The sequence below is a fragment of the Achromobacter sp. CF-sbj1-Ac2-l genome (assembly GCF_052698165.1).
Genome location: NZ_CP199855.1, coordinates 2,936,347 through 2,990,650, shown reverse-complemented (window position 1 = coordinate 2,990,650; position 54,304 = coordinate 2,936,347). Strand labels below are relative to the sequence as shown.

56 protein-coding genes and 1 pseudogene (2 of these 57 running past the window's edge) are annotated in these 54,304 nt (G+C 69.0%); 33 read left to right on the top strand and 24 right to left on the bottom strand.

Going from position 1 to position 54,304, the window contains the following annotated elements:
• Together ACUDCK_RS13650 and ACUDCK_RS13645 are read right to left on the bottom strand one after the other, a co-directional pair.
• A protein-coding gene (locus ACUDCK_RS13650; protein WP_175167834.1) for a DNA-binding protein crosses the window boundary here: on the bottom strand, positions 1-359 show its 5' portion. Its footprint begins 697 nt before the window's first position; the window shows 359 of its 1,056 coding nt (coding positions 1-359); its start codon is at positions 357-359; its stop codon lies off the left edge, out of view.
• 171 nt (positions 360-530) lie between these two features.
• Positions 531-1,433, bottom strand: coding sequence for a LysR family transcriptional regulator (locus ACUDCK_RS13645; RefSeq protein WP_054502521.1), 903 nt, complete (start codon positions 1,431-1,433; stop codon positions 531-533).
• Between the two features lie 129 nt (positions 1,434-1,562).
• Between ACUDCK_RS13645 and ACUDCK_RS13640 the strand changes: the two genes are divergently transcribed.
• The 3 genes from ACUDCK_RS13640 to ACUDCK_RS13630 all read left to right on the top strand — a co-directional run bounded on the left by ACUDCK_RS13640 (position 1,563) and on the right by ACUDCK_RS13630 (position 4,751).
• A complete protein-coding gene (locus ACUDCK_RS13640; RefSeq protein ID WP_175167835.1) occupies positions 1,563-2,495 on the top strand; it encodes a 2-hydroxyacid dehydrogenase in 933 nt (310 codons plus the stop codon).
• 155 nt (positions 2,496-2,650) lie between these two features.
• Complete coding sequence (locus ACUDCK_RS13635) at positions 2,651-3,649, top strand: Bug family tripartite tricarboxylate transporter substrate binding protein (protein ID WP_175167836.1); 999 nt, start codon at positions 2,651-2,653, stop codon at positions 3,647-3,649.
• 1 nt (position 3,650) lies between these two features.
• Entirely contained in the window at positions 3,651-4,751 is a 1,101-nt protein-coding gene (locus ACUDCK_RS13630) for an NAD/NADP octopine/nopaline dehydrogenase family protein (protein WP_175167837.1), read from the top strand.
• Here ACUDCK_RS13630 and ACUDCK_RS13625 read toward each other — a convergent pair.
• Positions 4,667-5,668 carry a LysR family transcriptional regulator gene (locus ACUDCK_RS13625; protein ID WP_081273664.1) on the bottom strand — a complete coding sequence of 334 codons (1,002 nt, stop codon included), beginning with the start codon at positions 5,666-5,668 and terminating at the stop codon, positions 4,667-4,669. The two genes, ACUDCK_RS13630 and ACUDCK_RS13625, sit on opposite strands and share 85 nt — an antisense overlap.
• A 100-nt stretch (positions 5,669-5,768) precedes the next feature.
• Here ACUDCK_RS13625 and ACUDCK_RS13620 point away from each other — a divergent pair, with 100 nt between their 5' ends.
• Positions 5,769-6,851: a site-specific integrase gene (locus tag ACUDCK_RS13620; protein ID WP_054502526.1), complete on the top strand. Its 1,083-nt coding sequence runs from the start codon at positions 5,769-5,771 to the stop codon at positions 6,849-6,851.
• Positions 6,852-6,969: 118 nt separating this feature from the next.
• Complete coding sequence (locus tag ACUDCK_RS13615) at positions 6,970-8,523, top strand: sensor domain-containing diguanylate cyclase (protein WP_116793478.1); 1,554 nt, start codon at positions 6,970-6,972, stop codon at positions 8,521-8,523.
• Positions 8,524-8,547: 24 nt separating this feature from the next.
• On the opposite strand, the gene ACUDCK_RS13610 is transcribed toward ACUDCK_RS13615, so the two are convergent.
• Positions 8,548-8,967: a DoxX family protein gene (locus ACUDCK_RS13610; protein WP_175167838.1), complete on the bottom strand. Its 420-nt coding sequence runs from the start codon at positions 8,965-8,967 to the stop codon at positions 8,548-8,550.
• A 128-nt stretch (positions 8,968-9,095) separates the two neighbouring features.
• On the opposite strand from ACUDCK_RS13610, the gene soxR reads away from it, so the two are divergent.
• Complete coding sequence (gene soxR / locus ACUDCK_RS13605) at positions 9,096-9,560, top strand: redox-sensitive transcriptional activator SoxR (RefSeq protein ID WP_054502529.1); 465 nt, start codon at positions 9,096-9,098, stop codon at positions 9,558-9,560.
• A gap of 103 nt (positions 9,561-9,663) precedes the next feature.
• Positions 9,664-11,427: a GGDEF domain-containing protein gene (locus ACUDCK_RS13600; RefSeq protein WP_081273665.1), complete on the top strand. Its 1,764-nt coding sequence runs from the start codon at positions 9,664-9,666 to the stop codon at positions 11,425-11,427.
• Positions 11,428-11,497: 70 nt separating this feature from the next.
• On the opposite strand, the gene ACUDCK_RS13595 is transcribed toward ACUDCK_RS13600, so the two are convergent.
• Positions 11,498-11,647, bottom strand: a complete 150-nt coding sequence (locus ACUDCK_RS13595) for a hypothetical protein (RefSeq protein WP_155755625.1) — start codon at positions 11,645-11,647, stop codon at positions 11,498-11,500.
• Between the two features lie 483 nt (positions 11,648-12,130).
• Here ACUDCK_RS13595 and ACUDCK_RS13590 point away from each other — a divergent pair, with 483 nt between their 5' ends.
• The 4 genes from ACUDCK_RS13590 to ACUDCK_RS13575 all read left to right on the top strand — a co-directional run bounded on the left by ACUDCK_RS13590 (position 12,131) and on the right by ACUDCK_RS13575 (position 15,570).
• Entirely contained in the window at positions 12,131-12,709 is a 579-nt protein-coding gene (locus tag ACUDCK_RS13590) for a TetR/AcrR family transcriptional regulator (RefSeq protein ID WP_175167839.1), read from the top strand.
• 81 nt (positions 12,710-12,790) lie between these two features.
• Positions 12,791-13,270: a nuclear transport factor 2 family protein gene (locus ACUDCK_RS13585; RefSeq protein WP_054502532.1), complete on the top strand. Its 480-nt coding sequence runs from the start codon at positions 12,791-12,793 to the stop codon at positions 13,268-13,270.
• Positions 13,271-13,566: 296 nt separating this feature from the next.
• Positions 13,567-14,037 (top strand): tripartite tricarboxylate transporter TctB family protein, encoded by a 471-nt coding sequence (locus ACUDCK_RS13580; RefSeq protein ID WP_054502533.1) that lies wholly within the window; start codon positions 13,567-13,569, stop codon positions 14,035-14,037.
• A gap of 3 nt (positions 14,038-14,040) precedes the next feature.
• Positions 14,041-15,570 carry a tripartite tricarboxylate transporter permease gene (locus ACUDCK_RS13575; RefSeq protein WP_054502534.1) on the top strand — a complete coding sequence of 510 codons (1,530 nt, stop codon included), beginning with the start codon at positions 14,041-14,043 and terminating at the stop codon, positions 15,568-15,570.
• An 88-nt stretch (positions 15,571-15,658) separates the two neighbouring features.
• Here the strand turns inward: ACUDCK_RS13575 and ACUDCK_RS13570 are convergent, their stop codons facing one another.
• Complete coding sequence (locus ACUDCK_RS13570; protein ID WP_244976929.1) at positions 15,659-15,991, bottom strand: SelT/SelW/SelH family protein; 333 nt, start codon at positions 15,989-15,991, stop codon at positions 15,659-15,661.
• Positions 15,992-16,092: 101 nt separating this feature from the next.
• On the opposite strand from ACUDCK_RS13570, the gene ACUDCK_RS13565 reads away from it, so the two are divergent.
• Entirely contained in the window at positions 16,093-17,298 is a 1,206-nt protein-coding gene (locus ACUDCK_RS13565) for a multidrug effflux MFS transporter (RefSeq protein WP_175167841.1), read from the top strand.
• 28 nt (positions 17,299-17,326) lie between these two features.
• On the opposite strand, the gene ACUDCK_RS13560 is transcribed toward ACUDCK_RS13565, so the two are convergent.
• Entirely contained in the window at positions 17,327-17,800 is a 474-nt protein-coding gene (locus tag ACUDCK_RS13560; RefSeq protein WP_054502536.1) for a DMT family transporter, read from the bottom strand.
• 82 nt (positions 17,801-17,882) lie between these two features.
• On the opposite strand from ACUDCK_RS13560, the gene ACUDCK_RS13555 reads away from it, so the two are divergent.
• On the top strand, positions 17,883-18,779 hold the full coding sequence (locus ACUDCK_RS13555; RefSeq protein WP_244976930.1) for a LysR family transcriptional regulator: 897 nt from the start codon (positions 17,883-17,885) through the stop codon (positions 18,777-18,779).
• Positions 18,780-18,796: 17 nt separating this feature from the next.
• Here the strand turns inward: ACUDCK_RS13555 and ACUDCK_RS13550 are convergent, their stop codons facing one another.
• Positions 18,797-19,783 carry an aldo/keto reductase gene (locus tag ACUDCK_RS13550; RefSeq protein WP_064527638.1) on the bottom strand — a complete coding sequence of 329 codons (987 nt, stop codon included), beginning with the start codon at positions 19,781-19,783 and terminating at the stop codon, positions 18,797-18,799.
• An 88-nt stretch (positions 19,784-19,871) separates the two neighbouring features.
• Between ACUDCK_RS13550 and ACUDCK_RS13545 the strand changes: the two genes are divergently transcribed.
• Positions 19,872-20,795 (top strand): LysR family transcriptional regulator, encoded by a 924-nt coding sequence (locus ACUDCK_RS13545; protein WP_175167843.1) that lies wholly within the window; start codon positions 19,872-19,874, stop codon positions 20,793-20,795.
• Between the two features lie 89 nt (positions 20,796-20,884).
• Positions 20,885-21,679, top strand: coding sequence for an enoyl-CoA hydratase (locus ACUDCK_RS13540; RefSeq protein WP_175167844.1), 795 nt, complete (start codon positions 20,885-20,887; stop codon positions 21,677-21,679).
• 9 nt (positions 21,680-21,688) lie between these two features.
• Here ACUDCK_RS13540 and chrA read toward each other — a convergent pair whose 3' ends face one another.
• Entirely contained in the window at positions 21,689-22,948 is a 1,260-nt protein-coding gene (chrA, locus tag ACUDCK_RS13535; protein ID WP_175142343.1) for a chromate efflux transporter, read from the bottom strand.
• Positions 22,949-23,203: 255 nt separating this feature from the next.
• Here chrA and ACUDCK_RS13530 point away from each other — a divergent pair, with 255 nt between their 5' ends.
• Positions 23,204-24,532 carry an ATP-binding protein gene (locus ACUDCK_RS13530; protein WP_175167845.1) on the top strand — a complete coding sequence of 443 codons (1,329 nt, stop codon included), beginning with the start codon at positions 23,204-23,206 and terminating at the stop codon, positions 24,530-24,532.
• A 162-nt stretch (positions 24,533-24,694) separates the two neighbouring features.
• On the opposite strand, the pseudogene ACUDCK_RS13525 reads toward ACUDCK_RS13530, so the two are convergent.
• Positions 24,695-24,916 (bottom strand): annotated as a pseudogene (locus ACUDCK_RS13525) (SphA family protein); the annotation flags it as partial.
• A gap of 176 nt (positions 24,917-25,092) precedes the next feature.
• The gene (locus tag ACUDCK_RS13520; protein WP_054502543.1) at positions 25,093-26,658 is read right to left on the bottom strand and encodes a TerC family protein; all 1,566 of its coding nucleotides are present in this window, start codon (positions 26,656-26,658) and stop codon (positions 25,093-25,095) included.
• Positions 26,659-27,239: 581 nt separating this feature from the next.
• Between ACUDCK_RS13520 and ACUDCK_RS13515 the strand changes: the two genes are divergently transcribed.
• From ACUDCK_RS13515 to ACUDCK_RS13485, 7 genes are all read left to right on the top strand, one after another.
• Positions 27,240-27,977 carry a gluconate 2-dehydrogenase subunit 3 family protein gene (locus ACUDCK_RS13515; RefSeq protein WP_175167846.1) on the top strand — a complete coding sequence of 246 codons (738 nt, stop codon included), beginning with the start codon at positions 27,240-27,242 and terminating at the stop codon, positions 27,975-27,977.
• The gene (locus ACUDCK_RS13510; RefSeq protein ID WP_054502862.1) at positions 27,970-29,742 is read left to right on the top strand and encodes a GMC family oxidoreductase; all 1,773 of its coding nucleotides are present in this window, start codon (positions 27,970-27,972) and stop codon (positions 29,740-29,742) included. Before ACUDCK_RS13515 ends, ACUDCK_RS13510 begins: the two co-directional genes overlap by 8 nt.
• Entirely contained in the window at positions 29,739-30,638 is a 900-nt protein-coding gene (locus ACUDCK_RS13505; protein WP_064527647.1) for a c-type cytochrome, read from the top strand. The genes ACUDCK_RS13510 and ACUDCK_RS13505 overlap by 4 nt, the downstream gene beginning before the upstream one ends.
• 455 nt (positions 30,639-31,093) lie before the next feature.
• Positions 31,094-31,462, top strand: a complete 369-nt coding sequence (locus tag ACUDCK_RS13500; RefSeq protein WP_175167847.1) for a hypothetical protein — start codon at positions 31,094-31,096, stop codon at positions 31,460-31,462.
• Positions 31,463-31,673: 211 nt separating this feature from the next.
• Positions 31,674-32,387, top strand: a complete 714-nt coding sequence (locus ACUDCK_RS13495; RefSeq protein WP_054502547.1) for an MgtC/SapB family protein — start codon at positions 31,674-31,676, stop codon at positions 32,385-32,387.
• Positions 32,388-32,425: 38 nt separating this feature from the next.
• A complete protein-coding gene (locus ACUDCK_RS13490) occupies positions 32,426-32,830 on the top strand; it encodes a DUF2946 family protein (protein WP_175167848.1) in 405 nt (134 codons plus the stop codon).
• A gap of 48 nt (positions 32,831-32,878) precedes the next feature.
• Complete coding sequence (locus ACUDCK_RS13485; protein WP_175167849.1) at positions 32,879-35,044, top strand: TonB-dependent receptor; 2,166 nt, start codon at positions 32,879-32,881, stop codon at positions 35,042-35,044.
• Between the two features lies 1 nt (position 35,045).
• On the opposite strand, the gene ACUDCK_RS13480 is transcribed toward ACUDCK_RS13485, so the two are convergent.
• From ACUDCK_RS13480 to ACUDCK_RS13470, 3 genes are all read right to left on the bottom strand, one after another.
• Entirely contained in the window at positions 35,046-36,146 is a 1,101-nt protein-coding gene (locus ACUDCK_RS13480) for a DUF748 domain-containing protein (protein ID WP_175142350.1), read from the bottom strand.
• 257 nt (positions 36,147-36,403) lie between these two features.
• Entirely contained in the window at positions 36,404-36,601 is a 198-nt protein-coding gene (locus ACUDCK_RS13475; protein WP_054502550.1) for a hypothetical protein, read from the bottom strand.
• 140 nt (positions 36,602-36,741) lie between these two features.
• Positions 36,742-37,647, bottom strand: a complete 906-nt coding sequence (locus ACUDCK_RS13470) for an EAL domain-containing protein (protein WP_054502551.1) — start codon at positions 37,645-37,647, stop codon at positions 36,742-36,744.
• 402 nt (positions 37,648-38,049) lie between these two features.
• Here ACUDCK_RS13470 and ACUDCK_RS13465 point away from each other — a divergent pair, with 402 nt between their 5' ends.
• Positions 38,050-40,128 (top strand): FUSC family protein, encoded by a 2,079-nt coding sequence (locus tag ACUDCK_RS13465; RefSeq protein ID WP_244976931.1) that lies wholly within the window; start codon positions 38,050-38,052, stop codon positions 40,126-40,128.
• A 117-nt stretch (positions 40,129-40,245) separates the two neighbouring features.
• A complete protein-coding gene (locus ACUDCK_RS13460; protein WP_054502864.1) occupies positions 40,246-41,082 on the top strand; it encodes a universal stress protein in 837 nt (278 codons plus the stop codon).
• A gap of 24 nt (positions 41,083-41,106) precedes the next feature.
• Here ACUDCK_RS13460 and ACUDCK_RS13455 read toward each other — a convergent pair whose 3' ends face one another.
• On the bottom strand, positions 41,107-42,051 hold the full coding sequence (locus ACUDCK_RS13455; RefSeq protein WP_116793463.1) for a 2-hydroxyacid dehydrogenase: 945 nt from the start codon (positions 42,049-42,051) through the stop codon (positions 41,107-41,109).
• A 111-nt stretch (positions 42,052-42,162) separates the two neighbouring features.
• On the opposite strand from ACUDCK_RS13455, the gene ACUDCK_RS13450 reads away from it, so the two are divergent.
• A complete protein-coding gene (locus ACUDCK_RS13450) occupies positions 42,163-43,344 on the top strand; it encodes a PepSY-associated TM helix domain-containing protein (protein WP_175167851.1) in 1,182 nt (393 codons plus the stop codon).
• Between the two features lie 106 nt (positions 43,345-43,450).
• On the opposite strand, the gene ACUDCK_RS13445 is transcribed toward ACUDCK_RS13450, so the two are convergent.
• The 3 genes from ACUDCK_RS13445 to ACUDCK_RS13435 all read right to left on the bottom strand — a co-directional run bounded on the left by ACUDCK_RS13445 (position 43,451) and on the right by ACUDCK_RS13435 (position 44,437).
• Positions 43,451-43,603 (bottom strand): DUF3309 family protein, encoded by a 153-nt coding sequence (locus ACUDCK_RS13445; RefSeq protein WP_064527605.1) that lies wholly within the window; start codon positions 43,601-43,603, stop codon positions 43,451-43,453.
• Between the two features lie 44 nt (positions 43,604-43,647).
• A complete protein-coding gene (locus tag ACUDCK_RS13440; protein ID WP_162876752.1) occupies positions 43,648-43,812 on the bottom strand; it encodes a hypothetical protein in 165 nt (54 codons plus the stop codon).
• A 76-nt stretch (positions 43,813-43,888) separates the two neighbouring features.
• Positions 43,889-44,437 carry a type 1 glutamine amidotransferase domain-containing protein gene (locus ACUDCK_RS13435; protein ID WP_116793461.1) on the bottom strand — a complete coding sequence of 183 codons (549 nt, stop codon included), beginning with the start codon at positions 44,435-44,437 and terminating at the stop codon, positions 43,889-43,891.
• 141 nt (positions 44,438-44,578) lie between these two features.
• Here ACUDCK_RS13435 and ACUDCK_RS13430 point away from each other — a divergent pair, with 141 nt between their 5' ends.
• Positions 44,579-45,613 (top strand): DNA topoisomerase IB, encoded by a 1,035-nt coding sequence (locus ACUDCK_RS13430; RefSeq protein ID WP_175167852.1) that lies wholly within the window; start codon positions 44,579-44,581, stop codon positions 45,611-45,613.
• A gap of 16 nt (positions 45,614-45,629) precedes the next feature.
• On the opposite strand, the gene ACUDCK_RS13425 is transcribed toward ACUDCK_RS13430, so the two are convergent.
• Positions 45,630-45,875, bottom strand: coding sequence for a hypothetical protein (locus tag ACUDCK_RS13425; RefSeq protein ID WP_054502557.1), 246 nt, complete (start codon positions 45,873-45,875; stop codon positions 45,630-45,632).
• A 158-nt stretch (positions 45,876-46,033) separates the two neighbouring features.
• On the opposite strand from ACUDCK_RS13425, the gene ACUDCK_RS13420 reads away from it, so the two are divergent.
• Entirely contained in the window at positions 46,034-46,375 is a 342-nt protein-coding gene (locus tag ACUDCK_RS13420; protein ID WP_175167853.1) for a DUF883 family protein, read from the top strand.
• Between the two features lie 108 nt (positions 46,376-46,483).
• Positions 46,484-47,371 carry an SDR family oxidoreductase gene (locus ACUDCK_RS13415; protein WP_054502559.1) on the top strand — a complete coding sequence of 296 codons (888 nt, stop codon included), beginning with the start codon at positions 46,484-46,486 and terminating at the stop codon, positions 47,369-47,371.
• 21 nt (positions 47,372-47,392) lie between these two features.
• Here ACUDCK_RS13415 and ACUDCK_RS13410 read toward each other — a convergent pair whose 3' ends face one another.
• Complete coding sequence (locus ACUDCK_RS13410) at positions 47,393-48,013, bottom strand: DUF4142 domain-containing protein (RefSeq protein WP_175167854.1); 621 nt, start codon at positions 48,011-48,013, stop codon at positions 47,393-47,395.
• A gap of 40 nt (positions 48,014-48,053) precedes the next feature.
• Positions 48,054-48,638 carry a hypothetical protein gene (locus ACUDCK_RS13405; protein ID WP_054502561.1) on the bottom strand — a complete coding sequence of 195 codons (585 nt, stop codon included), beginning with the start codon at positions 48,636-48,638 and terminating at the stop codon, positions 48,054-48,056.
• Positions 48,639-48,827: 189 nt separating this feature from the next.
• On the opposite strand from ACUDCK_RS13405, the gene ACUDCK_RS13400 reads away from it, so the two are divergent.
• Positions 48,828-49,112 (top strand): DUF378 domain-containing protein, encoded by a 285-nt coding sequence (locus tag ACUDCK_RS13400; protein WP_054502562.1) that lies wholly within the window; start codon positions 48,828-48,830, stop codon positions 49,110-49,112.
• Between the two features lie 6 nt (positions 49,113-49,118).
• On the opposite strand, the gene ACUDCK_RS13395 is transcribed toward ACUDCK_RS13400, so the two are convergent.
• Positions 49,119-49,391, bottom strand: coding sequence for a hypothetical protein (locus ACUDCK_RS13395; protein WP_116793550.1), 273 nt, complete (start codon positions 49,389-49,391; stop codon positions 49,119-49,121).
• Positions 49,392-49,516: 125 nt separating this feature from the next.
• Here ACUDCK_RS13395 and ACUDCK_RS13390 point away from each other — a divergent pair, with 125 nt between their 5' ends.
• Complete coding sequence (locus ACUDCK_RS13390; protein ID WP_081273617.1) at positions 49,517-49,900, top strand: hypothetical protein; 384 nt, start codon at positions 49,517-49,519, stop codon at positions 49,898-49,900.
• A 16-nt stretch (positions 49,901-49,916) separates the two neighbouring features.
• Here the strand turns inward: ACUDCK_RS13390 and ACUDCK_RS13385 are convergent, their stop codons facing one another.
• A complete protein-coding gene (locus ACUDCK_RS13385; protein ID WP_054502565.1) occupies positions 49,917-51,284 on the bottom strand; it encodes a sigma-54-dependent transcriptional regulator in 1,368 nt (455 codons plus the stop codon).
• 175 nt (positions 51,285-51,459) lie between these two features.
• Here ACUDCK_RS13385 and ACUDCK_RS13380 point away from each other — a divergent pair, with 175 nt between their 5' ends.
• Both ACUDCK_RS13380 and ACUDCK_RS13375 read left to right on the top strand, forming a co-directional pair.
• Entirely contained in the window at positions 51,460-52,407 is a 948-nt protein-coding gene (locus ACUDCK_RS13380; RefSeq protein WP_244976932.1) for a sigma-54 interaction domain-containing protein, read from the top strand.
• A 225-nt stretch (positions 52,408-52,632) separates the two neighbouring features.
• The gene (locus ACUDCK_RS13375) at positions 52,633-54,069 is read left to right on the top strand and encodes an RNA polymerase factor sigma-54 (RefSeq protein ID WP_175167855.1); all 1,437 of its coding nucleotides are present in this window, start codon (positions 52,633-52,635) and stop codon (positions 54,067-54,069) included.
• A gap of 42 nt (positions 54,070-54,111) precedes the next feature.
• Here ACUDCK_RS13375 and ACUDCK_RS13370 read toward each other — a convergent pair whose 3' ends face one another.
• A protein-coding gene (locus ACUDCK_RS13370) for a hypothetical protein (RefSeq protein WP_054502568.1) crosses the window boundary here: on the bottom strand, positions 54,112-54,304 show its 3' portion. 161 nt of this gene lie beyond the right edge of the window; only the last 193 of its 354 coding nucleotides appear in the window; its start codon lies beyond the right edge, outside the window; the stop codon is at positions 54,112-54,114.

The window sequence follows — 54,304 nt, the reverse complement described above, 5'->3', positions numbered from 1 at the left end:
TCGCGCTGGCGCAACTGTTCGGTGAGCGCATCGAGCCGCTCGCCCTCTTCGTGCAGTTCGGCCCAGCGCTGGCGGTTGGCCTCGGCCTGTTCGGCGCGGGCGGCGGCCAGCGCCGATTCCCAGAAATGCGCGGCCGCCTGGGCCACTGGTTCGGGCACGGCGGCCGGCGCGGAGAAGGCGCCAGGATCCTGGATGCGGGCCCCCAGCGAACGGAACCAGGATTCCAGGTGCGGACTGACCGTATTGGGGGAGCCTCGCCCGATCTTCTGACGCACCCGTTCGATGGTCGGCCGCGCCCCTTCCAGCAGCAAGGCGTCGGAGGCACGCCAGACATCCCCTTCCGTAATTCCCGTGGCCATGGCTCGTTTTTCCCGGATCAAGGCGGTTTTTACTCACGATAATGGAATCTTATCGTGAGTAATTTCATATATGCGTTAGATATCATACAGCATATGTATGAAATTATATTTTCAGCGCCATGGGAGGCGTGCCCCCCGCGCGAGAGGTGAAATCCGGCCCCGGCGCGCGCCCTAACGGGCAACCACCCTGCCCGCGCTCTCCCGGACCAGGGCGGCCAGCCTGTCGGCGGCGGGCGCCAGCCTGCGCCCACGCAGGGTCAGGAGTCCCATCTGGCGCGTCAGGGGCGGCGACAGCCGGCAGATCCGCAGCCCCCTGGGCGGCCTGACGGGCAAGGCCAGGCGCGGAAGAATGGCCACGCCCAGCCCGGCCGCGGCCATCGCGATCAGGGTGTGGGCCTGTATGCACTCGTACTTCGGCGTCAGGCGGATGCGCGCCCGCGCCGCCGCCTGGTCCAGCAGGACGCGCAGCGACGTGGCGTTGCTGAGCAGCAGCAAGGGCAAGCGGGCGACGTCCTTCAGCGCCATGGGGTCCGCCGCATCCGGGTAGAGACGGGGCGCCATCAGCGCGCAGATCTCTTCGGTCACCAGCGGTTCGAAATCGCAGTCGGCGCCCATCGGACCGGGGACCACACCGAAATCCGCCTCGCCCTGCAGCACCTGGGCCTGCACGTCCCCCGACTGCCGCTCCCGCACCGACATCCGCACGCCGGGGTACAGGGTCTCGAACCGGGCCAGCACCGGCGGCAGCAGCGCGGCCGCGGCAATCGGCGTCGCCGCGACCGCCACGTGGCCGGCCTGCAAGGCCTGTGTCTCACGAACCTCCCGCACCCCCGCCTCGACCTCGCGCACGCCGCGCCGCGCGGCGTCGAGCAACTGCTTGCCGGCCGCCGTCAACTGGACACTGCGCGTGGTGCGATGGAACAGCTCGGCGCCGACCTGCGCCTCGAGCAATTTGATCTGCGCGCTGATCGCCGACTGCGAACGATGCACCTGCTCGGACGCGCCGCGAAAGCTCCGGGTCTCCGCGATCAGGAGAAAGGTGCGGAGCAAATTGAAATTGATATCGGAAGCCATTGATTAGTTTTTTTGAATAATCTCACCTGATTTTAGCGATTGTTCTTCATTGAGCGGCCCACTACATTCGCACCCCGACACGCACAGCAAGGAGCAAAGCGTGGCAGTTTCAGTGAGAGCAACACATCTATGAGCATTTCCGTTCTGGTGCTCTGCGAGCTGGGCCCCGCGCAAGAGGCGGCCCTGCGGCAGCGCTATCGACCCACGTTCGCGCTGACGCCCGAAGAGCGGGCCCGCATCGTGCAGACCCGCGGCGCCGAATTCGAGGCGGTGCTGACCATCGGCCTGCTGGGGCTGCGCGCCGATGAAATGGAAAGGCTGCCCCGCCTCAGGCTCGTCGCCAGCATGGGCGCCGGCTACGAGAACATCGACGTGACGGCGGCCAAGGCCCGCGGCATCTGGGTGACCAACGGGCGCGGCGCCAACGACGAATGCGTCGCCGACCATGCCATGGGCATGGTGATCGCGGCGATGCGCGACTTCCGTACCCTGGACCGGCTTTGCCGCGCGGGCGTCTGGCGCACCGCCATCGCCCTGCCCACCCACGTGTCCGGCAAGCGCCTCGGCATCCTGGGCCTGGGGGCGGTGGGCGAACGCATCGCCAGCCGCGCCCAGGCTTTCAGGATGCAGGTCGGCTACCACAACCGCCGCGCGCGGCGGGAATTCGACTATCAGTACTTCGACGACGCGCAGGCGCTGGCGCGCTGGTGCGACGTGCTGGTCTGCGCCATGCCCGGCGGCGCGGCGACCCGGCACATGGTGAATGCGGCCGTGCTGCGGGAACTCGGCCCGGGCGGCTACCTGGTCAATGTCGGCCGGGGCAGCATCGTCGATACGCAGGCCCTGGCCGCCGCGCTGGCCTGCGGCGGCATCGCCGGGGCGGCGCTGGATGTCTACGAAAGCGAACCCGCCCCGCCCCCGGCGCTGATCGCCCAGGACCGCCTGCTGCTGACTCCGCACGTGGGCGGCTGGTCGCCGGAGGCGATCGAAGCCCAGTTCGGGATCTTCATGCTTAACCTGGAGGGCGTGTTCTTCGGGCGGGGGCCTGTCACCCCGGTGTAGCGGCGCCGCGCTCCCCGGCGGGCAGTCTCGCCGCCGCCCGCTCGGGGCGCGTTCAGCCGCGCGCTCAACGTCCCGTTAAGGCGCGTTGAGCATTTGTCGATGGCCGCCCCCGCGCCGCCTTCCTACACTGTGGCCATCAATCCCTGGAGATGGCCATGATCCCCCCGCGCAGCATCCGTCTGGCAACCATTCTGCTTCCGCTCTGCCTGTTGTGGGGCGGCGGCGCCAGCGCCCAGTCCGCCACCGCCCCGGCCGCCTACCCGCAGCGGCCCGTCAACCTGATCGTGGCGTGGCCGCCCGGGGGCGCGGTGGATCTGCTGGCGCGACAGTTAGGCACCGTCCTGGCCAAGGACCTGGGCCAGCCCATCGTGATCGAGAACAAATCGGGCGCCAATGGCTCGATCGGGCATGCCCAGGCGGTGCGCGCCGCGCCCGATGGCTACACCGCCCTGCTGGCCACCAACAGCACCTTCGTGATCGGCCCGCACCTGTACAAGCAGTTGCCGTACCAGCATGAGCGCGACCTGGCCCCGGTGTCGCTGCTGGCCGCCAGTCCCCTGGTGCTGGCCGTCAATCCCGCGCTGAAGGTCAAGACCTTGACACAACTGCTGGCCCTGGCGCGCGAAAAACCCGGGCGGCTGACCTTTGCCTCGGGCGGCCAGGGATCCACCAGCCACCTGGCGGCCGAACAACTGATGGCCCTGACCGGCATCGAGATGACCCATATCCCCTACCAGGGCGGCGGCCCCGCCGGCACGGCGGTGATGAGCGGCGAAGTCGACATGGCCTTCCTTGACCTGGGCGTCTCGCTGCCGTTCCTGAATTCGGGGCGGCTGCTGCCCCTGGCCGTCTCCAGCGATCAACGCTCGCCGCTGCTGCCCGAGGTGCCGACCGTGGCCGAATCCGGCGTCAAGGACTTCGAAATCGCCACCGCCTTCGCCGTGTTCGTACCGGCGCGCACCCCCGCCCCGGTGATCGACCGGCTCCATGGCGCCCTGGTCAAGGCGCTCGGCGACGCCGACCTGCGGCAGAAGCTGATCCACCAGGGCGTGATCGTGATGGGCACCAGCCCGGCCGAACTGCGCGACTACACCACGCGTGAAAACCAGCGCTGGGGCAAGATCATCAGCGACCGCCACATTTCGGTGAACTGACATGCGGCGCAACGATTTCCGTATCGCGATCGTCGGGGCCGGCGGCATCGGCTGCGCCACCGCGGCCTATCTGCGGGCCAGCGACCTGCCGGTGGCGATGTGGTCGCCCACCGGGCGGCACCTGCGCCCGCATGCCGAGCCCGGCCGGGCGCGCTTCGACTGCGTCGGCGCGCTGGAAGGCGCCGTGGCGGTCGAACGGCTGGCGCGGCTGTCCGACCTGTCGGACTACAGCCATGTCTTCATCTGCCTGCCCGCATCCCGGTATCAGCAGGTCCTGGAAGACGCGGCGCCCCACTGGCGCGACGGCCAGACCCTGATCGTCAGCGGCGCGCTGTCACTGGTGCCGCTGTGGCTGCGGCAGACGGCGGCGGCGCATGGCGCCGACGTCACCGCGGTCGGGTGGAGCACGACTCTCACGACCGCCCACTTCCTGCCCGACGGCCGCCTGCACCTGAACGCGCCGCGCGGCCAGATCGGCATGGCCTGGCTGGCGCCGCGCGCGGGCGGCCGCGACGCACTGGCCGATTGCCAGGCCCTGTTTGGCGACCGGTTCGCGCTGGCCGACAATCTGTTGGCCAGCATCCTGGCCAACATCAACCCGATCGCGCATGCCGCGGAGGTGATCCCCAACCTGACCCGGATGGACCGGGGCGAGGCCTGGCCGCTGTTCGGCCACTTCACGGGGGTGGTCGCCAACATGGCAGAGGCGCTGGACCGGGAGCGGCTGGCGCTGGCCCGAGCCCTGGGGTTCACGCTGCCGACCCTGGCGCAGCATTATTCGCGCTCGTACCACGTGCCGCTGGGCCCACTGGAGGACATCGCTCGCGCCATCGATGCGCGCGGCGCCGGCCCGCTCGGCCCGGCGCGGCTGGCGCATCGCTACGTGCTGGAGGACGTGCCGTTCGGCCTGGTGTTCCAGGAACGGCTGGCGCGGCTGCTGGGGGTCGACTGCCCGCTGCTGTCCGCCTGCATCACGTTGCTGGAAGCGGTCTACGCGGAGCCGTTCCGGGACCGCAATTACCTGCTGGACTCGGTGCTGCCCGACGGCATGTCGGCAGAGGCGTTGCTGGCGGCCTGCAGGAGCGCGTGCGCGGCATCGTGAAAGCGCTCGATGATGTCGTCCTGGTGCCACGGCGTCCGGTACACCATCACGATAGGGATCGGCTCGGGCAGCGCCTGGACCGGCAACGCCGCCAGGCTGCCGCGCGCCAGGCGTTCCTGCACCGTGCGCCGGGCCAGCAGGCTGAGCCCCAGCCGGCGCTCGACCAGTTTGAGGTTGGTGATGGCGTTCATGGACTCGATGGCGGGCGCGATGGGCGGCAGGTTGTTGTCCAGCAGCAACTGCTCGATCATCAGCCGGGCCTGCGTCGGCCGGGCCGGCAGTATCCAGGCCTGCTGCTTCAACTCGCGCCAGGTCCACGGCGCCTCGCGCGGCGCCAGGGCCAGCGGATGATCGCCGGCGCACACCACGATCCACTGTTCCCGGCCCACCGGCCGGATCACCAGCCCCTCCTGGCAAAGGCTGCCCAGTTCGGACGAGGTGTTCATGGTCAGCAGGACGTCGATCTCGCCGCTTTCGAGCTTGCGCTGCGTGTCGTCCAGCCTCCCCTCGACGATCTGCACCGGCGGCAAGCCGCCATCGTCCGCCATGCCGCGCAGCACGTCGGGCAGCAACGACCAGGCGATGAAGGGCGGCGCGCCAATGCGCAGGACCGCATCGTGCCCCAGCTTGCGGTCGCGCAGATCATCGGCGAGATTGGCGACCTCGGACAGCAACAGGCGGGCGCGGTGCACCAGGATGTCGCCGTCCCGCGTCAGGCTCACGCCGCGGCCATGCCGCTCGAACACCGTGATGCCCAGCAGCGTCTCGATTTCCCCCAGGCCCTTGCTGACGGCGGCGGTGCTGACGCAGAGCTTCTCACCCGCGGCGCGCATGCTGCCGGTGTCGGCCAGCACCGTCAGCAATTCGAACTGGCGCATCCGCAACGCGGCGATCATGCGATAGGTGGAGTCGTGCATCCGGGCGGCACCTTCAGGGCGGGTAGCGAAGTAGCGGAATGATAGTATCCACGGGCCGTGCCACGCCAGGCTCCCCGCTCCCGGTCATTTCCCGCCCCGCATGCTGCCCACTTCTCCGGCCCCGCTGCCCCTGCTGGACCCACGCGCGCTCGACCGCCAGGCCGACGCCGCCATGCGCGACCTGCTGCGCGAGGGTAGTTCGCCCAATACGGCCGCCAGCTATCGCGCCGCGATCCGCTACTGGTCGGCCTGGTTCGGCCTGCGCTATGGCCGGCCCCTGGCGCTGCCGCTGTCCGAGGCGGCGGTGATCCAGTTCGTGGTGGACCACGCCCAGCGGACCGGCGCCCAGGGGCTGATATCGGAGCTGCCGCCGGCGCTGGACAGCGAGTTGGTGCGGATCAAGGCCAAGGGCCGGCTCGGGCCGCCCAGCCTGAACACGCTGTTGCAACGCCTGTCGGTGCTCTCCAAGGCCCATGAGCTGGCCGGGCTGCCCAACCCCTGCCGCGCCGCCGCCGTGCGCGAGCTGCTGGCCCGCACCCGCCGCGCCTATGCCCGCCGGGGCGCGACGCCGGCGCGCAAGGACGCCCTGACGCGCGAACCGCTGCAGGCCCTGCTGGACACCTGCGACGACTCCCTGCGCGGCCTGCGCGACCGGGCGTTGCTGCTGTTCGCCTGGTCCAGCGGCGGCCGGCGGCGGTCCGAGGTGGTCGGGGCGACCGTCGAAAACACGCGCAAGGTGGGCGAGGATTACCTCTATTTGCTCTCGCACTCCAAGACCAACCAGTCCGGCGCCGACCGCGCCCAGGACCGCAAGCCGATCGCCGGCGCGGCGGCGCTGGCCCTGGACGCCTGGCTGGCCGCCAGCGGCATCCGCCAAGGCGCCCTGTTCCGCCGCATCCGCCGTGGCGATGTGATCGGCGAGCCGCTCGCCGCCGCCGCGGTGCGCGCCATCGTCCAGGAACGCTGCCGCCTGGCGGGCATCGAGGGCGATTTCTCGGCCCACAGCCTGCGTTCGGGTTTCGTGACCGAGGCCGGCCGCCAGAACGTGCCGTTAGGCGACGCCATGGCCATGACCGGCCATGCCAGCGTGGCCACCGTGATGGGGTATTTCCGCGCCGGCGCCGCGCCCCGCTCGCGCGCGGCGCGCCTGCTGGACACGCCATCCGGGGACGAAACACCGTAGCGCGCCAACCACACCCGCTCGATCCCGGCGAGACCCGAGGCGCGCTTGCATACAATGGCGCCTGCCGGCGCTGCGCAGCGCCGCGCCCATAACGAGACCCATGCCTGCTGTGCTCCCCATGCGAATCAATCTACGCGGCCTGGTGCTCGCGCTTACGATATTCAGCGCCATCGCCGCTACCGCCAACGCCTTGTACGCCAGTTACCGGCTGCAGCGCGAGCAACTCATCACCACCACCCTGGAAGCAAACCGCGTCTACGCCGCCAAGCTGGCGCAGAGCGCCGGCGGTTTTCTCAAGGCGGCCGAACGCCAACTGGGCTACAGCGCGCGCCAGATCGCGGCGCACATGGGCGCCCCGGACATGCTGGCGGCCGAGGTTCGCCGGGTACAGGAGCAGAGCGACACGTTCAATTCGGTGGGCGTGGTGGGCGCCGACGGCGTGCTGCTGGCCACCACCCAGGATTTCCGCAGCTTTGTCGGCACCCGGATCGACAGTCCGGGCAGCCGGGTCGCGCTGCAAAGCCGTCATCCGGTCATCACCAAACCCTATGTCTCGATCGCCGGCAACCTGCTGATCAACCTGTCCTATCCGGTGCTGGCCGCCGACGGCCGCTTCCTGGGCTACATCGCCGGCACCCTGCACCTGCGCAGGGAAAGCGCGCTCAACGACCTGCTGGGCCTGCACCACTACAAAGACGGCTCCTATCTCTATGTGGTGGATGGCGACGGGCGGCTGATCTATCACACCGATGCCAGCCGGGTCGGCGAAGTGGTGAACGGCAATCCGGTGATCGAAGCCGTCATCGAGGGCCAGGCCGGCGCGCGCCGGGTGGTCAATTCACGCGGCGTGGACATGCTGGCCGGCTACGCGCCGGTGCCCGCCAGCGGTTGGGGCGTGGTGGCCCAGCGCCCCACCGCCGTGACACTGGAACCGATCCGCGAGCTGCTGTGGGCGCTGCTGGGCTACGCCGCGCCGCTGGCGTTGGTGTTCCTGCTGGCGATCTGGTGGTGTGCGCGGCAGATCTCGCTGCCGCTGTCGCAACTGGCCACCAACGTCGAACATCATGACGTCGCGGTGGCGATGCAACGGGTCAAGTCGGTGCGCGCCTGGTATTTCGAGGCCGAGCGCCTCAAGCGCGCGGTGATCTGGAGCTTCACCACCCTGCAGGAAAAGATCGGCAAGCTGAACCTGGCCAGCATCACCGACCCGCTGACCGGCCTGCGCAACCGGCGCGGCACGCAGGACGCGGTGGATCACCTGCAGGCTTCGGGCACGCCGTTCTCGGTGCTGGCGCTGGACATCGACCATTTCAAGCGGGTCAATGACACCTACGGCCATACCGCGGGCGACAAGGTGATCCAGGACGTGGCGCAGTTGATGCGCGACTGCTCGCGCCCCGGCGACATCCTGTGCCGCAACGGCGGCGAGGAATTCCTGATCCTGCTGCCGGGGGTGGCGCCGACGGAAGCAGTGATCGTGGCCGAGCGGCTGCGCCAACGCACCGCGGAGCGCGACTTCCCACAGGTGGGCGGGATCACGATGTCGGCGGGCGTGGCGCAATGGCCGACCAGCGGGCCGGACGTGGTCCAGGTGTTCCACGCCGCCGACGCCGCCCTCTATGCGGCCAAGCAGCAGGGCCGCAACCGCGTGGTGCTGCACGGCACTCCCTAGGGCCCGGGGCCGCCGCAAGCCCCCCTAAGCCATCGCCAACGCCCGGTAGTGGCTGGCGATGGCGGCCGCAAACAGGCCGCCGATTACCGACACGTGCTCCAGCGCGAAGAACAACGCCAGCCTGGCCTGCGGTTCGGGCAGGCGCCAGAAGGCGTGAACGATGAAGATCGTCAGCGCCAGGAACACCGCCAGCGCGGCGGCGGCCAGCCAGACAGCACGGTCCGCCAGGATCAGGATCGAACCGGCCAGCATCAGCGCCGCCACCGCGATGTTGAACAGGCGGGCCGGTTCCAGCCCCGCGCCCCGCATTTCCGCCACCCCGCCCTGGAAATCGATCAGCTTGGCCGCGCCCGAGGCGATGAAAACCACCGCCAGGCACAGCCGCGCGATGAACCAGAGCCAGGAGCTCTGAAGCACGGATTCGAGGTATTGCGGCGTCTGCATGGGTGCTGCTCCTGATGGTCGGCGTTGTCCCGCCCGCCCGGCGGGCGCGGCGGCAAGCCGGATCCGGCGGGTTGCCAAATCCAGCGCGGCGGACTATAAGACCTCAACTTAACTTGAGGTCAACTTCCATGGCGGGCGACAAGCCGATCGACATCACGCGGCTCATGACGGTGGGCGAAGTCGCCCGGCGCAGCGGGGTGCCGGTCTCGACGATCCACTTCTACGAAACCAAGGGATTGATCCAGAGTTCGCGCAGCGACGGCAACCAGCGCCGCTTTCCCGGCATCGTGCTGCGCTACATCGCCATCATCAAGGTGGCGCAACGCACAGGCATTCCGCTGGAGGAAATCCGCGAGGCCATGTCGCGCTTCCCGCAGGACGGCAACCGTCTCAGTCCGGCGCAATGGAAGGCCCTGTCGTCGCAATGGCGCGCGAACCTGGATGAACGCATCCGCAAGCTGACCCGGCTGCGCGACGAACTGGACAGTTGCATCGGCTGCGGCTGCCTGTCGCTCAAGGACTGTCCGCTGCGCAACCCGGACGACGTGCTCGGCCGCGACGGGCCGGGCCCACGCATCCTGGAACGGCCCTGAGCCGCCCGGCGAGACGTCATGCGGCGCGCGGCGATGGCCTGGCAGCCGCGCAATTACAGTATCCTGCGCGCACAGCCACATCGCATCAGGCCGGCCCATCCGTATGTTGCGCAGTAGATTCTCGATCAAATCACTGGAACGCTATTTCCTGATATTGGCGGCGGGCGTGCTGCTGCCAATGTCGGTCCTGACGGGAATCCTGCTGCTCCAGAGCCGCGCCGCCTATCTCGCCACCGGCGAAGCGCTGCGCGCTTTCGCCATCGTCCGCACCACCATCGCGGCGATGGAAACGGTGTCCGCCGAGCGTGGTCCCATGAATGCCGCCCTGGGCGCCGACTACCCGGTCGGGGCATCCCTGCTGGATGGGCTGCAGGCGGCCCGCGAACGCAGCGACACCCGCATCGCCGAACTGCTGGCGCTGTACCGCGCCCCGCTCAGTCCGAACAGCGCGCGGGAGTTCACCAACATCCAGCGCATCCGCTACGCCCTGATCAAGGCCCGCGCAGACGCCGACGCCCTGATCGCCACGCCGCGCGCCGACATCTCGGGCCAGCGCGTGCTGGCGGCGGTGAACGGCATGGTGGCGCTGGTGCCCGAGCTGCAGGCGGCAATGGCCGAGAGCGCCGGCGTGGTGATGCGGAACGGAGCCGACGCGCCCAATCTGCTGACCCTGGCGTTGCTGGCGAGCGAGCTGCACGAACAGGCGGGCCTGCTGGGCTCGACCTTCACGCCGGCGCTTGCCAAGCACCGCCAACTGACCGAGTCCGACGAATACCGCATTGAACGGGTGCTGGGACGCATCGACCAATTGCACGACCTGCTGGAGATGCGGCTGGCGACGCGGCCGGACCTGCGCGAGTCGCTGGCCTACGGCGACCTGCGGCATTTCTATTTCGGCGAAGGCATGCGCTATCTGGCGGAAGTGCGCGACATGGCGGCGCTGCAACCCGGCGGCGCCACCATCAGCGCGCGCGAGCTGGCCGCGACCTACGTGCCGCTGATGCACGCCATCAGCCAGTTCCGCGACCTGATGCTGGACCTGATGGAGGCGAGCATGCGCGAGCATCGGCGCGACGCGATCCGCTTGCTGGCCATCACACTGGTCGCCGCCACCGCGCTGGCGGCCGCGCTGATGCTGTCGCTGCGGCAGTTTCGCCGGCGCGTGATACGGCCGTTCGTGCAGGCCACCCGCATCATCGGCGCCATCGCCAACGGCACGCCCGTCGCCGCGATCCCCGTGGGCAAGTACCGCGGCGAGGTCGACGGCATGTTCGAGGCGCTGAGCGTGCTCAAGGACAACGCCGCCGCGCGCAAGCGCGCCGAACTGGAGCGCGACCGCCTGATCGTCGACCTGGCGGTGATGGCGGAGACCGACTTCCTGACCGGCCTGCTCAACCGCCGCGCCTTCGAGAGCCGCCTCGATCAGGCCCTGTCGCAATGGCGCGACGCCGGCACGGCATTGGCCTTCATCCTGTTCGACATCGACGACTTCAAGGGCATCAACGACACCTACGGCCACGCCAGCGGCGACCAAGCCCTGAAAACGGTGGCCGACCTGTGCCGGCAGACCTGGCGGCAGGCGGATGTGGTCGCGCGGGTGGGCGGCGAGGAATTCGCCGTGCTGTGCCGGGCCCACAAGGCCGCCGAGGCGGTGGAGATGGCCGAACGCATGCGGCAGCGCATCGCGCGGGCCAGGGTGGCGGCGGAAAACGGCGCGGTGTTCGGGCTGACCGCCAGCTTCGGCGTGGCGCTGGCGCGCGGCCCCGGCGTCGAGACGGCGGACAGCTTGTTCCGCCGCGCCGACGAACTGCTCTATCGGGCCAAGGTGGATGGCAAGAACCGGGTGGCGCCGGAAAACACCGACTGACGGCGGGCGCCTTTGCGCCGCCAAAAAAAAGCCGCGTCGGAGTCGACGCGGCGTTGTTGCCTTGGAGGGGTCAGTCAGGAACGCGGGTCGCGTTCTTGTCCTGGGCGGCCTCGGAAGTTTCCGGGCGGGTGGAGGTTTCGGGGTCCGGGCGCGAACCTGGCGCCTTCCAGTTCAGCGGCGGAACTTCGAAGCGCGGTTTCTTGGCGATCAGTTGGGACATGTGCGTACTCTCCTGTGTGCGATGTCGGCCTGCCCTGCGCAGGGAACGACTCGGATATCCAGCGCGCCCGGGATGCCCTGGCGGCGATGCAAGGCAGGCATCAGGAACGGGCGCCAGGGCATGGCCCTGGGGTCGTCGGCAAAGCCGGCGGCGAAGCAAGACGCTTCGATGGACCCCGCCTTGGGGGAAGGCCAAGGCCTGCGCGCGGCATTGGCTTGGCGGCATCCGGAACAATTGCCGGCTTTTTGTGTGACGATCTAAGTATTTTAGTATTAATTAACAGATAAAGCAAGCATCTTGAGATTGGCTTATGTATCTGAATGGTGCGGCGCCCCCTGCCCCGACGCCCGGACAGGAACGGCACAGCAAGTGAACCGAGCCCGTGCGTAGGGGGCGCGCTCACCGCCTGACCGACTCGCTTGACCGAAGAGAATGATCGTTCTACTATTGCCTCCATCGCATATAGAACGATCATTCTCAGCCATGTCCGACACGCCCAACCTCCCGCCCGACGACGCGCGCCTGCGCCTGCTCCAGGCCACCGAACGGCTGGTCTACGCCGGGGGCATCCACGCCACCGGCATGGATCTCATCGTCAGGACCTCCGGCGTGGCGCGCAAGCGCGTGTATCAGTACTACCCGAACAAGGATGCGCTGGTGGCCGCGGCCCTGCGGGCGCGCGACGAACGCTGGATGCGCTGGTTCGTCGACGCCACGTCGCGGGCGGCCACCCCCAGGGCGCGGTTGCTGTCCATGTTCGACGCCTTGCGTGAATGGTTCGCCAGCGAGGACTTTCGCGGCTGCGCGTTCCTCAATGCCGCCGGCGAAATCGGCGATGAAGCCAGTCCGGTGCTGGCGGTGGCACGCGAACACAAGGCGCGGCTGCTCGACCACATCCGCGCGCGGGTCCGCGATGCCGATCTGCCCGAGCCCGACGAGGCCGCCGCGCAATTGCTAGTGTTGATCGACGGCGCCATTGCGGTGGCGCTGGTCTCGCGCGATCCGGCCATCGCCGACAGCGCGCGCCGCGCCGCCGCCGCGCTGCTGGGGCCCGGGGACTGAGGCCATGACTCTGCCCGCCCCTTGCGCCCGGCCATGCTCGTGGCATTCCCGTTTTTTCCACCCGCCTGCGAGGCCAGCGCGATGACATCGACCCCCACTACCCGCCCCCCTCTTCCTCCCTTCACCCGCGACAGCGCGGCGCAAAAGGTGCGCCTGGCCGAAGATGGCTGGAACAGCCGCGACCCCGACAAGGTCGCGCTCGCCTACAGCCAGGATACGCGCTGGCGCAACCGCGCCGAGTTCGTCAACAGCCGCGAGCAAGCGCGCGCCTTCCTGGCCCGCAAATGGGCCAAGGAACTGGACTACCGACTCATCAAGGAACTGTGGGCCCACGACGGCAACCGCATCGCCGTGCGCTACGCCTATGAATGGCACGACGATTCCGGCAACTGGTTCCGTTCGTACGGCAACGAAAACTGGGAGTTCGGCGAGGACGGCCTGATGACGCACCGCTACGCCTGCATCAACGACCTGCCGATCCGGGAAGCCGACCGCAAGTTCCACTGGCCCCTGGGCCGGCGTCCCGACGATCACCCGGGGCTGTCCGAACTCGGCCTCTGAACCCACGGTGCGACGCTCGGCGGCGAGCCCCTTGCCCGCAGGGCGTCGTGGACGCCCTGCCTCGCGGCGGCGACAAGCGGGCCTCGCGGTCCCGGGCTCGACGATCAGCGTTAACGGCCCCTAGGGATTTCCCGTGTTTTTTCCACGCGCTCCGCCTTGCGTGGAATTTTTTTCCATTTCCTGAAAGGTATTCGGAAGTTTGGATTCTTAGACTCCCGCATTCATTGGAATGTCAGCTTTCATTCAGGCCGAAGTCAGTCCGAATGAAAACCACAACAAAGGGAGGAATGAATCCAATGCAATCAAGACGCAGCGTCATCAAGCGCGAGGCGTGGGCCGCGGGCACGATGATCGTGCTCGGCCTGGGCGCCATCGCGCAGGCATCCACGTACACCCTGGGCAGCCTGGCCCGCATGGGCCCCGGCCTGTTTCCCGCCATTCTCGGCGTGCTGCTGGTCCTGCTGGGCCTGATCATCGCGCGCATGGCCTACTCGCCAATGATTACGGAAGAGGACGCCGAAGAGGTCCCGCCGCCCGAGTGGCGCGGCTGGGGGTGCATCATCGGCGGTCTCCTGACCTTCATCCTGCTGGGCAAGTATGGCGGCCTCGTGCCCGCCACCTTCGCGCTGGTCTTCATCTCGGCCATGGGCGATCGCCAGCACACGCCGCGCAGCGCCGCGCTGCTGGCCGTGGGGGTGACCATTCTCGGCGTGGCCGTTTTCTCGTGGGCGCTGCAGTTGCAGTTTCCGCTGTTCCGCTGGGGCTGATCGATGGAAATCCTCAATAACCTGATGCATGGCTTTTCGGTCGCGTTCGCGCTCGACAACCTGCTGTGGGCCGTGTTCGGCGTGTTCATGGGCAACCTGATCGGCGTGCTGCCGGGCATGGGCGTGCTGGCCGCCATCTCGATCCTGTTGCCGCTGACCTACACCATGACCCCGACCGCCGCACTGGTGATGCTGTCGGGCATCTACTACGGCTCGCAGTACGGCGGCGGCATCACCTCGATCATGCTGAACCTGCCGGGCACCGCCTCGCACGCCGTGGCCTGCCTGGACGGCAATCCGCTGGCGCGCAACGGCAAGGCCGGCTCGGCGCTGTTCATGCTGATGTTCTCGTCGTTCTGCGGCGCGTCCGTCGGCATCCTGGCGATGATCCTGTTCTCGCCGCTGCTGGTCGACGTGGCCTTCAAGTTCGGCCCGGCCGAGTATTTCTCGATGATGATGCTGGGCCTGCTGGCCGGGGCCACGCTGGCCAAGGGCTCGGCGATCAAGGGCGTGGCGATGGTGGTGGTCGGCCTGCTGCTGGGCGTGATCGGCACCGACGTCAACACCGGCACCATGCGCTTTCACTTCGGCATCCTCGAACTGAGCGACGGCCTGCAGATCGTGGCGCTGGCGATGGGCCTGTTCGGCGTGGCCGACTTCCTCAAGAACATCAACCAGATCGGCGGCGACACCAAGGTCACCAGCACCAAGGTCAGCATGAAGTCGATGCGGCCCGAAGCCGGCGACATCAAGCAGTCGCGCGGCGCCCTGGTGCGCGGCACCGCCATCGGCGCGGCCTTCGGCATCCTGCCGGGCACCGGCCCGACCATCGCCTCGTTCATCTCGTACGCGGTGGAAAAGAAGGTGGCGCGCGAGCCGCGCCGCTTCGGTCGCGGCGCCATCGAGGGCATCGCCGGCCCCGAGGCCGCCACCAGCGCCTCGACCCAGACCAGCTTCATCCCCACCATGAGCCTGGGCATTCCGGGCGACCCGGTGATGGCGCTGATGCTGGGCGCGCTGATCATTCACGGCATCCAGCCGGGTCCGCAGATGATGGTCGAGCACGCCGACATGTTCTGGGGGCTGATCGCCAGTTTCTGGGTTGGCAACGTGCTGCTGTTGCTGCTGAACCTGCCGCTGATCGGCATGTGGGTGCGCCTGTTGACCGTGCCGTTCCGCTATCTGTTCCCGGCGGCGCTGTTCTTCGTCTGCGTCGGCGTCTATAGCACCAACAACAACCTGTTCGATGTGGGCATGGTGACCTTGTTCGGGGCGGCGGGCTATGCGCTGATCCGACTGCGCTTCGAACCGGCGCCGCTGCTGCTGGGCTTCGTGCTCGGGCCGATGGTGGAAGAGAATTTCCGCCGCGCCCTGCTGCTGTCGCGCGGCGACCTGTCGATCTTCGTGACGCGCCCGATCAGCCTGGGCTTCGTGCTGGCCTGCGTGATGCTGATCGCGTTGCTGCTGGTGTCGGCCGTGAGGCAGAAGCACAAGGCGCAAGCCGCACTGGAACAAGCGCGCACGGCGGCCTGACCGGCCTCGACGGTGTGACCCACAGCCGCCCTCGGGCGGCTGTTTTTCCTGGCGCGAAAGACTCGTCGCGCGGGCGGACAACGGCCCGCTAGGCCTCGGGCGGCGCCGCCGGCCCCACGACCTGGCCATCGATATGGCCCAGCGGCCGGCCCGGATCGAGCCGGTCGCGCACCCGCTGCTTGAGCACCTTGGCTTCCGGAAAACCGCCGTCGCGCTTGCGGTCCCAAACCAGTTCGCCATCGTAGGTGATCTGGAAGATGCCGCCGGTGCCGGGCTGCAGCACCACTTCGCCCAGGTCGGTGGAAAAGGTGGACAGCAGCTCCTGCGCCATCCAGCCGGCGCGCAGCAGCCATTGGCACTGGGTGCAGTAGAGGATGACGATGCGGGGACGATGAGCGTCGGGCTGGGTGGCGGTCTGCATGGCGCGGATCATTCTACGCCAGCCAGGGGCGGGCGGCGCGGATCGCCAGTCGTGGATAATGTCAGGTTTTCCCGCGCGCGCGGTGCGCCCCGAGTCCGCCAATGAAGTCTGTATTACCCGCCCGCAGCCAACGCTGGCTGATCGGCCTGTTGATGGGTCTGGTCACCCTCACGCCGATGGGCATCGACATCTACCTGCCCTCCCTGCCCGCCATGGCCGTCGGCTTCGGCCAATCGATCAGCGCGCTGCAGGCCAGCATCACCCTCTTCATCTTCTCGGTCGGCGTCGGCCAGATCCTCATCGGCCCGCTGGCCGACCGCCATGGCCGCCGGCCGGTGGCGCTCGGCGGCGCGCTGGCCTACCTGCTGGGGTCGGCGCTGGGCGCGGCCGCGACCTCCCTGGAACTGTTCTACGCCGCGCGCGTGATCCAGGGCCTGGGCGCCTGCTCGGCTTCGCTGGTGGCATTCGCGGCGGTGCGAGACCGCTTCAGCCCGGCGGTCGGGGCGCGTGTCTACAGCTATCTGAACGGCGCATTGTGCACGGTGCCGGCGCTGGCGCCGATGCTGGGCGGCGCGCTGGCGGTGCATGCCGGCTGGCGCAGCACCTTCGTCTTCATGGTGCTGTTCGCACTGGCGCTGGCCGCGTTGCTGGCGTGGCGTTTCACCGAAACCCGCGCGGCCGCGCCGGCGCGCGGCACGCCCCTGTACAGCCTGCGCCGCTACGCGCCCATTGCGGCCAGCGGCCGCTTCCTTTACTTCGCCATTTTCGGCATGGCCGGCATGGCCATGATCCTGGTGTTCGTGTCGGCCGCGCCGGTGGTGCTGGTGCAGCAGCTCGGCTATTCGGAGCTGGGGTTTTCCGCCTGGTTTGGCGGCAACGCCGCCATCAACATCGCGGCGTTCTTCCTGGCGCCGGTGTTCATTGCGCGCTGCGGCCGCTATGCCATGCTGCGGGTCGGCATGATGGCGCTGCTGGCGGCCGCGCTGCTGCACCTGGCCGCCTGGCGCTGGGCGCCCGCGGCCGCTTGGATCTTCATGCTGCCGGTGGCGGTGCTCACCGTCGGCTTTTCGCTGGCGCTGGGTTCGGCGCTGAGCCTGGCGCTGGAACCCTTCGCCGATCGCGCCGGCACCGCCGCCGCGGTCTATGGGCTGTTCCAGATGAGCGGCTCGGCTGTCATCGCCACCGCCCTGCTGGACCAGGGTGTGGCCCCGCAAGCGGCGATGGGCCTGATCGGCGTAGTGATCGTGGGGCCGCTGCTGTGCCTGTCGGGCGTGATGGCCCGCCGCGTCGCCGCGTCTTCGCACTGAGCGCCCGGCCCACGCCGTCCGGCGTGGCTCACGCCGCCGCGCGCGGCGCGTTCGACAGGTGCATCAACAGCGCGCCGGCGGCGATCAGGGCCGCGCCCGCCAGCCGGCCGGGATTGAGCGCGCTGCCGACGAAGCCCACCAACGCATAGCGGTCCAGCAGCAGCGCCGCCAGCATCTGGCCGGCGATCACCGCCGCCAGGAAGGCGCCCGCGCCCAGGCGCGGCGCCAGCATCAGCGCCGCCGTGATGTAGAACACGCCGGCCAGCCCGCCGGTCCAGCCCCACCACGGCAGCCGGCCGATCTCGGCAAAGCTCGGCGCCGGCACGCGCAGAACCGCCATCACCGCCATCGCGGCGATGGCGCTGATGGCCAGCGAGACCATGGTGGCCCACAGCGGATGCCCCAGGTGACGGCCCAGGGCGGCATTGGCGCCGGCCTGGATAGGCACCAGCGCGCCCGCCAGGATGGCGGCGGGAACGGCGTAGAAGGTCGTGGTATTCAAGGTTTGCTCCGATTCAAGAGGGATTGGCTTTATTCTCTTATTCGTCAACCGTTGAATCCAATTCGATATTTGTCTATTCAATATGCAGCCAGTGAATAATTTACGGGCCATCGACCTGAATCTGCTGGTGGTGCTGGACGCGTTGCTGCACGAGCGCAACCTGACCCGCGCGGCCGCCCGTCTGCCGATGAGCCAGCCCGCCATGAGCCACGCGCTGGCCCGCCTGCGGACGCTGCTGGGCGACCCGCTGTTCCATCGCACCCGTGGCGGCCTGCGGCCCACGCCGCACGCCCTGGCGCTCGAAGCGCCGCTGCGCGATGTGCTGGCGCAGGTGCGTCGGCTGTTGGCGGGCGCGGTGTTCGAGCCGGCGGCGAGCCGGCGCGCGTTTCGCCTGGCGATGTCCGACTATGGCGCGAGCGTGCTGCTGCCGCCGCTGATGCGGCGCCTGCGGCGCGACGCGCCGGGTATCGACCTGGAGATCAGTTATGCCAGCCGTAGCGGCATGATCGCGGGCGTGGCCGACGGCCAGCTTGACCTGGCGCTGGCCGTATTCGGCGAGACCCCCGCCGACATTCAGCGCGAGGTGCTGTTCGAAGAGCGCTTCGTCTGCGTCGTCGACGCCGCCGCCGGCCTGCCGTCGACATTGGAGGATTACCTGGCGCGACCGCACGTGCTGGCGGCCGCAAGCCAGGACCAGCGCGCGGCGGAAGTGGACGCGGCGCTGGCCCGCCTCGGCCAGTCGCGCCGCGTGGCGCTGCGGCTGCCGCATTGGACGGCGGCGTCCGCCGTGCTGGCCGGCACCGACCTGGTGCTGACGGTGGCGCGGCGCTCGGTGACGCCGGCGCCGGCCGGCCTGGCCGTGGGGCCGGCGCCATTCGCGATTGCGCCGCTGGCGTTCGAGATGATCTGGCACCAGCGCGCCGACGCGGACGCCGGCCTGGGCTGGCTGCGCGCGCTGCTCGGTCAGGTGGCCGGCTGAGGCGCGGCGGGCGCCGCCTATTCCCGCGCGCGCGGCGCCATGAACTCGGGGCCGACCGGATCGAGGACGTTCTTTTCCAGCAGTTCGTCGATGTCGGCCATGTCGGCGTCGCTCAGGTGCCAGCCGCAGGCCTGGTCCACGCCGTCCAGTTGTTCGGGACGGCGCGCGCCCCACAGGGCGATGGTTGGGCCGCTGTCCAGCACCCAGCGGATCGCCAGGGCCAGCACCGGCTTGTCGTAGCGGATCCGCGCCATGGCCTCCAGTTCCTTGGTGGCGCGCACGTACTGGTCGAAACGCGGCCGGCGGAACTTCGGATCCGCCGCCCGCAGGTCGTCGGCGCCGAAGGTGGTGTCCACCGTCATGCGACCCGACAGCAGGCCGCGGCACAAGGCGCCATAGGCCAGCACGGCCAGCCCGTGCTCGCGCGCATAGGGCAGCACGTCGCGCTCGATGGCGCGCTCGAACAGGTTGTAGGGCGGCTGCACCGACGCCAGCGGCAGCACCGCGCGGAACGCATCCATCTGCTCGGGCGAATAATTGCTCACCCCCACCGCCAGGATCTTGCCTTCGCGCTGCAGCGCTTCCAGCGTGCGCGCCGTGTCCTCGATCGGCACCAGCGGATCGGGCCAATGGATCTGATACAGGTCGATGCGGTCGGTGCGCAGGCGGCGCAGCGAATCCTCCACCTCGCGCCGCAGCCGCTGCGGGCTGGAGTTGCGCCGCACGCCCTCGCCGGCCCATTCCAGGCCGCCCTTGGTGGCGATGACCGCCCGGTCGCGCATGCCCGCCAGGGCCTGCCCCACCATTTCCTCGGAATGGCCGAAGCCATACACCGGCGCGGTGTCGATCAGGTTGATGCCGCGCTCGACCGCGCCGCGCAGGGTGGCGATCGAGGCCGGGTCATCGGCGCCGCCCCACATCCAGCCACCGATCGCCCACGTGCCCAGGCCGATTCTCGACACAGGCGTGGGGATGCCTTCAATACGCATGGTCTCGACCAGCATGACTTCTCCTACACAAAAGGGTTGATGAGTGTAGGTCAGGTATTATTGAATCGGATTCAACGATTTATTCATCTTCGCCCCGCTGTTCATGCCGTCCTACAGCCGCCACGACCTGGCCGATCTCAGCGCCTTTGCGGCCATCTGCCGGCGCGGCAGTTTCCGCCTGGCGGCCATCGAACTGGGCGTATCGACCTCGGCCCTGAGCCACGCGCTACGCAACCTGGAAGATCGCCTGGGCGTCAAGCTGCTCAACCGCACCACCCGCTCGGTCGCGCCCACCGAAGCCGGCAGCCGCTTGGCGGCGCAACTGGACCAGAGCTTCGGCGAGATCGGCGCCGCCCTGTCGGAGCTGGACCGCTACCGCAGCGGCCCGCTGGGAGGCCTGCGCATCAACGTGCCGCGCGATGCCTCGCGGCTGCTCCTCAGCCCGGTGCTGGCTCGCTACCTCGACGACTATCCCGGCGTGAAGATCGAGGTCGTGGTCGACAACAACATGGTCGACATCGTCAAGGCCGGCTTCGACGCCGGCATTCGCTTCGGCGACACGGTGCCGCAAGACATGGTCTGCACGCCGCTGACCCCGCCATTGCGCTGGGTGGTGGTGGGCGCGCCCGCCTATCTCGGCCGCCACGGCACGCCCAGGACGCCCGAGGACCTGTTGCGCCACGCCTGCATCCGGCTGCGGCTCGGCGACCAGACCATGTACCGCTGGGAACTCGGGCAGCCGCCGCGCGCGCACGCCATCGACGTGCCCGGCGCGCTGATCGTGAACGAAACCGACATGGCGCTGGACGCCGCGCTGGACGGCATCGGCCTGGCCTATTGCCTGGAGCGCTGCGCGGAGCCGCACCTGCGCGCCGGACGCCTGCGGCGCGTGCTGGACGAGTGGTCGCCAGCGGGCGCGCCGCTGGTCATGTACTACCCCAGCCGGCGGCAACTGGCGCCCGCGCTGAGCCGCCTGATCGAAGCGATCCGCGGCGCCAACGGGCTGCCCGGCGCGATCGACGGCTAGGCCCCGCCAATCGCCCCGCATGGGTCGCGCCGGTCCGCAGGCGGCGCCAGCCTGCTATCGTGGAGGCCAGCCCCCCTTTCGGAGACGCCATGCCCGCCGATGCCCTGCCCCAGGACCCCTTGCTGTTGCACACGATGCGCGATGGCATCGCCACGCTGCGGTTGAACCGGCCCGCGCAATTCAATGCGTTATCCGAAGGCTTGCTGGACGCGCTGCGCGCGCGCATCGACGCGCTCGCCCGTGAACCCGGCCTGCGCTGCGTGATCCTGGAATCGGCCGGCCGCGCGTTTTGCGCCGGCCACGACCTGCGCGAAATGCGCAGCCAGCCCGCGTTCGATTACTACCTGGCGCTGTTCCGCAAGTGCGGCGGCGTCATGCAGGGCCTGCAGGCCCTGCCGGTGCCGGTCATCGCCAAGGTCCGCGGGGTGGCAACCGCGGCGGGCTGCCAATTGGTGGCGAGCTGCGACCTGGCCGTGGCCGCCGACAGCGCGCGCTTCGCCGTCTCCGGCATCAATGCCGGCCTGTTCTGTTCCACGCCGGCGGTGGCGCTGAGCCGCAACGTGTCGACCAAGCGTGCCTTCGAAATGCTGGTGACCGCGCGCTTCATCGACGCCGCGCAGGCGTGCGACTGGGGCCTGCTGAACGACGTCGCGCCGGACGTGGAGCTGGATGCGCGGGTCCAGGCGCTGGCCGACGTGATCGCGTCCAAGAGCCCCGCCGCGATCCGCCACGGCAAGCGCATGTTCTACGCACAGCGCCAGATGGCGCAGGCCGAGGCCTACGAATACGCCGCCGAAGTCATGGCGCGCAACATGATGGAAGAGGACGCGGCTGAAGGCATCGACGCCTTCCTGCAAAAGCGCGCGCCGCGCTGGCGCCCGTGACCGGCGGCGCTACGCCAGCCAGCCCAGCGCCCAGCCGCCCGCCGCGGCGGCCAGCACCACCCACAGCGGCGACCAGCGCGCATACACCAGCAGGCCGAACAGGCCAAGCGCCAGCGCGAAATCCGCCTTGGTGAGGATCGCGCCGGTCCAGACCGGGTCGTACAGCGCCGCCAGCAGGATGCCCACCACGGCCGCGTTGACGCCCGCGACCATGTTGCGCACGCCGGGTCGGCGCCGCAGGCCTTCCCAGAAAGGCAAGGCGGCGGCCACCAGCAGCGCGCCGGGCAGGAACACTGCCACCAGCATGGCCAGGCCGCCGGCCCAGCCCGGCAATGGACCGGACGAGACCGCGCCCAGGAAAGCGGCGAACGTGAACAGCGGCCCCGGCAGCGCCTGCGCCACGCCATAGCCCGCCAGGAAATCCGCGCTGGACACCATGCCGCCGCCAACCGCGGCCGTCTCCAGCAACGGCAGCACCACGTGCCCGCCGCCGAACACCAGCGCGCCCGCGCGATAGAACCCGGCCAATTGCGTCGCCAGCGGCGCGTCCGACAGTGACGCCCATAGCGACAACCCCGCCAGCAACAGCGTGAACAGCGACAGGCAGAGATAACCGGCGCTGCGCGACACGCTCTGGGCCCGGTTCGCCAGAAGCGGCCGAGGCGGCACCTGCAGCAACACGGCGCCGGCCGCCGCGCCCAGCACGATGGCGCCGATCTGCCCCAGGGTGGTCGGTAGCGCGACGGCGATCAACGCGGCGACGATGGCCAACCCGGCGCGCGGCGCGTCTGGACAGAGCGAGCGGCCCATGCCCCACACCGCCTGCGCGATCACCGCCACGGCCGCCACCTTCAGGCCATGCACCAGCGGCAGGCTGGCCAGGCCGCCGAAACGCGCCAGCCCCAGGCCCAGCAGGATCATTGCCAGCGCGGACGGCAGCGTGAACGCAAGCCAGGCCGCCAGCATGCCCGTCCACCCGGCCCGTTTCAGGCCCAGCGCCATGCCGACCTGACTGCTGGCCGGGCCCGGCAAAAACTGGCACAACGCCACCAGATCGGAAAACGCATAATCGTCGAGCCAACGGCGGCGATCGACGAATTCCTCGCGGAAATAGGCCAGGTGCGCCACCGGGCCGCCAAAGGCGGTCAGGCCGAGCCGCAGAAAAGCGAAAAAGACCTCCGCACAGGTTCCGCCTCCAGCCGTCTCGGCCTCGCTGGCCACCGCTTTACTGGCGACGCGTTCATCGTGGGAAGGGGGTTGCGGCGGCATCGGGCTCGACACTCTGGAACGGTTGGCGCCGGCCGGTCGCGCGGCGGCGTGATTCAAGCTTATAGCCGGGCGGCGCGGCAGTTTCAATCGTTCGCGCGGCACGGTTCCGCCAGAGTACTGCATCAAGCTTCACAATTTCCATACAAAATCCGTTGGATAGCCCGATATCCGCTCTGTAGAATACGCCGGCCCACCGCGGTGGCCAGACGCGTCGAGCGGCAAATGTGCGGCGCCCGCGCCCACAGGAATTCCAGAATGCTCAAGTTCACGATCCGTATTTTCGTGGTCGCCGCCATCGCCTACATTGCCGCCTCGCAATTGGTCAACCGCAGCCTGGGTTATCTGCTCGAATCGATCAGCGCCGATCTGTCGTACGAGGCCGTGCGCGGCCAGATGTACGCGCTGCATAAAGAACTCGATCCGATCGAGCCCGAATCACGCGCCGCCTTCATCCGCGATTCCCTGCGCCCGCACTATGGCCTGGAATTGAAGCTGGTGACACCGGAACGGATCGAAGCGACCGAACAGGAAAAGCAGGATCTGGCCACGCGCGGCTTCATCATGCGCGACGAATACAACACCTATCTCGCTCCCCTGCCCGGCGAACCGCGGCAATGGCTGGAGATGCGCCTGCCCGGCGAACCCACGCTGGAAAAGTGGATCACATGGGGCGCGTGGCTGGCGCTGAGCATGGTGCTGGCGGCCGTGCTGCTGCTCCTGTGGGCGCTGCCGGTGTGGCGCGACCTGGATTCGCTGCGCAACGCCACCCTGCGCATGGGCCAGGGCGACCTGGGCGTACGCGCGCGCCTGTCGCATTTCTCCGGCATCCGCCATGTCGGCGAGAGCTTCAATCAAATGGCCGAGCGCATTTCGGCGCTGGTGGAGAATCAGCGCAGCCTGACCAACGCCGTCTCGCATGAATTGCGCACGCCGCTGGCTCGGCTGTCGTTCGAGGTCGACATGCTGGGCCAGGAGAAATTCCAGGCGCGGCGCGAACAGATCCTGCACGACATGCGCACCGATATCCGCGAGCTCGAAACCATGGTCGACGAACTGCTGGTGTACGCGCGGCTGGAACGTCCCGCCGACGACGTCGTCAAGCAGGAAACCGTGGACGTGCGCGACTGGCTCGGCGAAGCGCTGGCGCAGGTGGCGCACCAGGCCGACGCGCGCGGCGTGCATTGCCACGTGCGCGACGGCCTGCCGGCGCATGTGCAGTTGCATCCGCGCTACATGAGCCGGGCGCTGCTCAACCTGGTCCAGAACGCCGTGCGCTACGCCAGCGCGCGCATCGAAATCTCGCTGACGAGCTGCCCGACGGGCGGCTACGAATTGATCGTCGATGACGACGGCCCGGGCGTCGCGCCTGTCGATCGCGAGCGCATTTTCGAACCCTTCATCCGGCTCGACGAAAGCCGCGACCGCGGCACCGGCGGCGCCGGCCTGGGCCTGGCCATCGTCAAGCGCGTGGCAGCCAGCCACAAAGGCACCATCGAAGTGCGCGAAAGCCCGTTGGGCGGCGCGCGCTTCATATTGCGCTGGATGTCCACGCCCGTCGCGGCGGATTCAGCAGGTAGTTGCTGATGTCGAACGCGCCGTCCTCCGGATCGGTGAACTTCTGCGCTGCGGCGGCGCCGCAGACCAGCCACAATCCCAACACACGCGAGACACTCCGCATAGACGGCTCTCCCGACGACTCGGTCCGGCGACCTGGCCGGACGCCGGACCACGGCGCGTTGGCGCGTTTCAGAACACCAGCGTGGCCGATGCCATGAAGGTGCTGCTGCTATCCAGGCGGTTGGTGCTGCTGAGGGTCGGCACCCAGCGCAACCCGAGCGACAGCGAGCGCTTGTCGGCCAGCTTGCGGTCATAGGTGAGGACCGGACCTAGCGCCCAGTCGCGGCCCCGGAAGCCATTCAGCCGGTCGGCGGTGGGACCGCTGTCGCTGCCGAGCTGCTGTTGCGTGCCGGGCAACCGTTTTGGCGTGTAGTAATGAATTAACCAATAGTGCGATCGGTTTTACCGGACGGCGCGATCGAAACAAATCGCAGGGCGCGCGGGGCGCAAATAAGAAACGCAGATAACAAAGCGGGAATGCCCCTTTCGGGGATTCCCGCCCATATTGAAAATACCGCGGCGCGTCGTCAGGCTGGCGCGGCGGCCCTGCGCGCATGGATCTGGTCGATGCGCAGTCCATCGCGGCGCGTGATCTCGAAGCGCCAGTCGCGCCACGCGATCACGTCGCCGGTTTCCGGAATCCGCCCTTCCGCACGCAGCAGCCGGCCCGCCAGCGTCGCGTCGTCGGCGCCCTCGGCCAGCTCCGCCGCCTCCAGCACCCGCGCCGCTTCGGCCAGCGCCAGGCGCCCGTCCAGCAGCCAGGAACCATCCGACAATTGCAGCGCTTCGGGCGGCGCCTCGCTATTTTCCGGCAGCTCGCCGGCCACCGCGGTCAGCACGTCCATCGGCGTCACCAGCCCTTCGCACACGCCGTGCTCGTCGACCACGATCAGCATGTGGTCGCGCGAGGCGCGCAGTTCTTCCAGCACCTTCAGCACCGGCGTGGTTTCCATCACGTAGCGCGGCTCGCGCGCCAGCTCGACCAGGTCGATCGGACCCGGGTTCTGCAGCAGCGGCAGCAGGTCCTTGAAGTGCAGCACGCCCAGCACGTTGGCCGGATCGCCGGCGCACAGCGGCAGGCGCGAGTGGCCCGAGGCGAACTTGCGCACGATCGCGTCGGGCGTGTCGGCCACATCCAGCCAGACCATGTCGCCGCGCGCCACCATGATCGCGCGCACATCATGCGCGCCAATGGCCAGCACCCGTTCGATCATGGAGCTTTCCTCCGGCGCGAACGCCGGTTCCTCGCCGACGCTGTCCACCAGCGCCACCACATCGTCGGCCGGTTGCGGCGCCTGGCCGCCGCGGCCGGCGCGCAACAGCCGCAGCACGGCCTGCGCGGTGCGCTGGCGGCGGCCCAGGGCATGCGCGCCCTTGGCCCGGTTGCGGCGCGCAAGCTGGTTGCACAGCTCGATCAGGATCGAGAAGCCGATCGCGGCGTACAGGTAGCCCTTCGGCACGTGGAAGCCCAGGCCTTCGGCCACCAGGCTGAAGCCGATCATCAACAGCAGGCCCAGGCACAGGATCACCACGGTGGGGTGACGCGCCACGAAGCCCATCAGCGGGCGGCTGGCCAGCATCATCACGGCCATGGCCACCACCACCGCGATCATCATGATGCTCAGGTCCTGCACCATGCCGACCGCCGTGATCACCGAGTCCAGCGAGAACACCGCGTCCAGCACCACGATCTGCAGGATCACCTGCCAGAACACCGCATGCTGCACCTTCTGGCCGCTGTCATGGCCGCTGCCGCCCTCGACGCGCTCGTGCAGCTCCATCGTGCCCTTGAAAAGCAGGAACAGGCCGCCCAGGATCAGGATCAGGTCGCGCCCCGAGATCTCGGCGCCCAGCACGGTGAACAGCGGCGCGGTCAGGGTCACCACCCAGGCGATGCTGGCCAACAGGCCCAGACGCATCAGCATGGCCAGCGTCAGGCCGATCATGCGGGCGCGGTTGCGCTGCGCCGGCGGCAGCTTGTCGGCCAGGATGGCAATGAACACCAGGTTATCGATACCCAGCACGATTTCAAGAATGACCAGCGTCGCCAGGCCAAGCCAGGCGGTCGGGTCGGACATCCAGTCAAAGATCATCAACGTTCCACAAGAAGACTCAGAAGCGGGCGAGCGCGCGGGTCCGGCAACGCCGGGGCCATGGCGAGGGGCGAACTCGGAGAGAATGGAGCTGGGCCGCGCGTGCGCAAGGCGCGGACGGTGTCGGACAGGCCGGCGGCGCGCGGCCGCCTATGCGGGGCGTGGGCGCTGCGGCGAGATCGCGCGGAGCCGGCCGTGCGGGGCCCGACGCCGGAAGTCGGCAGGGAGGGGAAACCGGGCGCCGCCACGTGAGCGGCGCCATACTAGGAGGCGGGTCGTCGGTCATAGATGGCGAAACCGTCCTCGCTTGCCGGGCAAGCGCAGGCCGCGTGTTCCGCCGTGCTCTCATTCTTTCAGGAACCTGAATATTAGCTGAAATGTAAGCGAGAGAAAAATCCGGGACGCCCCGCATCGGAAGGGTGTCGCCGTCATCGAATCAGTGACAAACTCGATGCTCATACATATAAGCTGTCGCGGGATCCCTTTCACTCGGGAGCCGAACGCTCCGAAGGTTGTCGCCTCGCGGACCGCGCGCCGGGGGCCAGCCTCGCCGGACGCAGGCTCCGCCGCTGGAGCGATGAATGAAAGACCAACCTGTTTCCGCACGGCGCGGGCTGCTCAAGGCCCTGGCCGTGGGCGTGCCCGGCGCCGTCTGGGCGCCCCATGCCGCCGCCGCGCCCGAGGCCATGCCGGCCCCTGCCGCAGCTCCTCCCAACCGCACGCTCAAGTTCTTCAACGCCCAGGAAGCGCTGGCGATGGACGCCATCGCCGCGCGCCTGATCCCGGCCGACGAGCTCGGCCCCGGCGCCAAGGAAGCCGGCGTGACCCAGTTCGTCGACGGCCAGTTGGCGGGCGCCTGGGGCGCGGGCGAGCAGTTCTACCGCCAGGGCCCGTTCGAGGCCGGCACGCCCGAGCAGGGCTACCAGTTGTCGTTCACGCCCGCCGAGATGTTCCGGCGCGGCCTGGCGGCGCTGGACGCCGCCACCCGCAAACAGGATGGCAAGCCCTACGCCGAACTGGACGCCCAGCGCCAGGACGCCTGGCTGCACGACATGCAGGCCGGCAAGCCGGATTTTTCGCCATTGCCGTCGGCCGTGTTCTTCCAGGCCCTGCTGGACGCCACCATCGAGGGATTCTTCTCCGACCCGCTGTATGGCGGCAATATCGACATGGTGGGCTGGAAGCTGGTCGGCTTTCCCGGCGCCTACGCCTCGTTTTCCAACGACATCGAGCGCCACGGCGTGATCTGGGCCGGCCGGCCCGTATCCATCGCCAATGCGCGCGCCCACGCCATGAAACCGGGAGATGGCCATGGCTAAGACGCTCCCCGCGGTGGATGTGGCGATCGTCGGCGGCGGCTGGACCGGCGCCATCATCGGCAAGGAACTGGCCGCGGCCGGCCAGCGCGTGGTGGTGCTGGAACGCGGCGAGGCGCGCTGGCCCTCGCCCGATTTCCAGGGCCCCTACGTCCACGACGAACTCAAGTACACCCGGCGCCACGAGCTGCACCAGAACGCGGCCACCGAAACCTTCACCTTCCGCAACAACACCGACCAGAAGGCGTTGCCGATGCGCCGCTGGCAGTTCGCCTACCCCGGCACCCACCTGGGCGGCGCCGGCAACCACTGGTCGGGCGCGTACTACCGTTTCGATCCGACCGACTTCCGCCTGCGCAGCCACTACACCGAGCGCTACGGCGCCAAAATCTTCGATCCCGAGCTGACCTGCCAGGACTGGCCGCTGACCTACGACGAACTGGAGCCCTACTTCGACCGCTTCGACTACCTGATCGGCGCCTCCGGCCAGGCTGGCAACATCAAGGGCCAGAAGCAGGAAGGCGGCAACCCGTTCGAGCCGTGGCGCTCGCGGCCCTACCCCAACCCGCCGATGAAGGTGCCGTATGCGCCGGCGCTGTTCGGCGAGGCCGCGCGCAAGCTCGGTTATCACCCCTACGTGCAACCGTCCGCGCTCTGCACCCGGCCCTATGTGAACAGCGAAGGCCTGCACATGAGCGCCTGTGTGTATTGCGGCTTCTGTTCCAACTTCGGCTGCGAGCACTTCGCCAAGGCCTCGCCGCAGGTCTGTATCCTGCCGGTGGCGATGAAGTTGCCGACCTTCGAGATCCGCACCGGCGCGCATGTGCTGCGGGTCGAGCTGACGCCGGACAAGAAGCGCGCGCGCGGGGTGACCTACGTGGACGCGGCCGGCGCCGAGATCTTCCAGCCGGCCGAGATCGTGGTGCTGTGCGCCTTCGGCATCAACAATGTGCGCCTGCTGCTGCTGTCCGGCATCGGCCAGCCCTACGACCCCGTGACCGACAAGGGCGTGGTGGGCCGCAACTACACGCACCAGACGACGTCCGGCGTGAACCTGTTCTTCGACGAGTCCGTGAACATCAATCCGTTCATGGGCGCCGGCGCCGTGGCGGTCACCATGGACGACTTCAGCGCCGACAACTTCGATCACGGCCCGCACGGCTTCGTCGGCGGCGGCTACCTGCAAATCCAGGTGGTCAGCGGCGCGCCGATCGGCTTTCATCCCACGCCAAAGGGCACGCCGGGCTGGGGCGCCGAATGGAAGAAGGCTGTCAAGCGCTACTACAACCACGCCGCCAACATCACCATTACCGGCTCGGCCCAACCGTGGCGCGGCGGCTACCTCAGCCTGGATCCTACCTACAAGGACGCCTGGGGCCTGCCGCTGCTGCGCGTGACCTACGACTTCCCCGACAACGACATCCGCATGTCGGCGTTCCTGACCGAACGCGGCGACGAGATCGGCCGCGCCATGAAAGGCGTGACGCAGACCGAGCCGGGGCCGCGCAAGCGGCCGTTCTCGGCCACCGTGTACCAGTCGACCCACCTGACCGGCGGCGCGGCCATGGGCAGCGATCCCGCCACCAGCGTGGTCAACCGCTACGGCCAGTCCTGGGACGTGCCCAATGTCTTCGTTACGGGCGCGGCGCTGTTTCCCCAGAACTCGGGCTACAACCCCACGGGCACGGTGGGCGCCACTGCCTATTGGATCGTCGAGAAAATCAAGGCGGACTACCTGCGTTCGCCGGGACGGTTGGTGTCATCATGATCGAACATCGCAACGGCATCTTCATCGCGGTGGCGCTGATGGTGGGCGTGCCCGCCGTCACACTGGTCGCCACCCTGCACCAGATGTTCGGCACCGGCGGCGACGGCCCGATCCGCGCCTCCGCGGTGCAGGCCCCGCCCGCGCCGGCTCAACCCGCGGCGCCTGCGGCGTCGGGCGCGCCGCCGGCCTCGGCCACACCGGCCACGGCAGCGCCGGCGTCCTCCGCTGCGCCCGCCCCCTCGGCGGCCTCGCCAGCCGCGCCCGTGCCCGGGCGCAGCGCGCTGGACTTCAGCGCATCGCGTCCGGCCTGGGAGGGCTACCTTCGCGGCGCCGACCCCGAACAGGGCAAGCAGCTCGCCGCCGCGGGCAAGCCGGCGGCAGGCGTGCAGGCCTGTGTCGCCTGCCACGGCCAGGCCGGCATCACGCCCACCGGCGGCATCTTCCCCAACCTCGCCGGCCTGACACCCGAGTACATCGCCAAGCAGTTGGCGGACTTCCGCCAGGGCACGCGCAAGCAGCCGCTGATGAACACCATCGCGCAAGCCCTGAGCGAGCAGGAAATCGGTCAGTTGGCAGCCTATTACGGTAGCCTGGCGGGACCGCCGCTGCACGTGGGCGAAGCCGGCGGCGAGGCGGCGCGCAAGCTCGACCAGGCCGGCGACGGCAGCCGCGCCTTGCCCGCCTGCGCCAATTGCCACGGCCTGCGCGGCATCGGCGAAGGGCCGTTGCTCCCGCGCTTGGCGGGCCAGTCCAAGGAGTACTTCGCGGACCAGATCAACGCCTTTCGCAACGGTTCGCGGCAGAACGACGATGTCGGCGTGATGCGCGCCTTCGCGCAGCGGCTGACCGACAGCGAGATCGAGGCGCTGGGCCAGTACTACGCGGGCACGCGCTGATCCGGCCACGGTCTCGGAGGGCGGCGCCCTGCCCGCGGCGCCGCCCTCCGAGGCCTTGCGTCCGACCTCGCTTTCGCCTGGCCGCCCCGTGGCGCGCGGGATGTGTTCCATTGCATATGAATATTCATCAAGTCTGTTTTTTTACTTGGTGTTTTCCCTAATCCCTTCATATAATTGCCGCACCATCAACCACCCCGAGATCATTGTGGACAACGACGGATGTAGTCGATACACGACTGCTTGCGCCGCTTGACGCAGGATCCGCAGAGTTTTCTGCCGAGTCCTGCGTAAAGCCAGGACACGGCTATTGGCCCGGCAGCCTCGCGCTGCCCCGGCCTCGGCCCTCCCGATACCGACTTACCGACGCGATACGCGGGCTTTGTTGCGCCCGCCCCGCGCCCGGCGAGCGGCGCATGCATGTGGACCTTCCACCGTACTCCCGCCCGGAGACGACCATGCGCATCAAGAAACTCCTCCCCTTCCTGGATGGCGCCGCCGCCGTGCGCGGCGCCGACGCGGCCGCGCACACCCCGGCCGCCGCCCCGACCTATCAGTTCACCATCGTCAGCCTCGCCGACACCCTGAACGCGCTGCGCAAGCAGTTGTACTACGAGCTGCAGGCCCTGAACCTGCGGGTCGTGAACGTGCGCATCTCGCGCCAGGAAGCCGGCCAGCTCGCCAGCACCATCGTCACGCTGCAATGCCCGCCCCAACTGCGCGGCCTGCTCAGCGCCATCGCCCTGCGCCTGGGCCAGAGCCCTGACGTGCGCCGCGTGCACTGGGAAAACGAAGGCGGCGCCCGCATCGCCGTGCTGCCGGCCTGAGCCGCGGAAAGGAGACTGTCATGAAAGACCCGTACAAATGCCTCCTCGTCGCCCGGGTGGCAGCCCTGCTGCTGCTCTGGCTGCTGGCTTTCATCCTGACCGCCGCCTCCGTCTGGCAAATGCCCTGAGGCCGAGGCCCGCCGCGACCGCCCCGGCCCGGTGAAGCCGCCGGGACCGGGGCGACCCGCATGCTGAACACGAGAACAACAACATGAAGAACTTCGAGAACATCCAGCTCCTCCCGCTGGCCAACACCCTCATCAGCCTGGCGGTGGCCTTCGTGCTCGGCTCCATCGTCGGCTTCGAACGCCAGTACCGCCAGCGCACCGCCGGCCTGCGCACCAACGCCCTGGTGGCGGTGGGCGCCGCCATCTTCGTCGACATGGCCTTTCGCGTCGGCGGCCCCGACGGCGGCGCGCGCGTGATTTCCTACGTGGTGTCCGGCGTCGGCTTCCTGGGCGCCGGCGCCATCATGCGCGAAGGCGGCAGCATCCGCGGCCTGAACACCGCGGCCACGCTGTGGGGCTCGGCCGCCATCGGCGCCTGCGCCGGCGCCTCGCTGATCCTGGAGGCAATCGCGGCCACCGTGTTCGTGCTCGCCGCCAATACGCTGCTGCGGCCGCTGGTCTCGTACGTAAACCGCCAGCCCGTCGACGCGCAGACCACCGAAGTCACGACCGTGATCCACGTCATCGCCCACGTCGACCAGCGCCAGGCCGCCATGACCGTGCTGGAAGACGTGCTCGAGGACGAGCAACTGCCCCTGTCCGAACTGAAGATCGACCAGTTCGGCGAGAACGAGGTCGAGATCGAGGCGGCGTTGAGCGAAGCCTCGGTGGACGAACTGGACCTGGACCGCGTCACCGCCCGGATCGCCGCCGCGCCGGGCATCCGCACCGCCTTCTGGGCCGCGCGCACGGTCTAGCGGCGCGGCGCCAAAACACTCTAGAATGGGCGCCGATCATGCGCCGCCCGCTCCCGTCCCTCGCTCGCAACGCCGCCTGCCTCTGGCTGGTGCTGGCGCTGTTCGCGCTCAAGGCTTTGGTGCCGCCGGGATTCATGCCCGCGACCCAGCAGCGCGGCACGCTGATCCAACTGTGCTCGGCCGCCGGCACCATCTGGGTGGCCGGTCCGTCCAGGCACAGCGACGCGCCCGACGAACGCCACGCGGCCCAGGCCGCCGCCTGCCCCGTGGGCGCGATGCTGGCGGCGGTGGCCCTGCCATCGGCGGCCGCGCCGCTGCTCGCCGTCGGCGCGGTCATGATGCATCCGCTGGCGGCGCGCGCGCCTCCCGCGATCCACGAAGGATCCCCGCCCGGCCCGCCGCTCGGCGCCCGCGCCCCGCCCCTGCCCCCGGTACCCCGCTGATCGTTCCGCCGCGCCTTGCGCGGCTTTCTTGGCTTACCGGGAATTCCCATGGTTTCTATTTCCGCCAGGACGCGCCGCGTCCTGCCCTGGCGCGTGGCCGTCTGGACCGCGCTCGCCTTCACGCCCGCGCTGCATGCGCAGGTTGCTTCCACCCTGGCTGCCCCCAAGGCGCCCGGCGTCGCCACGCTGCCGGCGATCTCGGTCGCGGGCGACACGCCCCTGGCCACCCTGCTGGAACAGGCCAGCACCGGCACCCTGCTGGGCCTGCGGCCGTTTGATACTCCCGCCAGCATCGACGTTATCAGCAACGAGCAGTTGCGCGCGCGCGGCGCGGTCAACGTCACCGACGCCATCACCCAGGCAGCCGGCATCAGCGCCATGCGCCATCCTGGCAATGGCGGCTCGTCGCTGTCATCGCGCGGCTTCACCGATTCGAACTCGGTGGCCCAGTTGTTCGACGGCGTGCGCCAGTTCGGCGGCGTCGGCCAGACGTTCCTCTATGATCCCTGGGCGGTCGAGCGCATCGAAGTCCTGCGCGGCCCGGCGTCGGTGCTGTACGGCGAAGGCGCCATCGGCGGCGTGGTCAACGTCATCCCGAAAAAACCCACCCGCGGCCCGATCGAGAACGAGATCCAGACCACCATCGGCACCCACGACACCCAGAGGCTGGGCTTCGGCAGCGGCGGCGCACTGGATGACAAGTGGTCATACCGGCTCGACATCAGCGGCAACCACAGCGACTCGGGCATCAGCCTGGGCGACGCGCGCGACCTCGCGGTCACCGCGGCGTTGCGGCTGGACGTGTCGCCGGAGCTGAACGTCACGCTGACCCAGGCCTATGCCTGGCAGGAGCCAACGCGCTACTTCGGCACGCCGCTGATCGCCGGCAAGATCGACTACGACCTGCGGCGCCAGAACTACAACGTGGCCGACAGCAAGATCATCTACCGCGACAGCCGCACCGACCTGAAGGCGGAGTGGTCGCCGAACCCGGCCACGCTGGTGCGCAGCCGCGTCTACTACATCGGCAGCGACCGCGACTACCGCGACGCCGAAAACTACACCTGGCAGCCGGCCAGCGGCCTGATCCAGCGCAGCGCCTACACCGACATCCGCCACGACCAGCAACAGGTCGGCAATGTCACCGATGCGTCCTTCGACGGCCACCTGTTCGGCCTGGCCAACAAGGTGGCGCTGGGCTTCGAGCTGAACCACGCCACGTTCAAGCACACCAACAATTCGCCGTATTCCGGCACCTCGCTGGTGGACCCGTACGACGTCGATCACGGCCGCTTCATCAACGTCGCCGGCACTTCGCCGCGCTATCGCAACAGCGCCGACCAGTACGCGCTGTTCGCGGAGAACCGCCTCATGCTGACCTCCCGCTGGTCGGTGCTGGCGGGCGTGCGCTATGACCACATCGACCTGAAACGACGTGACCTGGTGGCCGACCAGACCGCGTTCAACACCACCTTCAACAATGTCGGCTGGCGCATCGGGACCGTCTACGACCTGCTGCCCACGCTGTCCGTCTACGGCCAGTACGCCGAGGCCGCCGACCCGATCGGCAGCCTGCTGCTGCTGTCGCCGGCCAACAAGGACTTCAAGCTGTCCAAGGGCCGCCAGATCGAAGTCGGCGTGAAGCAGACCTTCTGGGACGAAAAGGGCCAATGGACGCTGGCGGCGTACCACATCCGCAAGGACAATCTGGTGACGCGCGATCCCAACGATCCGACACTGCGCATCCAGGTCGGCGAGCAGTCGTCGCGCGGCCTGGAGGCGACGCTGGGCGTGGAATTGACGCCGGCCTGGCGCGTGGACCTGAACGCGGCCGTGCTGCGGGCGCGCTACGACGACTTCAGCGAATCGGCCAACGGCGTGGCGGTATCGCGCGCCGGCAACGTTCCCACCGACGTGCCGGAACGCGTGGCCAATGCCTGGGTCAGCTGGAAATTCGCGCCGCAATGGACCGCCAGCGCCGGCCTGCGCTATGTCGGCCGCCGCTTCGCGGATGCCGCCAACCGGCTCGAAATGGCGGGCTACACCACCACCAACCTGGCCCTGCAATGGGAGCCGCGGCGTGACCTGACGCTGGCATTGCGCGCGTTCAACGTGTTCGACCGCCAGTACGCCGAGACCGCCTACTACAACCAGACGCAATGGCTGCTAGGCGAAGGCAGGCGCGTCGAGCTGAGCGCCAACTACCGCTTCTGACTCACTGGGTGAGCAGGTCGGAGATCGCGTCGCCCAGGTCTTTCACGGCGCCGGCCACGCCGCCGGCCGCGCCCTCGGCCCCCACGCCGATCGCGCGGCCGAAGCCGCGCGCGATCTGGGCCGCGAAACCCCGCGAGGCCGAGAACTTCGGATTGTCGAGGCTGCCGGCCAGCTTGAACTCCATGCGCAGCGTGCCCTTGCGGTCTTCCAGCGCGGCCAGCACCGCCTTGCGCGGCAGCGAAAACAGCGAACCGTCGCCGCTGAACTTCAGATCGTGCAACGCCACCACGCCCGACGCGTTCAACTGCCGCTTGGCGACGGTGGTGCGCATGTCCAGGTCCATCGCGCCGCCGGCCAGCGATCCGGCGCCGTTCTCGGCCAGGTATGGCGCGGCATAGCGGATGTCCATGTTGCGCACCGCGACCGTCATGTCCGCGTCGCTGTCGCCCACCGCCAGCGAACCGCGCGCCTGCACCGTGGCCGCGCCGCTGCGGTTGTCGCGCACCGATCCCTTGAATTCCATCTGGCTCTGCTGGCCATCGGCCGGCAGCACCAGCGGATGCAGGCGCGCCGACACGTTCTCGAACGGAATGCGGTGCGGCGGCTTGGCGATGGCCGAGTCGATGAAGTCCAGCCGGCCGCCATCGAGGACGATATCGTCGACCCGTATCGGGCCCTTGTCGCGCGCCCGGCCGCCGTCGCCATCCGCCTCGCGCAAGGCCGCCTGCAGGGCCGGCGATATCTGCATGTCGCCGTCGGCGCTGCGCAGCACCGCGAAATCGAATCCCTCGATGGTGATCTTGCGGAAAACGGGCTGGCGCCGCAGCAGCGAGCCCCAGTCGGGCTCGGCCACCACGCGCTGCGCGCTGGCGGGCGCGACGCCTTCGGCGCCCGCGATCTTCACGTCCGTCAGCACCACCGCGTCGAACCCCAGCCGCACATCCGCCACCTGCGCACGCGGTCCCAGCAGGCCGGCGACGTGCCGCTCGATGAAGCGCATGCCGATCGAGGCAGCGGCGCCCAGCAGCAACGCCCCGAGCACCAGCGCGACCAGGAGCTTGCGCGCGAACGAACGGCGTGGCGTGGCGGAGGCGTTACCCATGGATGGTCCTGTTGACGATGCGCCGGAACGCGGCGGCTTCCCGGCGGGCCTTCTGGCGGCCCAGCCTGGCACCTTAGCGATCCCCGCGCCGGGGCGCAAGGCATACGGCGGCACCGGTGCGGCGCGATCAAGGGTCCGCCAGGGCGGATGCGACGAAGCCCGCGCCGGGTTTCCTGGCGCGGGCGTCACCGCCACCAGCCCCGCGCCTGCCGGCGCGGGCGGCTGGATCGCGGGCCGGCTAGCGGCCCGTCAACGCATCAGCGCTGCGTCTGCGAGCGCTGCCCGGACTGCCCCGGCTGCTGCCCCGGATTGCGGTCCTTGTCCATCTGCTGGCCGCCCTGGCCGGGTTGTTGCTGACCCGGCTGGCTGCGGTCCTTCGGGTTTTCCTGCGATTGCTGCTTTTGCGGCTGCTGTTGCTGACCGGGCTGCTGGCCGGACTGATTGGGGTTTGCCATGACAAATCTCCTCGCAAGCGGAACCATTCCGCGAGGAATTGCCCAGCAACTGCCGTGCCCGCCAAGGCGCGGGGCGCGCGGACCTGAGACGCGTGATACGGCACCGGTAATTTCGGGGCGCGGGAAGTAAAAAAGCGCGGCTATTGCGTGGTGACGTGCGCCGGCAGGCCGCTCTCGGCGTCCTGCGGATCGAAGGCGTCGAGCCAGGCGGAAGCGTAGCTGGCGGGCGCCGCCAGCGGTTCGCCGCGGTCGCGCTGGACGCGCAGCCGCATCATCAGGTCATCCAGCGGCATCGGCCGGCCCAGCGCGTAGCCCTGGCCATAGCGACAGCCCGCGGCCCGCAACGCCGGCACGTCGGCCACGTTCTCGACCCCTTCGGCCACCACCCGCCAGCCCATCCGGGTGGCCAGTTCGGCCGCGGTGCGCAGCACCTCGAAGGCAACCGCGCTGCGGCGCATGCGCGTCACGAAGTACTGGTCGATCTTGACCTCGGACAAGGGAATCGCCGACAGCAGTTTCAACGAGGCGTGGCCGGTGCCGAAATCGTCCAGGCTGACCTCGCAGCCGGCCTGTTCCAGCCGTTCCAGCGTGGCGCGCAGGGCTTCCAGTTCCCTGATCGGCTGGTCTTCGGTCAGTTCGACGCGCAGCAGCGACGCCGGCAGCTCGGCCACATGGATGCGGTCGAGCAGGAAATCGACCGCGCGTTCGTCGGACAGGGTCGAGGCAGGGGCATTGATGGCAATGGGAATCGCCATGCCGATGCGCCGCATGTTCTGCAGCATGTCGATCACGCGCTGCGCCACGCGCTCGAACAGGATCCGGTCCAGTCCCAGCCGGTTGACGGCGGGAATGAACTCAGCGGGCATGACCACGCCCAGTTGCGGATGCTGCCAGCGCGCCAGCGCCTCGGCCGATACGATGCGGCCCGTCAACAGGTCGACCTGCGGTTGCAACAGCACCCGCAGCCCTTCCTTGCCGGTAATCATGGCGGCGACTTCGTCGTCGCTCACCACCGAGCTTGTGGAAGCCTCGTGAGTTGGCGTCATGTTCGCTCCTTAAGCCCCCCGGAGTACGGCCTGCGCTGTCCGGGCGCAGAGCGGGGCACGTTGGACATGAGTATTCACAGTCGGCCTGCAGAAATATGTCGCTGCCTTGCTTCTTACTGCCTTGTGTACTTACCCAGCGTAGTCGATCGCCAATGTTTTTTTATGCGATTTTGCGCATTTACTCCAGGGTATTTTGCACGCTTGCGGCGCCAAAGTCACACATATGTAACCAGTAGTATTCGGGTCATTCAGATTCATGAACACCGCATTTTTCGGACGCTCCTATTAATCGGTGTTGTTTGTCCTTGTCGACATGGTAGCGTTGCGGCTTTCCCGCCGTTCCGGCCTTTATTTCCACCCCGTTTTCGCTTGACTACCCTGCTCTCCCGCTGGCGCGTTTCATTGCGCCACGTCCTCTGGCTGGACGCCCTGCAAGCCGCCGCCATCAGCGCCGCCCCCGTCATCCTGGCCGTGCTGGCGCACGAGCCGCGCCTGGGCTGGACCGCCATCGCCGCCTTCTGGGCCTGCTTCGGCGATCCTGGCGGCCCGCTGCGCCAACGCGCCGCGTCGATGCTGGCGCTGGGCCTGATCGGCGCGCTGTTCTGCTTCCTGGCCAGCGCCAGCGCGCACACCCTGTGGCTGCTGCTGCCGCTCACGTTCGTCTGTTGCACCTTCGGCGGCCTGCTGCGCGTACTGGGCCCCGCGGCGGCCATCGTCGGCACGCTGCTGTCGGCCGGCTTCGTGGTGGCGGCCGAACTGCCGGCGCCGACGCTGGGCGCCAGCCTTTCGTATACGCTGTTCTTCGTCGCAGGCGCCCTCTGGGCCATCCTGATGACGGCGCTGGTGTGGCGCCGCCGTCCCTGGAAGGACGCGACCCACGCGGTGGCGCACTGCTATCGGGGCCTGGCCGACTTTGCCGACGCGCTGGCGCGCATGTATTCGGGCCTGGCGCCCGCCGCCGGGCCGCAGGCGTGGAGCGCCGTCACCCGTCCCCAGCGCAGCGGCGTGCGCGCCGCGATCGAGGCGGCCCGCGTGCGCATCAGCGAGGTGCAGGATGCGCGGCCGTCGCGGCGCGCCCGCGCGCAGCAATTGTTCTATTTGCTCGATAGCGCCGAAGACAGCTTCATCGCCCTGGTGGCCGCGGCCGATCTGCTGGAATCGAATGCCCCGCGCTGGCTCGGCCGCGCGGCCGGCGCCAATCTGTCACACGCCTTCCATCGCTACGCCAGCGTCGCCAACGCCATCGCCAGCACCTCGGACGTCAGCGACCCCAGGCAGGCCGAGTGCCTGCGCGAGCGGCTGGCGCATTTCGGCGCCGGCCTGCACGAGCTGCGCGGCGCCGCCATGGCCTATGCGCCCGACCTGGCAACCATGGTGCCGGTGCTGGACCGCCTGCAGCAGACCGCCCAGGCGATCATGCAGGCCCTGTTCGACCAGGATGGCACGCCCGCCACGCCCGCGCTGGCCGCGCGCGCCGATTCGACGGCGCGGCAGGCCTGGCGCAGCCTGCGGCAAAACCTGCGGTTCGAGTCGGACGCGTTTCGCCACGCCCTGCGCGTGGGCATCGGCGCCACCATCGCGGTGGCGTTGTCCAAGACCTTCGCGGTCAACCACGGCTACTGGATGTCGTTGACGCTGGTGTTCATCCTGCAACCCTACTTCGCCACCACCTGGCAACGCACCGTCGAACGCGTGATCGGCAGCGTCGCCGGCGCTGTCGGCGCCTCGCTGCTGGGCCTGCTGCTGAGCACCCCGCTGTCGGTGGCCCTGGCGGTGCTGCCGATCGCGCTCGGCACGTTCGCGGCCCGCACCATCCACTACGCCTTGTTCACCTTTTTCCTGACGTCGCAGTTCGTGCTGGTCAGCCACATCCAGCAGCCCGACATCTATGAGCCGATGCTGGCTGCGCTGCGCGCCTTCAACAGCGTGCTGGGCGGCGTGCTGGCCCTGCTGGTGGGCTTTCTGGTGTGGCCCGAAAAGGAACCGCGCCAATTGGCCGGCGCCCTGAGCCGCGCGCTGGCACGCCATGCCGACTATGCGCGGGCGCTGACGGCCGACAAGAGCGGCGCGGCCCCCGCGGCCGACATCGTCGGCCTGCGCCGCCAGGCCTGCCTGGCCGCCGACAACGCCGAAGCGGCATTGCAGCGGCTGCAACAGAATCCCGTGCACCGCGACCGCAAGGTGGACACCGCGGTCAACCTGCTGAACGCGATGCGCCGCGTCACCGCCGCCGGCACCGTGCTGGAGATCCAGCCGCCGCTGCCGCCGGACAGCGAAGCCGCGCCGGCCCTGCGCGACTACGGGCTGGCGCTGGCGCACGCGCTGCATCCGCAGGAGCCGGCCCCCGTGGTCGAACTGCGCCAGTTGGCGGTGCCGGCCGCCGTCAACGCGGCCGCGCCAGCGCTGGCCGGGCCGCTCGACCGCATCGCCCAACAGGCGCGGCAGGTGCGCCAATTGCGCGACCGCCTGCAGCAGACCTGACAACCCGCGGCCGCTTGCGGCAACCCCGCGAAACTGCGGGGCGCTTGACGCGCATCAAGGGCCGAATGCCCGGAACGCGCAACGATGGAGACCTACCGCGCTCAAAAGGAGGCCGCCATGTATCGCCGCATTTCCGTCCACCTGGACCACGGATTCGATTGCCCCCGCCGCACCCGGGTGGCGCTGGCCCTGGCCAAACGCCACCAGGCCGAGCTGGTCGGCATCTATGCCAGCTCCGCCCCGCCGCAGTATTACTACGGCGAATCGGTGCTGATGTCGAAAACGCTCAACGTGATGCGCGACCTGCAGGCGCAGAACCGCGGCGCGGTGCAGACCGCCTTCCTGGAAACCGTGGCGGCGGCCGACGTGCCGGCCGCGGTCCGCGCCGGCGCCAGCTCCCCAAGCGCCAGCATGGCGCGGCTGGGCCGCACCAGCGACCTGCTGGTGGTCAGCCAGCAGAACCGCGAAGACGTCGAGGCCGTGCACGAAAATGAATTCGTCGAACAGACTTTGCTGACCGCCGGCCGTCCCGTGCTGGTGGTGCCGTCCAGCGGCGATTTCCCGGTGGTGGGCGAACGCGTGCTCTACTGCTGGGACGGCAGCCGCGAGGCCGCCCGCGCGCTGGCGGACGCGGCGCCGCTACTGCGCCTGGCCTCGCACCTGGTGGTGCTGACCATGGATGAGGGCGCCGCCACCCGCGATGACGAGGCCGTGCCGTTCGAGGATCTGGCCACCTACTGCATCGCCCAGGGCATGCCGGCGCCAGACCACGTCCGCCGCGACGTCAAGGGCGTCGGCGTGGGCAGCACCATCCTGAACGCCGCCGCCGACTACAGCGCCGACCTGATCGTGATGGGCGCCTACGGCCACAGCAAGTTCCGCGAATGGGCGATGGGCGGCGCCACGGCGTCGATCCTCAGGACCATGACCGTGCCGATCATGTTCTCGCACTGACCCTCGCCCGACGCCGTCGGCGCCTCAGCCCTGCTGCGGCACCGGCGTCAGCACCGGCTTGCCGGCGAAATGCGCGGTGGCGTTCTCCAGGAACAGCGCCACCGTCGCCGACACCGCTTCCGGCGAGCGCCCCGCACTGTGAGGGGTCAATACCACGTTGTCCAGCTTCAGCAGCGCCGGCGGCACCACCGGTTCGCCTTCGACCACGTCCAGCCCGGCGCCCGCGATGCGGCGGCCGGCCAAGGCGGCGATCAACGCCTCGGTGTCGACCACGCTGCCGCGCGCGATGTTCACCAGATAGCCCTGCGGTCCCAGCGCCTCGAGCACGGCCGCGTTCACCAGGTGCCGCGTGTCGGCGCCGCCCGGCGTCGCCACCACCAGGAAGTCGCTGGCCTCGGCCAGCGCCAGCGCGCTGTCGTAATAGGTGTAGCCGCTCTCGGGGCGCGGCCGCCGGTTGTAGTAGCCGACCGTCATGCCGAAGCCGTGGGCGCCGCGCTTGGCGATCTCCTGGCCGATGGTGCCCAGGCCCACGATGCCCAGGCGCTTGCCCGAGACCTGCGGCCCCATGAAGCCATTCCAGTGCCCCTGCCGCACCCAGGCGTCGGCCTGCGGCAGGTGACGGGCGGCGCCCAGCAGCAGCGCCATGGCGTGATCGGCCACCGAGGTGGCATTGGCGCCGGGGCCATGCGTCACCCGCACGCCGCGCGCGCGGGCGGCGGCCAGGTCGATGTTCTCGAAGCCGACCCCCAGCGAACAGATCAGCTCGAGCCTGGGCAGGGCCGCCATCTCCTCGGCGTAAAAGCCGGTGGCGCCCCGCGTCAGCACCACGCGGATCTCGTCGGCGTGGTCGCGGATGGCCTGGGCGCGCTGCTCGGACGTGGTGGCAAGAATGCAGCGAAAGCCGCGGTCTTCGATGACCGGCAGGAAATCATGCACGCTTTCAATCAATATCAACAGGGGGATCTTCATGTCGCTACGGCTCGGAGGCGGTGAAACTGCAATGGCGCCAAAAAAGCGCCGCCAGATATTACGCCTCGGTACAATTGCGCGCCACCCGCCGTCGCCGCCATTGAACGCCCCATGAAAGCCAAGCTCCGCAAGTCCCTGCGCTCCGCCGTGTCATTCCTGCACCGCTGGACAGGGCTGATCCTGGGAAGCGTGCTGGTGCTGGCGGGTCTGAGCGGCAGCCTGCTGGCCTTCGACCACGAGCTTGACGGCTGGCTGAACAGCGCCATGCTGCGCAACGCCGCGGGCGTCTGCGCCGCGCCGCTGCCGCCTTCGGCCGCGGCCCGCGCGGTCGAGCAGGCCTGGCCCGGCGCCACGATCGCCGCCGTCACCCTGCCCCAGGCGCCGGCCGACAGTTATCGGGTGCAATTCAAGCACGCGTCCACCGCCGACAACGAAGCCGGCGTGGACGCCTGTTCCGGCCAGTTGCTGGCCAGCCGCGACCGCGATGCGGTCACGCTGGACCGCGCCCACCTGATGCCGCTGCTGTTGCGCTGGCACATGACCCTGCTGCAAGGCAAGACCGGTCGTGAAGTGCTGGGCTGGCTCGCCGTCGTCTGGGTGGCATTGCTGCTGGCCGGCATCTACCTGGCATGGCCGCGGCCCGGTCACTGGCGCCGCTCGGTCACGGTCACGCGGGGCGTCGGCGCCTTCCGCACCAGCTACGAACTGCACCGCGCCGCGGGGCTGGTATCGGCGCTGTTCCTGCTGGTGGTGGCCGGCAGCGGCTTCTTCATGGGCCTGCCGCAACTGGGCCGGCAACTGGTCGCCAGCGTCGCGACCCTGCCCGCCGACGCGCGCGCCGCCACACAGGCGCCGCTGGCCGCGGGCGAATCCGAAATCGGTTGGGATGGCGCCGGCGCCAAGGCGCGCGCCCTGGCGCCGGCGGACGCCACGCTGGTCATGCTGCGCCGCGACCCGGCGCGCGGCGTCTACCAGGCACGGGTGCGCCGTGCCGACGACTGGCAGCCGGTCGGCACGTTGCGTCTGTTCCTGGCGATGCGCGGCGGCGAACTGCTGTCGCGCGCCGACCCGATATCAGGCACGACTGCCCAGCGTTTCCTGGCGGTGATGTTCCCGCTGCATTCCGGCAGTCTCTATGGCCTGCCGACCCGCATCCTGACGGCCGTCCTCGGCCTGCTGCCGCTGCTGTTCTTTGTCACCGGGCTGGTCATCTGGGTCAGCCGCCGCCGATTGCGGCACCGTGGCCGGCAGGCCGCTCAGGCGCGCGCTCGCGCGGCGCAAGAGCACGCCTGAAGCGCCGGCACGCGGCGCGGCAACCCGCCTGAACCACCGCCGCGCGGCGGTGCGGACCGGCTGCGCGTTCGGCCGGGCGGTCCTCGCGATCCGGCCCGGCCCCGCGCTATATGCGCCCTGTCAGCAGCAGCACGATCAGCACCACGAGCACGATGCCCAGCAGGCCGCTGGGGTAATAGCCCCACCCGCGGCTATATGGCCAGGCGGGCACCGCGCCGATCAGCAGCAGGATCAGGATGATCAACAGAATGGTAGACATGATGGCTCCGTTTGTTCTTGGTTGATGCGCAGGCAAGAGGGCAATCAGTGGATCGTCCGACGCGTCTTTGCGGGATGGGACGGCTCGAGCGGCGGCAGGTCCACTTCGGGCTCGTCGGTATCGGGATCGACCGGCAGGTCACCCGGTGGCGACCCCGGCGGGATCGGCTCCGGCTTGGGCGGAACGTGCAAGTGCTGAAGGTAAGGCATGGCTTGCTCCTGTAAAAATGTTGCTTGGCGCGCGGCCGGAATTCCCCGGTTCGCCCCTTGCCCGATGCGCTGACGCTCACTGGCGCGTCAGCGCGAAAACACGCGACAGCTCGCGGTTGAATGCGGGGATGTCGTCCGGCTTGCGGCTGCTGATCCAGCGGCCATCCACTACCACTTCCTGATCGACCCACTCCGCGCCGGCGTTGCGCAGGTCGTCGGCCAACGAGGGCCAACTGGTCAGCTTGCGTCCCTTGACCAGTCCTGCGGAAATCAGCAGCCAGGCGCCATGGCAGATCACCGCCACAGGCTTGCCGGCCTCATGCATGGCGCGCACGAAGGCGCGCGCCTCGGGATGCAGGCGGATCTCGTCGGCGTTGACCACGCCGCCCGGCAGCAGCACGGCGTCGAACCGCTCCGGCTGGGCCTCGGCAAACATCAGGTCGGCCTCGACCGACTCGCCCTTGTCGTGATGGTGCATCCCCTGTACGGGCCCGCGGCGGGCCGACACGACCACCGTGCGCGCGCCCTGCTGCTGCAGCGCGTCGCGCGGCTCGGTCAGTTCCACCTGTTCAAAGCCATCCACCACCAGGATGGCGACGTTGAAATCCTGCAATGTCTTGGTCATTCGAAACTCCCTGTCTGTGGCAAGGACCGGGACAGCAAGTGGCGTGCCCGCGCATGGCGGGGCAATGGAGGGAGCAATCCGGCCAGGCGCAAGCCGGGCACGGCATTTGCTCCGGCGCTGGCGCCGATTGCTGGAGGAAAGATGGCAAACCGCAACCCGCAGCCGACGGCCAGCGCCGCCGACGACGCGCTGATCTACCTGGACGACACCACGCCGGGCTATTCCCGGATGCGGGTCAATGGCACGACCTTCCATTACCTGGATACCGCGGGCAGGCGCATCCGCCGCGCCGCGGAACTGGCCCGCATCCGCGCGCTGGCGATCCCGCCCGCCTATGAGGATGTGTGGATCTGCCCCGACCCGCGCGGCCACCTCCAGGCCACCGGCCGTGACGCCCGCGGCCGCAAGCAATACCGCTACCATCCCGCCTGGGCGCGTCTGCGCGATGCCGACAAATACCAGAGCCTGAGCGAATTCGGCGCCCGGCTACCCCGCATCCGGCGCCAGGTGCGACGGGACCTGCAGGCGCCGGGCCTGCCTCGGGCCAAAGTGGTGGCGGTCGTGGTGCAACTGCTGGAAGACACGCTGATCCGCATCGGCTACCGTGAATACGCCCGCACCAACAAATCCTATGGCCTGACCACGCTGACACGGCGGCACGCGCACGTCAGCGGCGACCAGTTGCGATTCCGTTTCCGCGGCAAGAGCGGCGTCGCGCACGATGTCACGGTCAGGGACCGGCGCATCGCGCGGATCATCAAGCGCTGCCTGGACATTCCAGGCCAGCAATTGTTCCAGTACCTGGACGCCGACGGCAGCGCCCACGGCATCGATTCGGAGGCGGTGAACGCGTACCTGCGCGAGGCCGGCGCGGCCGATTTCACCGCCAAGCATTACCGCACCTGGGCCGGCTCGGCGCTGGCGTTCGCGGCGCTGCAGGCCCGCCCCTACGTCGACGAGCGGCAGGCGCGGCAGGAAGTCGTCGACGTGATCCGGCAGGTGGCGCAGCGGCTGGCCAATACGCCCGCGGTCTGCCGCGCCTGCTACGTGCATCCCTCCATTATCGAGGCCTACCTGGCCGGAAAGCTGCCGCCCAAGGCGCCGGCGCCGCCCGGCCCGCGCGGCCTGGATGCCGACGAGCGCCGCCTGCTGGCGTTCCTGCGGACCACGCCATGACGAATGCCGCGGGCCGTCACAGAATCGAGGAACGGGCGTTCTTGGCGCGAGGTTGCGGCTTGGCGTTGTCGGCCCAATTCGATTCGGTCTTGTCGTCGGCCACCCGGCGGCCATCGCGCGCCGCTTCGTCCGGCGTGGACGCGGTGGGCTTGGCCGGCTGTCGCGGCACATCGACCGGCCCTCGCGGTGGCAGCACTTTGGCGCCGTCATGCTCTGCCGGGGTGGCTGCCGCCTTGCGGCCGGAAGGTCTGGAGGATGTCATCTGCGCGCTCCCAATGATTCCGATGTATGTAGATCCATGCTACGGCATGGTTGAGCCGGACACTGCGCATCGCCCGCCCAAATTGCAAGCGGATGTGGCAACCCGCGCAGGAACGGCGGTTCCCCGGTAAAACGAACATTCACTTCTGGAGTTTTCCCATGGCCAATACCCATACGCCCCTGCCTTCGGATTTCCCCGAGAACGGTCCTGACGATCGCGGCGCGCGCCGCCGGCGGCGCCACCCTGAAAGTTGGATCGACGACCTCGAGGCCACTTTGAGCGACGCCTCGGCCACCGATCTGGAGGCGCTCAAGGCCCGCCTGGCCGAGCAATTGCGCGACACGCGCCACAGCCTGCGCGATGCCTCCGACAGCGCCCAGGACATGGTGCGCGAGACCATCGACTGCACCGAGCAGTACATCCATGCGCGCCCATGGCAGGCGATCGGCCTGGTTGCGGGCGTCGCTTTCCTGTTCGGCGTTGTGGTCGGCCGCCAATAGCCTCAGGCGCGTCCGACCGGTGCGGCCCCGGAACGCGCGGGCGGGCACAACAGTTGCTTGGACTCCTTCGAGGACGCAACCGCGTCCGTTACTTCGAGGGAGACCGGCATGACCCAATCCGACAAGGCAGCGACCGGCGCGCGGCCCCACCCAACCCCGCCCATGCCTGGCCAGCATTTGCCGAAGCCCGGCATGGAGGCCGACATGGCGCTACGGCCGCAGTACCAGGCGCCCGACTATCGTGGCAGCGGCAAGCTGTCGGGCATGGCGGCCATCGTCACCGGCGGTGACTCCGGCATCGGCCGCGCCGTCAGCGTGCTGTTCGCGCGAGAAGGCGCGGACGTGGCGGTGGTCTATCTGGATGAGCACGAAGACGCCCGTGAAACGCAGCGCGCGGTCGAGGCCGAAGGCCGGCGATGCCTGCTGCTGCCCGGCGACGTGCGTGAATCCGCCTTCTGCACGCGCGCCGTGGAACAGGCGGCGCAGGCCTTTGGCCGGCTCGACGTGCTGGTGAACAACGCGGCCTACCAGCAGCATGACGACCGGCTGCAGGACATCAGCGATGAGAAGTGGGACAAGACCCTGCGCACCAACATCCACGGCTATTTCTACATGGCGCGCGCCGCATTGGCGTACCTGCAACCCGGGGCCGCCATCATCAACACGGGGTCGGTGACCGGGCTGCGCGGCAGCGGCGGATTGCTTGACTACTCCACCAGCAAGGGCGCCATCCACGCCTTCACCCGGGCGCTGGCGTCCAACCTGGCGCCGCAGGGCATCCGCGTCAATGCCGTGGCGCCGGGTCCGGTATGGACCCCCTTGAACCCGGCCGACAGGGACGCCGAAGCCATCAAGTCATTCGGCAAGAATACGGATCTCGGCCGGCCCGCCCAGCCGGAGGAAATCTCGCCCGCCTATGTCTTCCTGGCCTCGCCCGCCTGCGCCAGCTACATCACCGGCATCGTGCTGCCGATCACGGGCAGCGCGGGCGACTGACGCCCACCCGCCCGCGGGGCGCTATTTCCCGGGGGCCACCGAGGCCGGCGCGGCTCGTTCCGCGGGCGACACCGGCGGCGGTTCGCCGGGCGTCGCGGGCGGCATCCGCTCCGGGTTGGCGGCCGGGTCGCGCTTGAGCGCACGCGCCAGCGCAAGGTGGTCGCCGAGGGTGGACACGTGGCGCGCGGCAAACTCGCGGATTTTCGCGTCGCCGTCCTGCCCGGCCGCGGCGCGGTAGAGCTTCTCGGCCTTTTCGTGGGCCTGCAGCGCCACCTGCTCGACATACAACGCGTCGAATGCCGGGCCGGTCTTGCCCGCAAGCGCCTCCAGCGTGCGCTGGTCGGATGGCTCCGCCTTGCCCGGCAACGCCACCTTCCTGTCATCCGCGAGTTGCCGCAGTTCGCGGTCCAGCTCCGCGTAGCGAGCCTGCATCTTGGCGGCAAACGTGTGGACCTCGGTGCTGCCAGCGCGTTCGCCGGCCAGTTTCGCCGCCTCGACCTGGAATGCGTCGGCCGCCGCGGCCGCCTGCAGGAAATGGCTGTCCGCCGGCGACACGGCTGCCGCGCGCGCGGCCAGCGGCGCAGCCAACAGCGAAAACAGGCAGGCCGCCACCAGCCCTTGCCACAAAGTCCTCTGATTCATGACCTTCTCCTTACCCGCCCCACGGGCGCTTCATGGCGGTTCATGGCGTCACGGAAGGCGCCTCGACATGACGGGGCGGCTTGAGCGGGTCGAAGTCTTCCCATTTGCCGTCCAGCCATCGCCCCTGGGCCCGCTCGATGTCGTGTCCCCCCGCTTCTCGCAGCACGCGCCGCGCCGCCGACTCCCGCTCCGGCGCGACCGGCAGCGCCAGCATCACCCCAGCCTGCCGCAACGGCGGATGAGCCTGGGGGGCCGCGGCCGCGGGCCGGCGTTGCCGCCTGCCCGCCATCCACAAGGCCCCGCCCAGGGCGCCTACGTAAGCGCCGACGCCGGCCGCCGCGGCCACCACCAGCATGGCCGCGCCGGCCCACAACGCCACCAGCCCGCCCGCCAACGCCAGCACAATCCCCACCAGCGCCGCTCCCGCCAGCGCGCCGATGTGGGCGCCGCGCGCGTCCGGATCCGCCACGCGGTCTCCGCCAAGCGGGTAGCGCGCATGTTCTCCGGCCGTATTGATGTAGAACGTATGGATATCGCCCTCATCGAATCCCTCGCGGCCCAGGCGCTGCGCGGCCTCGCGGGCTTCGTCAAAGGTCTGGAAACGGGCGGCGACGATCAAGGACATGGCAATCTCCTGGGCTTCAAGGACGCTGCGGCCAAGGCAGCAACTGCCATGCCTGCCTCCGGCACGCGGGCACGTCACTTGCTGCGCCGAAGCACGACCCGACGGCGGGAGTCCTCCCAAAACCGGCCTGCAATTGAAACGCGCGGCACCCACGCGCGGCAGTGCGCTGCCGCCACAGGAGGGAGAGACATGCACACCTTGAGCGACAACGATGAAGCGCATCCCGCCGGCCGGCCAGAGGACGCGCAACCGGGGACCGATGTCCGGCGTGGCCTCGGATCCCTGGATTGGGTCGCCCTCGTTGCGCTGGTGGCCGGCGGCTTGAACACCGGACTGATCGCGGCGGTCAACCTGGACCTGTTCGCGCGGCTGCTGCCCTGGGCAGTGGCCGCGCGCGTCGCGTATGGCCTGGTCGGGTTGGCGGCGCTGCATTGCGTGGTGCTGCTGTTCCGCCTCGGCGCCGAGGCGGACTGAGGCGCATCAGCGCCCTTTTCCCGGCTCGCGCGTGCCGGGATAGCGGCCTCCCTCCTCGTACTCGGGGCCTTGCGGGTGCGGCTGCGCGTCAGCGCCGCGGCGGGGCTTGGGCGGCGTGGCGCCGCCAGGCCCATCCGCGCCGAACTGGCCGCTGCGGCGGGCGGCCTCGCTGTCGCTCTGCGGCGTGTTGGCCTTGCCGCCCGCCCCGGCGCCTGCCTCGGTGGCGGGCGCCTGCCGATCGCGCTGGACGTCGGACGGGATGCTGTCGTGCTTGCTCATGGCGGTCTCCTGAAGGCAATCGTGGCAATCCCGAGCAAGCGGCGTGCCTGCCAGCGCGCGGGCACGCCGCTTGCTCAGCGGAAACGGGGCGGCCATCCCGGCCCCCTTACTCCAAGGAGTCATCCATGAATCTGTCCAAGATCCGCCTGTCCATGAGATTCGCGCCCGCCGCCGCCCTGTGCCTGTCGGCGCTCGCGTTGCCCGCGGCCGCGCAGACCACGCCCGTGCGCACCAGCGAACAGATCGACAATCAATACAAGATGGACAAGAAGCAGTGCGACGCCATGAAGGGCAATCAGAAGGATGTCTGCCAGAAGCAGGCGGAAGCCACGCGCGATAAAGCCAAGGCCGACGCCAAGGCCGCCAAGGAAAAGGCCGAAGCCAACCACGACGCGGCCAAGACACGCAACGATGCCGACTACAAGGTCGGCAAGGAGAAATGCGACGCCATGTCCGGCAACGCCAAGGACGCCTGCATGGCCGACTTGAAGACCCGCTACGGCAAGTAAGCGATGGAGGCGGACGTCAATGCGCGCTTCCCGGCTCCTCTCCCGGCAACGCATAACCGGCCGCCGCATATTCCTCGAGGCGGTTGTACAAGGTCTTGGGGCTGATACCCAGCACCGCCGCCGCCTGTTTCTTCACGCCCTTGCAACGCTCGAGCGTCGCAAGGATCAGGCGGCGGTCGGCTTCCGCCAGCGTTTCTCCCACCGGCACGGTGACCTGTCCGCCGCGCATCTCGCCGCCTGGCGAGACCTGCGGCGTCAGCATGTCCGCGTCCAGCTCGTCGCCTTCGGCCATGATGAAGGCGCGACGCACGAAGTTCTTCAATTCGCGGACGTTGCCCGGCCATTCATACTGAGCCATTGCCGTGGCCGCCCGCGCCGAGAACGCCTTGGTCCGCCCGCTTTCCTCGTTCTGCGCCTGCAGGAAGCGATCGGCGAGCAACAGGATATCGTCGCCGCGTTCGCGCAGTGCCGGCAGCTCGAGCGGGAACACGTTCAAGCGGTAATACAGGTCTTCGCGCAGCTTGCCCTCCTGCACCGCCTGCTCGGGATTGCGATTGGTGGCGGCGACGATGCGGATGTCGCAGGCGATTTCGCGATGCGTGCCGACCCGCATGAATTGCCCCGTCTCGAGCACGCGCAGCAGCTTGACCTGCAGGTCCAGCGGCATCTCGGTCACTTCGTCCAGGAACAGCGTGCCGCCGTCGGCTCGCTCGAAATAGCCCTTGTGCTGGCGGTCCGCGCCGGTGAAGCTGCCGCGCTCATGGCCGAACATCTCGCTCTCGATCAGGTTGGGCGAAATGGCGCCGCAGTTGACCGCAATGAAGGGACGCTGGCGGCGCGCGCTAAGCTCGTGCACCGCATGCGCGGCCAGCTCCTTGCCCGTGCCGCTCTCGCCCACCAGCAGCACCGTCACGTCGGTGGGCGCCACCCGGCCGATCTGGCGATACAGCTCGCGCATCGGGGCCGACGCGCCGTACATCTTGCCGAAACGTCCCGGCTCCTCGAAGGGCCTGCCCGGCAGCTCGCCGCCGGCATTGGCCATGATGCGGGCCAGGATGCCGTTCAGGCGCTCCATGCAGATCGGCTTGACCAGGTAGTCCGTGGCACCCAGGCGCAGGGCCTGCACCGCATTGTCGACCGTGCCGTGGCCGGTCATCACCACCACCTCGGCGCTGGCCGTGGCCACACTCTTGAAGATGTCCATGCCGCTGCCCCCGGGCAGGCGCACATCCGTCAGCACCAGGTCGGGCGACTGGCGCTCGAGCTGGATCAACGCATCCTTGACGCTGGCGGCCAGCGCTACGGTGAAGCCGTTGTCCCGGCCGAGTTCGGCCAGGGTTTCGCGGATGGCATCGTCATCATCGACGATCAGCAAGTGGGGCATGGCATCTCCTGGAGCCGTGGCTCGGGCAACAGCGCCCGGCGCCTGTGGGGCCATCCCTGAGCATAGCCAAGTCGCAGCAGATTGAAGTAATTATTCGATAGAAAAGACCAACATTTTCGATTACTTGCAACTGGTCGCATCCGCGTACCGGGGCAACCACTACCATGGCCAGACAATGAATGCTTCCAGTCTTTCCCCCATCATGCAGAAACTGGCCACCCAGGTGCGCCTGGCCGCCGAAACCGATGCCAGCGTTTTCATCGTGGGCGAAAGCGGCGCCGGCAAAGAAGTGGTGGCGCAGGCAATCCACGCGGCCAGTGCGCGCCGCGACCAGCCGTTCGTCGCCGTCAACTGCGGCGCCATCAGCGGGTCGCTCGCGCATGCGGAATTATTCGGTCACGAAAAGGGCAGCTTCACCGGCGCGCTTGCGCAGAACGCGGGTTATTTCGAATCGGCCAGCGGCGGCACGCTGTTCCTGGACGAAGTGACTGAAATGCCGCTCGACATGCAGGTGCATTTCCTGCGCGTGCTGGAAACCGGCACCTATCAACGCGTCGGCGGCTCGGACCTGCTGCGCGCCAACGCGCGCATTCTCTGCGCCAGCAACCGGGACCCCGCGGAGTCGGTGGCCGACGGCCGGCTGCGCCAGGACTTTCTGCATCGGCTGCTGGTGATCCCGCTGCGGGTGCCGCCGCTGCGCGAACGCGACGGCGACGCGGTCGTCCTGGCGCGGGAATTCCTGACCGAATTGAACACGCGCCACAATACCCGCAAGGCCTTCTCGCCCCGCATGCTGCAGGCGATCGCGCGCCATGACTGGCCGGGCAACGTGCGCGAACTTCGCAACACCGTGCAGCGCGCCTACATCCTGGGCGACGAACAGCTCGACATCGACCTGCCGCGCCCGCGCGTCGCGCCGCACGCCGAGTTCAAGGACGGCGCCTTGAACGTGCCGGTCGGCACCGAGCTGGGCAACGCGCAACGCGACTTCATCCTCGCCACGCTGGCCCATCACGGCGGCGATAAGCGCCTTACGGCCGAAACCCTTGGCGTCAGCCTGAAGACCCTCTACAACCGCCTGGACGTCTACGAAAAAAGCGCGGGCGGCCCCGCCGCGGCCTGAACCCGCCCTCGCGGGCGCCGGCGGATCCTCGCCTGCCCGGCGGCCGTCCCTGGCGGCAACGCCCCCCAAGGCAATATTTACGTCTCCTTGTAATCCTGGCCCGCGCCATTGCCCGCCCGGGCATGCCCGTCGCCCGCGCGCCAAGCGGGCATGATCTTTGCATATATCCAGGGATATACCGTCGCCCCGACAGCCACATGGCAGGAGACTCCCTTGGGACACCCGATGCAAGAACTGCGCCTGCGCCAGCAGATGACCTTGGCCCCCCGGCTGCAACAGTCGGTCAAGCTGCTGCAAATGTCGGCGCTCGAATTCACCACCGCGGTCGAGCTGGCCCTGGCGAGCAACCCCTTCCTCGAGGAAGTGGACGAGCAAGCGCCGGACCCGGCCGGGGGCATCGAGCCTGTTCCTTCCCTGGAACCGCCGTCCGGCCCGCCAGCGGAGCCTGCGGCGGCCAACGCCGCGGAGACGCCGGCGGAGCCCCCGGCCACGCCGGAATACGCGGGCGACTATCCCACCGCGCCACGCAGCGACGGCGAGGACCACGACTTGGGCCAATGGGCTAGCGCACCCGTCTCCATGCGCGAGAAACTCTCCCTGGAGCTGGGCAACTACCGGCTCGAACCCCGCGACCGGCTGCTGGCCGAGTTCATCATCGACTCGCTCGACGAAGATGGCTACCTGCGCACGCCGCTGGCCGAACTGTGCGGCAGCCTCAGCCAGGACTTCGCCCCGCCTCCCGAGGAGGAAGAGTGGCTGACCGCCCTGCGCCTGGTGCAGCAACTGGATGCGCCGGGCCTGGCCGCGCGCGACCTGCCGGAATGCCTGGCGCTGCAATTGGAGGCGGCCCCCGGCATCAACCCGCCCATACGCGCCCTGGCGCTTCGCATCGTGCGCGAGCACATCGACCGGCTGGCCAAGAACGACGCAGCCGGCCTGCGGCGCGCGCTCAATTGCGCCGACGACGCGCTGCGCGAGGCCTGCGCGTTGATCCGCAACCTGGATCCCAAGCCTGGACGCCGCTACGACGCCCAGGCCCCTGCGTACGTGGTGCCCGATGTCTTCGTCGACAAATGGCGCTCCCGCTGGCGCGTGGTGCCGAACCGGGGCGCCATGCCCCAGGCGCGGCTGCACCAGGTCTACGCCGACCTGTTCCGGCGCGCGCGGCTCGACGACCGCAGCCCGATGGCGCAGGAGCTGCAGGAGGCGCGCTGGCTGGTCCGCAATGTGGAGCAGCGCTACACCACCATCCAGCGCGTGGCGGAAGCCATCGTCAAGCGCCAGCAGACTTTCTTCGAATACGGGGAAGTGGCGCTGCGCCCGCTGATGCTCAAGGAAGTGGCCGACGACCTGGACATGCACGAGTCCACGGTGTCGCGCGCCACCACCGGCAAATACATGGTGACCCCGCGCGGCGTATTCGAGTTCCGTCATTTCTTTTCGCGTGAGTTGCCCACCGATTCGGGCGGCACCTGCTCGGCCGCGGCCGTGCGCGCGCTGATCAAGGAATTGATCGAGGCCGAGGATCCGGCCATGCCCCTCTCGGACGTGGCCCTGGCCCAGCAACTGGCTGCCAACGGCATCGTCCTGGCCCGTCGCACGGTCTCGAAATACCGCGGCCAGTTGCGGCTCCCGCCGGCCGAATTGCGGCGCGAGCACTGACCGCGGACAGGCGCGACGTCATCGACGCCGCGCCCCTTTCACTTACTTGCTGCCACCCGTGTTGGGATATCCCGGCGCGGGCGTGGCGCCGGCCGCCGGCGTGCGCGGCACATTGTCGTTGGCCTCCGGATGGCGCCGCGGCATTTCACCGCTGCGCTTGTCGCTGGACGGCGCCATATTCTTGTCCAGGTTGGGCGGCGTGCTGGTGCTGTTGGGCGCGGCGTTGGGCGCGGGC

Excerpts from the sequence above, each read along its gene's own strand:
- ACUDCK_RS13645 (WP_054502521.1), bottom strand. The coding sequence starts at position 1,433 with ATGGCTTCCGATATCAATTTCAATTTGCTCCGCACCTTTCTCCTGATC.
- ACUDCK_RS13640 (WP_175167835.1), top strand. The coding sequence starts at position 1,563 with ATGAGCATTTCCGTTCTGGTGCTCTGCGAGCTGGGCCCCGCGCAAGAG.
- ACUDCK_RS13635 (WP_175167836.1), top strand. The coding sequence starts at position 2,651 with ATGATCCCCCCGCGCAGCATCCGTCTGGCAACCATTCTGCTTCCGCTC.
- ACUDCK_RS13630 (WP_175167837.1), top strand. The coding sequence starts at position 3,651 with ATGCGGCGCAACGATTTCCGTATCGCGATCGTCGGGGCCGGCGGCATC.
- ACUDCK_RS13625 (WP_081273664.1), bottom strand. The coding sequence starts at position 5,668 with ATGCACGACTCCACCTATCGCATGATCGCCGCGTTGCGGATGCGCCAG.
- ACUDCK_RS13620 (WP_054502526.1), top strand. The coding sequence starts at position 5,769 with ATGCTGCCCACTTCTCCGGCCCCGCTGCCCCTGCTGGACCCACGCGCG.
- ACUDCK_RS13615 (WP_116793478.1), top strand. The coding sequence starts at position 6,970 with ATGCGAATCAATCTACGCGGCCTGGTGCTCGCGCTTACGATATTCAGC.
- ACUDCK_RS13610 (WP_175167838.1), bottom strand. The coding sequence starts at position 8,967 with ATGCAGACGCCGCAATACCTCGAATCCGTGCTTCAGAGCTCCTGGCTC.
- soxR (WP_054502529.1), top strand. The coding sequence starts at position 9,096 with ATGGCGGGCGACAAGCCGATCGACATCACGCGGCTCATGACGGTGGGC.
- ACUDCK_RS13600 (WP_081273665.1), top strand. The coding sequence starts at position 9,664 with ATGTTGCGCAGTAGATTCTCGATCAAATCACTGGAACGCTATTTCCTG.
- ACUDCK_RS13595 (WP_155755625.1), bottom strand. The coding sequence starts at position 11,647 with ATGTCCCAACTGATCGCCAAGAAACCGCGCTTCGAAGTTCCGCCGCTG.
- ACUDCK_RS13590 (WP_175167839.1), top strand. The coding sequence starts at position 12,131 with ATGTCCGACACGCCCAACCTCCCGCCCGACGACGCGCGCCTGCGCCTG.
- ACUDCK_RS13585 (WP_054502532.1), top strand. The coding sequence starts at position 12,791 with ATGACATCGACCCCCACTACCCGCCCCCCTCTTCCTCCCTTCACCCGC.
- ACUDCK_RS13580 (WP_054502533.1), top strand. The coding sequence starts at position 13,567 with ATGCAATCAAGACGCAGCGTCATCAAGCGCGAGGCGTGGGCCGCGGGC.
- ACUDCK_RS13575 (WP_054502534.1), top strand. The coding sequence starts at position 14,041 with ATGGAAATCCTCAATAACCTGATGCATGGCTTTTCGGTCGCGTTCGCG.
- ACUDCK_RS13570 (WP_244976929.1), bottom strand. The coding sequence starts at position 15,991 with ATGCAGACCGCCACCCAGCCCGACGCTCATCGTCCCCGCATCGTCATC.
- ACUDCK_RS13565 (WP_175167841.1), top strand. The coding sequence starts at position 16,093 with ATGAAGTCTGTATTACCCGCCCGCAGCCAACGCTGGCTGATCGGCCTG.
- ACUDCK_RS13555 (WP_244976930.1), top strand. The coding sequence starts at position 17,883 with ATGCAGCCAGTGAATAATTTACGGGCCATCGACCTGAATCTGCTGGTG.
- ACUDCK_RS13550 (WP_064527638.1), bottom strand. The coding sequence starts at position 19,783 with ATGCTGGTCGAGACCATGCGTATTGAAGGCATCCCCACGCCTGTGTCG.
- ACUDCK_RS13545 (WP_175167843.1), top strand. The coding sequence starts at position 19,872 with ATGCCGTCCTACAGCCGCCACGACCTGGCCGATCTCAGCGCCTTTGCG.
- ACUDCK_RS13540 (WP_175167844.1), top strand. The coding sequence starts at position 20,885 with ATGCCCGCCGATGCCCTGCCCCAGGACCCCTTGCTGTTGCACACGATG.
- chrA (WP_175142343.1), bottom strand. The coding sequence starts at position 22,948 with ATGCCGCCGCAACCCCCTTCCCACGATGAACGCGTCGCCAGTAAAGCG.
- ACUDCK_RS13530 (WP_175167845.1), top strand. The coding sequence starts at position 23,204 with ATGCTCAAGTTCACGATCCGTATTTTCGTGGTCGCCGCCATCGCCTAC.
- ACUDCK_RS13520 (WP_054502543.1), bottom strand. The coding sequence starts at position 26,658 with ATGATCTTTGACTGGATGTCCGACCCGACCGCCTGGCTTGGCCTGGCG.
- ACUDCK_RS13515 (WP_175167846.1), top strand. The coding sequence starts at position 27,240 with ATGAAAGACCAACCTGTTTCCGCACGGCGCGGGCTGCTCAAGGCCCTG.
- ACUDCK_RS13510 (WP_054502862.1), top strand. The coding sequence starts at position 27,970 with ATGGCTAAGACGCTCCCCGCGGTGGATGTGGCGATCGTCGGCGGCGGC.
- ACUDCK_RS13505 (WP_064527647.1), top strand. The coding sequence starts at position 29,739 with ATGATCGAACATCGCAACGGCATCTTCATCGCGGTGGCGCTGATGGTG.
- ACUDCK_RS13500 (WP_175167847.1), top strand. The coding sequence starts at position 31,094 with ATGCGCATCAAGAAACTCCTCCCCTTCCTGGATGGCGCCGCCGCCGTG.
- ACUDCK_RS13495 (WP_054502547.1), top strand. The coding sequence starts at position 31,674 with ATGAAGAACTTCGAGAACATCCAGCTCCTCCCGCTGGCCAACACCCTC.
- ACUDCK_RS13490 (WP_175167848.1), top strand. The coding sequence starts at position 32,426 with ATGCGCCGCCCGCTCCCGTCCCTCGCTCGCAACGCCGCCTGCCTCTGG.
- ACUDCK_RS13485 (WP_175167849.1), top strand. The coding sequence starts at position 32,879 with ATGGTTTCTATTTCCGCCAGGACGCGCCGCGTCCTGCCCTGGCGCGTG.
- ACUDCK_RS13480 (WP_175142350.1), bottom strand. The coding sequence starts at position 36,146 with ATGGGTAACGCCTCCGCCACGCCACGCCGTTCGTTCGCGCGCAAGCTC.
- ACUDCK_RS13475 (WP_054502550.1), bottom strand. The coding sequence starts at position 36,601 with ATGGCAAACCCCAATCAGTCCGGCCAGCAGCCCGGTCAGCAACAGCAG.
- ACUDCK_RS13470 (WP_054502551.1), bottom strand. The coding sequence starts at position 37,647 with ATGACGCCAACTCACGAGGCTTCCACAAGCTCGGTGGTGAGCGACGAC.
- ACUDCK_RS13460 (WP_054502864.1), top strand. The coding sequence starts at position 40,246 with ATGTATCGCCGCATTTCCGTCCACCTGGACCACGGATTCGATTGCCCC.
- ACUDCK_RS13455 (WP_116793463.1), bottom strand. The coding sequence starts at position 42,051 with ATGAAGATCCCCCTGTTGATATTGATTGAAAGCGTGCATGATTTCCTG.
- ACUDCK_RS13450 (WP_175167851.1), top strand. The coding sequence starts at position 42,163 with ATGAAAGCCAAGCTCCGCAAGTCCCTGCGCTCCGCCGTGTCATTCCTG.
- ACUDCK_RS13445 (WP_064527605.1), bottom strand. The coding sequence starts at position 43,603 with ATGTCTACCATTCTGTTGATCATCCTGATCCTGCTGCTGATCGGCGCG.
- ACUDCK_RS13440 (WP_162876752.1), bottom strand. The coding sequence starts at position 43,812 with ATGCCTTACCTTCAGCACTTGCACGTTCCGCCCAAGCCGGAGCCGATC.
- ACUDCK_RS13435 (WP_116793461.1), bottom strand. The coding sequence starts at position 44,437 with ATGACCAAGACATTGCAGGATTTCAACGTCGCCATCCTGGTGGTGGAT.
- ACUDCK_RS13430 (WP_175167852.1), top strand. The coding sequence starts at position 44,579 with ATGGCAAACCGCAACCCGCAGCCGACGGCCAGCGCCGCCGACGACGCG.
- ACUDCK_RS13425 (WP_054502557.1), bottom strand. The coding sequence starts at position 45,875 with ATGACATCCTCCAGACCTTCCGGCCGCAAGGCGGCAGCCACCCCGGCA.
- ACUDCK_RS13420 (WP_175167853.1), top strand. The coding sequence starts at position 46,034 with ATGGCCAATACCCATACGCCCCTGCCTTCGGATTTCCCCGAGAACGGT.
- ACUDCK_RS13415 (WP_054502559.1), top strand. The coding sequence starts at position 46,484 with ATGACCCAATCCGACAAGGCAGCGACCGGCGCGCGGCCCCACCCAACC.
- ACUDCK_RS13410 (WP_175167854.1), bottom strand. The coding sequence starts at position 48,013 with ATGAATCAGAGGACTTTGTGGCAAGGGCTGGTGGCGGCCTGCCTGTTT.
- ACUDCK_RS13405 (WP_054502561.1), bottom strand. The coding sequence starts at position 48,638 with ATGTCCTTGATCGTCGCCGCCCGTTTCCAGACCTTTGACGAAGCCCGC.
- ACUDCK_RS13400 (WP_054502562.1), top strand. The coding sequence starts at position 48,828 with ATGCACACCTTGAGCGACAACGATGAAGCGCATCCCGCCGGCCGGCCA.
- ACUDCK_RS13395 (WP_116793550.1), bottom strand. The coding sequence starts at position 49,391 with ATGAGCAAGCACGACAGCATCCCGTCCGACGTCCAGCGCGATCGGCAG.
- ACUDCK_RS13390 (WP_081273617.1), top strand. The coding sequence starts at position 49,517 with ATGAATCTGTCCAAGATCCGCCTGTCCATGAGATTCGCGCCCGCCGCC.
- ACUDCK_RS13385 (WP_054502565.1), bottom strand. The coding sequence starts at position 51,284 with ATGCCCCACTTGCTGATCGTCGATGATGACGATGCCATCCGCGAAACC.
- ACUDCK_RS13380 (WP_244976932.1), top strand. The coding sequence starts at position 51,460 with ATGAATGCTTCCAGTCTTTCCCCCATCATGCAGAAACTGGCCACCCAG.
- ACUDCK_RS13375 (WP_175167855.1), top strand. The coding sequence starts at position 52,633 with ATGCAAGAACTGCGCCTGCGCCAGCAGATGACCTTGGCCCCCCGGCTG.